This window comes from Brevibacillus porteri (genome assembly GCF_003013475.1).
Lineage (GTDB): Bacteria > Bacillota > Bacilli > Brevibacillales > Brevibacillaceae > Brevibacillus > Brevibacillus porteri.
In genome coordinates this window covers 115,344-173,014 of the sequence record NZ_PXZO01000017.1, presented here as the reverse complement: position 1 = coordinate 173,014, position 57,671 = coordinate 115,344, and the positions used below count along the sequence as shown (strand labels likewise).

The 57,671-nt window shown below is 48.5% G+C and carries 42 protein-coding genes and 3 pseudogenes (2 of these 45 cut by a window edge); 42 read left to right on the top strand and 3 right to left on the bottom strand.

The annotated features are described in order from the left end of the window. From C7R92_RS10375 to C7R92_RS10250, 24 genes and pseudogenes are all read left to right on the top strand, one after another. A protein-coding gene (locus C7R92_RS10375; RefSeq protein ID WP_017252081.1) for an FHA domain-containing protein crosses the window boundary here: on the top strand, positions 1–313 show its 3' portion. Its footprint begins 218 nt before the window's first position; 313 of the gene's 531 nt are visible here — the last part of the coding sequence; the start codon falls outside the window, past its left edge; its stop codon occupies positions 311–313. 5 nt (positions 314–318) lie between these two features. Next, positions 319–1,158 (top strand): PP2C family protein-serine/threonine phosphatase, encoded by an 840-nt coding sequence (locus C7R92_RS10370; protein ID WP_017252080.1) that lies wholly within the window; start codon positions 319–321, stop codon positions 1,156–1,158. 20 nt (positions 1,159–1,178) lie between these two features. Further along, complete coding sequence (locus C7R92_RS10365; RefSeq protein WP_106834192.1) at positions 1,179–3,029, top strand: PP2C family protein-serine/threonine phosphatase; 1,851 nt, start codon at positions 1,179–1,181, stop codon at positions 3,027–3,029. Further along, positions 3,026–4,303 (top strand): normocyte-binding protein, encoded by a 1,278-nt coding sequence (locus tag C7R92_RS10360; protein WP_106834191.1) that lies wholly within the window; start codon positions 3,026–3,028, stop codon positions 4,301–4,303. The genes C7R92_RS10365 and C7R92_RS10360 overlap by 4 nt, the downstream gene beginning before the upstream one ends. Then, the gene (locus tag C7R92_RS10355; RefSeq protein WP_106834190.1) at positions 4,294–4,989 is read left to right on the top strand and encodes an iron-dependent peroxidase; all 696 of its coding nucleotides are present in this window, start codon (positions 4,294–4,296) and stop codon (positions 4,987–4,989) included. Before C7R92_RS10360 ends, C7R92_RS10355 begins: the two co-directional genes overlap by 10 nt. Before the next feature lie 51 nt (positions 4,990–5,040). Further along, positions 5,041–7,704 carry an acetate and sugar kinases/Hsc70/actin family protein gene (locus C7R92_RS10350; RefSeq protein WP_106834189.1) on the top strand — a complete coding sequence of 888 codons (2,664 nt, stop codon included), beginning with the start codon at positions 5,041–5,043 and terminating at the stop codon, positions 7,702–7,704. 44 nt (positions 7,705–7,748) lie between these two features. Beyond that, complete coding sequence (locus tag C7R92_RS10345) at positions 7,749–8,528, top strand: DNA and RNA helicase (protein ID WP_106834188.1); 780 nt, start codon at positions 7,749–7,751, stop codon at positions 8,526–8,528. 14 nt (positions 8,529–8,542) lie between these two features. Beyond that, positions 8,543–9,211 (top strand): hypothetical protein, encoded by a 669-nt coding sequence (locus C7R92_RS10340; protein ID WP_106834187.1) that lies wholly within the window; start codon positions 8,543–8,545, stop codon positions 9,209–9,211. Then, complete coding sequence (locus C7R92_RS10335) at positions 9,208–10,632, top strand: contractile injection system protein, VgrG/Pvc8 family (protein ID WP_017252074.1); 1,425 nt, start codon at positions 9,208–9,210, stop codon at positions 10,630–10,632. Before C7R92_RS10340 ends, C7R92_RS10335 begins: the two co-directional genes overlap by 4 nt. Positions 10,633–10,704: 72 nt before the next feature. Next, a complete protein-coding gene (locus C7R92_RS10330) occupies positions 10,705–11,850 on the top strand; it encodes a pentapeptide repeat-containing protein (RefSeq protein ID WP_106834186.1) in 1,146 nt (381 codons plus the stop codon). Beyond that, the gene (locus tag C7R92_RS10325; protein ID WP_106834185.1) at positions 11,847–12,398 is read left to right on the top strand and encodes an imm11 family protein; all 552 of its coding nucleotides are present in this window, start codon (positions 11,847–11,849) and stop codon (positions 12,396–12,398) included. The genes C7R92_RS10330 and C7R92_RS10325 overlap by 4 nt, the downstream gene beginning before the upstream one ends. Continuing rightward, a complete protein-coding gene (locus tag C7R92_RS10320) occupies positions 12,385–12,810 on the top strand; it encodes a DUF4280 domain-containing protein (protein ID WP_106834184.1) in 426 nt (141 codons plus the stop codon). The genes C7R92_RS10325 and C7R92_RS10320 overlap by 14 nt, the downstream gene beginning before the upstream one ends. A 10-nt stretch (positions 12,811–12,820) precedes the next feature. Beyond that, a complete protein-coding gene (locus C7R92_RS10315) occupies positions 12,821–15,580 on the top strand; it encodes an HNH endonuclease (RefSeq protein WP_106834183.1) in 2,760 nt (919 codons plus the stop codon). Beyond that, entirely contained in the window at positions 15,571–16,026 is a 456-nt protein-coding gene (locus tag C7R92_RS10310; protein ID WP_106834182.1) for an SMI1/KNR4 family protein, read from the top strand. Before C7R92_RS10315 ends, C7R92_RS10310 begins: the two co-directional genes overlap by 10 nt. Before the next feature lie 2 nt (positions 16,027–16,028). After that, positions 16,029–16,493, top strand: a complete 465-nt coding sequence (locus C7R92_RS10305; protein ID WP_069848049.1) for an SMI1/KNR4 family protein — start codon at positions 16,029–16,031, stop codon at positions 16,491–16,493. 399 nt (positions 16,494–16,892) lie between these two features. Continuing rightward, positions 16,893–17,348, top strand: a complete 456-nt coding sequence (locus C7R92_RS10295; protein ID WP_106834181.1) for an immunity protein YezG family protein — start codon at positions 16,893–16,895, stop codon at positions 17,346–17,348. Positions 17,349–18,551: 1,203 nt separating this feature from the next. Next, a pseudogene (locus C7R92_RS10285) lies at positions 18,552–19,138 on the top strand (HNH endonuclease). Positions 19,139–19,152: 14 nt separating this feature from the next. Further along, complete coding sequence (locus tag C7R92_RS10280; RefSeq protein WP_106834180.1) at positions 19,153–19,620, top strand: DUF6985 domain-containing protein; 468 nt, start codon at positions 19,153–19,155, stop codon at positions 19,618–19,620. Positions 19,621–19,968: 348 nt separating this feature from the next. After that, entirely contained in the window at positions 19,969–20,193 is a 225-nt protein-coding gene (locus C7R92_RS10275) for a DNA/RNA non-specific endonuclease (protein ID WP_106834179.1), read from the top strand. A 115-nt stretch (positions 20,194–20,308) separates the two neighbouring features. Then, positions 20,309–21,268: pseudogene (locus C7R92_RS10270) on the top strand (IS30 family transposase). Positions 21,269–21,383: 115 nt separating this feature from the next. Then, entirely contained in the window at positions 21,384–21,851 is a 468-nt protein-coding gene (locus C7R92_RS10265; protein WP_106834178.1) for a DUF600 domain-containing protein, read from the top strand. A gap of 247 nt (positions 21,852–22,098) precedes the next feature. After that, positions 22,099–22,443, top strand: a complete 345-nt coding sequence (locus C7R92_RS10260) for a hypothetical protein (RefSeq protein WP_106834177.1) — start codon at positions 22,099–22,101, stop codon at positions 22,441–22,443. Positions 22,444–22,847: 404 nt separating this feature from the next. Further along, entirely contained in the window at positions 22,848–23,543 is a 696-nt protein-coding gene (locus C7R92_RS10255) for a hypothetical protein (protein ID WP_106834176.1), read from the top strand. 186 nt (positions 23,544–23,729) lie between these two features. Beyond that, positions 23,730–23,969: a DUF7660 family protein gene (locus tag C7R92_RS10250; RefSeq protein WP_056493578.1), complete on the top strand. Its 240-nt coding sequence runs from the start codon at positions 23,730–23,732 to the stop codon at positions 23,967–23,969. A 24-nt stretch (positions 23,970–23,993) separates the two neighbouring features. On the opposite strand, the gene C7R92_RS10245 is transcribed toward C7R92_RS10250, so the two are convergent. Then, positions 23,994–24,248, bottom strand: coding sequence for a hypothetical protein (locus C7R92_RS10245; RefSeq protein ID WP_106834175.1), 255 nt, complete (start codon positions 24,246–24,248; stop codon positions 23,994–23,996). 309 nt (positions 24,249–24,557) lie between these two features. On the opposite strand from C7R92_RS10245, the gene C7R92_RS10240 reads away from it, so the two are divergent. Genes C7R92_RS10240 through C7R92_RS10215 form a run of 6 tightly spaced genes read left to right on the top strand, consistent with a single transcriptional unit; the run spans position 24,558 to position 28,935 of the window. Beyond that, positions 24,558–26,027 (top strand): contractile injection system protein, VgrG/Pvc8 family, encoded by a 1,470-nt coding sequence (locus C7R92_RS10240; protein WP_106834174.1) that lies wholly within the window; start codon positions 24,558–24,560, stop codon positions 26,025–26,027. Between the two features lie 17 nt (positions 26,028–26,044). Then, positions 26,045–27,148, top strand: a complete 1,104-nt coding sequence (locus C7R92_RS10235) for a pentapeptide repeat-containing protein (protein ID WP_106834173.1) — start codon at positions 26,045–26,047, stop codon at positions 27,146–27,148. A gap of 15 nt (positions 27,149–27,163) precedes the next feature. Further along, complete coding sequence (locus tag C7R92_RS10230) at positions 27,164–27,685, top strand: imm11 family protein (RefSeq protein ID WP_106834172.1); 522 nt, start codon at positions 27,164–27,166, stop codon at positions 27,683–27,685. Continuing rightward, positions 27,682–28,323 carry a hypothetical protein gene (locus C7R92_RS10225; RefSeq protein WP_106834171.1) on the top strand — a complete coding sequence of 214 codons (642 nt, stop codon included), beginning with the start codon at positions 27,682–27,684 and terminating at the stop codon, positions 28,321–28,323. The genes C7R92_RS10230 and C7R92_RS10225 overlap by 4 nt, the downstream gene beginning before the upstream one ends. A gap of 15 nt (positions 28,324–28,338) precedes the next feature. Beyond that, positions 28,339–28,620 carry a hypothetical protein gene (locus C7R92_RS10220; protein ID WP_106834170.1) on the top strand — a complete coding sequence of 94 codons (282 nt, stop codon included), beginning with the start codon at positions 28,339–28,341 and terminating at the stop codon, positions 28,618–28,620. Positions 28,621–28,659: 39 nt separating this feature from the next. After that, a complete protein-coding gene (locus tag C7R92_RS10215; RefSeq protein WP_017252059.1) occupies positions 28,660–28,935 on the top strand; it encodes a hypothetical protein in 276 nt (91 codons plus the stop codon). 82 nt (positions 28,936–29,017) lie between these two features. Here C7R92_RS10215 and C7R92_RS10210 read toward each other — a convergent pair whose 3' ends face one another. Then, positions 29,018–29,626 (bottom strand): MptD family putative ECF transporter S component, encoded by a 609-nt coding sequence (locus C7R92_RS10210; protein ID WP_017252058.1) that lies wholly within the window; start codon positions 29,624–29,626, stop codon positions 29,018–29,020. A gap of 450 nt (positions 29,627–30,076) precedes the next feature. Between C7R92_RS10210 and C7R92_RS10205 the strand changes: the two genes are divergently transcribed. The 9 genes from C7R92_RS10205 to C7R92_RS10165 all read left to right on the top strand — a co-directional run bounded on the left by C7R92_RS10205 (position 30,077) and on the right by C7R92_RS10165 (position 54,069). Then, a complete protein-coding gene (locus tag C7R92_RS10205) occupies positions 30,077–30,856 on the top strand; it encodes a thioesterase II family protein (protein WP_106834169.1) in 780 nt (259 codons plus the stop codon). 4 nt (positions 30,857–30,860) lie between these two features. Beyond that, complete coding sequence (locus C7R92_RS10200; RefSeq protein WP_106834168.1) at positions 30,861–31,595, top strand: 4'-phosphopantetheinyl transferase family protein; 735 nt, start codon at positions 30,861–30,863, stop codon at positions 31,593–31,595. A 313-nt stretch (positions 31,596–31,908) separates the two neighbouring features. Then, entirely contained in the window at positions 31,909–34,869 is a 2,961-nt protein-coding gene (locus tag C7R92_RS10195; RefSeq protein ID WP_106834167.1) for a salicylate synthase, read from the top strand. A gap of 29 nt (positions 34,870–34,898) precedes the next feature. After that, on the top strand, positions 34,899–43,973 hold the full coding sequence (locus C7R92_RS10190) for a non-ribosomal peptide synthetase (protein ID WP_106834166.1): 9,075 nt from the start codon (positions 34,899–34,901) through the stop codon (positions 43,971–43,973). Between the two features lie 107 nt (positions 43,974–44,080). Then, a complete protein-coding gene (locus C7R92_RS10185) occupies positions 44,081–45,196 on the top strand; it encodes a saccharopine dehydrogenase family protein (protein WP_106834165.1) in 1,116 nt (371 codons plus the stop codon). A 9-nt stretch (positions 45,197–45,205) separates the two neighbouring features. After that, entirely contained in the window at positions 45,206–47,533 is a 2,328-nt protein-coding gene (locus C7R92_RS10180; RefSeq protein ID WP_106834164.1) for a bifunctional Gfo/Idh/MocA family oxidoreductase/class I SAM-dependent methyltransferase, read from the top strand. Positions 47,534–47,549: 16 nt separating this feature from the next. Beyond that, the gene (locus tag C7R92_RS10175; RefSeq protein ID WP_106834163.1) at positions 47,550–52,355 is read left to right on the top strand and encodes a non-ribosomal peptide synthetase; all 4,806 of its coding nucleotides are present in this window, start codon (positions 47,550–47,552) and stop codon (positions 52,353–52,355) included. A 173-nt stretch (positions 52,356–52,528) separates the two neighbouring features. Then, a complete protein-coding gene (locus tag C7R92_RS10170; protein ID WP_106834162.1) occupies positions 52,529–53,290 on the top strand; it encodes an alpha/beta fold hydrolase in 762 nt (253 codons plus the stop codon). 140 nt (positions 53,291–53,430) lie between these two features. Further along, positions 53,431–54,069 (top strand): immunity protein Imm33 domain-containing protein, encoded by a 639-nt coding sequence (locus C7R92_RS10165; protein ID WP_106834161.1) that lies wholly within the window; start codon positions 53,431–53,433, stop codon positions 54,067–54,069. Here the strand turns inward: C7R92_RS10165 and nfi are convergent. After that, positions 54,066–54,752 (bottom strand): deoxyribonuclease V, encoded by a 687-nt coding sequence (gene nfi / locus C7R92_RS10160; protein ID WP_106834160.1) that lies wholly within the window; start codon positions 54,750–54,752, stop codon positions 54,066–54,068. The two genes, C7R92_RS10165 and nfi, sit on opposite strands and share 4 nt — an antisense overlap. Positions 54,753–54,922: 170 nt before the next feature. Between nfi and rbsK the strand changes: the two genes are divergently transcribed. The 3 genes and pseudogenes from rbsK to C7R92_RS10145 all read left to right on the top strand — a co-directional run. Further along, positions 54,923–55,825, top strand: a complete 903-nt coding sequence (gene rbsK / locus C7R92_RS10155) for a ribokinase (RefSeq protein ID WP_106834272.1) — start codon at positions 54,923–54,925, stop codon at positions 55,823–55,825. A gap of 228 nt (positions 55,826–56,053) precedes the next feature. Then, complete coding sequence (locus C7R92_RS10150; protein ID WP_106834159.1) at positions 56,054–56,650, top strand: TetR/AcrR family transcriptional regulator; 597 nt, start codon at positions 56,054–56,056, stop codon at positions 56,648–56,650. 65 nt (positions 56,651–56,715) lie between these two features. Next, positions 56,716–57,671 (top strand): annotated as a pseudogene (locus C7R92_RS10145) (MFS transporter) (it continues 185 nt past the right edge of the window).

Here is a 57,671-nt window from a genome sequence, read left to right as displayed (position 1 = left end):
AGGTCAAGATTACCGCATTATGGCGGAGAAGAACTTCATCGGTCGCGCAGAGGATATGCATATCCGAATCGTCGGAGACAACACGATCTCTCGCCGCAATCATGCGGTAATTGTTTACGATCCGAAAAAACGCAACTTTTACTTGCTCCCGGGTGATGCGTCGGGGCTTGCCTATCATAACAATGAAGCAGTGTACACACCAGTCGAGCTTACTGCGTACGATGTGCTTCAGCTCGGAAAGAGTACCTTTATTTTCATCCCGCTGTGCGGTGTTCACTTCGAGTGGGACAACTCTAACAAAGGCAAGGAATGATGAGCATGTTTCAACAGGGCGCAATCCCGTATCTGGTCGTCCTCGGCGTGATCATTGCCATTACTCTTTTGTTTCGTCTGCGTGCAACTTTGATCCGGCAAGAAAAGAATCCCGTCATCCAGATCGGAAATGGACAGACGATCGGCAGACGAGAAGAACAGGATGATTACTTTTCTACAGCAACATCGTCTCATGGGACGATTGCGATCTTGGCTGATGGAATCAGTGGACTGGCTAACGGCAGACTTGCTTCAACGCTTGCCGTGACTACATTTATCCGCGAATTTACAAAGCTGGACAACCCGAAGCATATGTCCCTCTTCTTTTCCCGGGCTGCTTCTCTGGCCAATTCGGAGATTTTGCAGGCGCTGAGAGGAAGTCGGGGTGGGACCACGCTGGTCGCTGGCGTAATCGTAGAGGACAAGCTGTACTGGGGAGCGGTTGGAGACAGTATCATTACTGTTTTCCGGGATGGAGAATTCATCCCGATCAATCAAAAAGACATTTATGAGTCGGTGCTGGAGGCTCGTTTTCTGTCCGGTGAGATTACGAAGGACGAGGCGCTGGAGCATCCGCAGAAAAAACAGCTGATCAACTACTTGGGCTATGACAACTTTCAAAATATTGAAATTGGACGTGAGCCGTTTCCGCTTGAGAAGGGAGACAAGGTCATTCTGTGTAGTGACGGCGTCTACGATACGTTAACCGAGATGGAGCTCGAGCAGATTTTGTTCCAAAAAATCGCTGCCCATGACGCGGCTGACCAAATCATTGAAGCGGTGGAAAGCAAGCAAAAAGCCAATCAGGACAACGCAACCATTCTCATCCTGGAAAAAGGCTGGTAACGGGGGAGCGGGTAGTACGAATGAGAAAGGACAACAGTGAATTCATTACCGGGTTTCTATCCGAATCAGGCAGCTTCGTTCGCAACAAGGATTACTTTGCCTATGCCGAGCTGGATGATATCGCGTGCTGGGTAATCGCCCGCGGATTGGACAACGATCAGGAAGTAGAGAGTGCAGAGTTGGCGGCCAAAAGCGTTCTTGGCTATTTTTTGCAGAGGCCGTCTATTTCGCGTTATCGCATTCGCCGCTATTTACAGGAGGCCCATCGTGTCTTGCAAGCCGAGAGCCATCGCGTCAGATTAAAAGCGAGCTTGACGGTAATCGTAACGGACTATGCCAGAGTGAGGTACGGTGTCGCTGGTAACACCCGACTGTATCAGTTTCGCAATGGCCGACTGCAATGGCAAAGCAAGGATCAGAGTCTTGCCCAACAGATGGTGGATGGGGAGGAAATCGCAGAGGACTCGCTTGATCAGCACGAGGAGCGGCATAATCTCTTGAGCTATTTGGGGACACCCAATGAATTTCGCCCGTTTATCTCCAAGAAGCTTCCGCTCTATGACGGTGATGTTTTTCTGCTTGCCACCCCAGGTCTGTGGGAAAAGGTGAATTCGGCCGAAATGAAGGACGGGCTTCAAGAGGCGACAGATCCTGAAACCTGGATCGATACGTTGGAAGACGTGCTTTTGAGCAAGCAAGAGCATGTCGTTCAAAACTACACGGCAGCCGCTATTTTTGCGAACAAAATTTTCAAGACAGACCCGCAAAAAAAATGGCGGATTATCAAACGGGTGGCACTCATCCTTCTCGTGCTTGCCTTGGCTGGAGGCGGAGCTCTGCTGTTCAAGATGAAAGAAGCGGAGCGCATCGCGGATGCTGCGACAGGCATGTTCGAGCATGAAACAGCCGGAGACGCTTTCATTGCGGAGAGCGATTATCCGAAGGCACTCAAGGCGTACAGCGAAGCCCGAAATGCTGCAAATATCGTCAAAAACAAAATTCAAGCCACTCTCTTGGCGAAAAAAATCCGCATTACACAGTTGATCGTGGATGGAGATACGGCTGTAAAAGATGAGCAGTTCGCCAAGGCATTGGATAAGTACGACAAGGCGCTCAAGGAAATGAAAGGGCGCGAAGATTTTAACGAACCGGAGATTTTGGAGAAGAAAGAAAAGACGCAATCGTATGTACTCGTCATGCAGTGGAAAAAGGAAGGCGATCTCTTGTTTGAGGCGCAGGATTACGCTGGTGCAGAAGCCTATTACCAAAAGGCGCGCAAGCTGGCGTTGGAAACGTCTTTTGTAACAGGAGAAAAGGAGCTTCGCACCAAGCTGGATGAGGTAGCTTCCAAAAAGACCGGCATTGACAAGGAAAAGAAGACGCTCGATGGTGACAAGCTGGAGAAGCAAGGCGACGAGAGCTATGCGGCGCAAGACTTCGAGGGAGCGATCCAATCGTATACGCAGGCGCAGGAAATTTATCAGGAGATTGGTGTGCTGGAAAAAGTTTTGGCGATGGAGCGCAAGGTGACAAAGGCAGAGGAGAAGCTAAATCCTCCTGCTGATCCGCCTTCGGCAGGTGCGCCAGCAGGCCAACCTTCTGTGCAAGGGACGAGTGCTGCGAGTCAACCTCCGGCAGCTCAGGTGAATCAAACGGCACCAGTTAACCAGACAGCTCCTATCAATCAGGCAGTCCCAGTCAATCCGGTGGCTCCAACTTACCAGCCAGCTCCGGCGCCCCAAGTAGCGCCGACCAATCAAGCAGCCCCGCCAGCCGAGACAGCTCCGGCGACTCAACCAGTTCAGTCACCGCAAGCTAATCCACCAGCTACAGCCAATCCGACACAGGAGGAGGCAGCGAAAACGCCATGAAAGAGATCGTACTGGATCGTTTGAACAAAATGGAGGAGCTGGAGCAGCGCAGGTTGCTCAAGCAGATCATGAACGGTGTCTTCCTCAACCTGGTCGAGTATCAGGAGGAGATGCAGAAGAAGCTGGAGGAGCGTGTTTTTTCCGAGATCGAGGACAAGGAAGATAAGCATGACATCTACGTGACCCTCTGCCATCGAGATGATTTTGACCCGATCCACGAGTATTTGTACCCGATGATCCCTGGCGATGAGGAAAAGAAGATATGTGATCGCAAAGAATTGGCGGTCAGGCTCAGCAACCAGGAAGAAGCGGTCATGATGACGATCTTTTTAGAGTGTGAATATGACAAGATTCAGGCGCTGATGATGAGCAAGCGAACCTTCAAGGGTCGTCTGAACACGGCAGGCAATCACTATCCAATCGAGGTGCGCCTCCAACAAAGTCGTGTGTATATGGATGAGCTGGAAAAGCTGTACAACATGTTTCAAAAGAACGGGATGCCGTGGAAAACGGTGAATCACCCTTACGCCAGCAAGTTTTTCGATGTCATTCTGGTTGCCTGTGAGGGCACGTTTACAGAAGACGAAGAGATACTGGAAATGTCGATTACCCTTGATGAGTGGGAGCCTTACAAAAAGCTGGACGTGATCCCGTTGTGGAACATCGAGCGTTTGGCTTTAAAAAACATCGGCTTTCCCGTACCTGCCATTGACCGGGTGAACTTCGAGCATGTCCTGTCGTTACGCAAGACGGGTAGTGAGCACGGGTATTTGGTGGATGGAGATGAGGAGCTGATTCGCTACATCAAGCGTTCGCCGGAAGAGCTCACGATCGTCTCGCCTCAGGAGAAGTCGGGAGTTTGGAACGTATGCAAAATTACACAGCCTGTCACGACCCGCATCGGGAGACTGGATTACGAATTGGTGTCCAATCGTCGCAAAAACAGCTTCGTTGGGAGCTATGCGCGGAAGCAGGCGATGACCGTACGGGCTAAAGGAGAGATTATCCGAATTGTCCATTCCTTTGAAGCCGCTGAACAATTGGAGCTAGTGAATGTAGAGATCCGGGACAAAAACAATCGGCCTCCCGCTACGTACGGCTTAAATCCGTTCATTAGCGATAACGTCCGTGTAGAAAACGACAAGAAGATCATGGCTCTCGGCTTTCGGAGACGCGGGGCGAACAGCTTTCTTCTCCAAGACATGATGAGCTTCCTCGTCTCCGAGGTTCAAATGTATTTTCCGGAATACAAGTGTGAAGGAGAATGGGCTTGAATTACATCTGGGATTTGGTTATTCGTGCAAAACGCGCCGGGATCGCCCAAAAAGACATCCAGTTCCAAGCGGCCAAAGTGTACTCGCCCTACATGGAGCTGAGTCATGAGGCCATCAACGCCAAAACGGTGGACAAGACAGTAGAAGTGAATCCTTACTACCGCTTCGACGATATTTTCCGTGACCTTTTCGACGCCAATTACTCGGACGATGTAGAGCTTCGGCATACCTTGTTTGATATCATCATCCATTTGCTGGCAGAGATTGATATGTCGCAAGGGATGAACAAGCGTGAATACCACATCCGTTTTGTATTGCGCGACTTGGAAGCGGGGCTGTTCGGCAGTCGGGTACAGGAAAATATCCGACTTTTTACCAAAGAGGAGCAAGAGATTATCGCAGGTAATATTTTGCGCTTGTATGAGACCGGCGAAGCGGTGTACCTGCTCAAGGATACGATGCGCAAAATTTTCTCTCACTCTACCATTTACGCCAATTGCGAAGAAAAAGATGAGCTGCTGATTTACGTCGGGCAGTCGGAAAGTGAAACGGCACATGCCAAGCTCGCTTTAATCAAGGATATTTTTCTACCGGTTCGGTTCCATACAGAGATTTATTGGCGAAATCATTTCGGCATTTTGGATGTCGAGGAAACGATGCAAATCGACAGTGTTGCACTGTACTAGAGTTTTTTGACCGATTGACCCCAACAAAGGTCGGGAGAGAGGAGAGTTGGGATGACTACCTATTCATATAAGCTTCATCTCCAAAAAGGCAGCGGGGATGGAAAAAATCAAAGGGGAGCAACCTACACGCGGGATGAGCTGATGGAGATGACGACTTTTCAGCTGCGAAATATATGTTACAAAGAAAAGCTTGTCACCTCACTCGTAAATAATCTCGACAGAGAAGACTTAATTTTCACGGTCCTCCGTTTTCGCGGTGCAGAGGAGAGACTATTAATTGATCGGGTTGTTCCGGGGGGATTCGAACGTCTCGAAGCTGCTCTGGCTAAATATTTGAACACTCCGCTGCCGGGTGTGGATTCTATCAAGATTCCAGCGAAAATGTACCTGTACGTAGGACTCGCTATAGACAAGTTGGACAATTATCGGGTCGAAACGACGCTTGGTCTGTCCGAGTCCAACGTGCTGCTGGTGAACGAACATATGGAACTGTGCGGTGTTCTTCATCTGCATAAAGACAAAGACGATAGGAGAGCGGGGCATTTTACGCTGCACGCTCACCAGGATGCTCCATTGAGAAAAACCGTCAATCAAAACTACAGCCTGCTCTTTTTCCGCAAGCAGGATTCGGAGTATTTGTACAAGGCATATCACCAGGACCATCCGTTGCCGCCGGTCAATCTCCACTACTACAAAGTACCGGTGACAGACCTCGAGATCAGGGAATTGGAAGAAACAGATGCCGTTCTCGCGATTGATTTTGGTACCTCCTCGACGACAGCGGGTACTTTTCTCGACCATCAGTATGTCAGCTCCCCTTCTAGCAACGACTTGTTGAATGGACGTATACGCTTGAATGCGATCAATTACGTCTCTTTCCCCGATACAACGCAAAAAAACGAGGAATGGATCGAGGTGCTGCCGACGGCTGTCAGCGTGGCGGATTGCTCCTCTCCACATGACGTTCGCTTTCACATCGGTTATGAAGCACTGCGGCACATGAAAAAGAACGGATACAGCACAAACGCGACCGTGTTTCAAGGCATCAAGCGCTGGGTGAACAGCTATCACAAGATCGAAGAGGTCATGGACAGCCAAGGGAATACCGCGACTGTGAAACGAAGCGACATCCTGCGCCAGTACCTTCTTCACGTCATTCAAATGGCCGAGCATCAATTCAAATGCCGCTTTCGTCATCTGCATATCACAAGTCCGGTCAAGCTGAAAACGCAGTTTCTTGAGATGTTCACGGAGATTTTGCCTGAGTATCGCATCGAATCAGAGCACGCTCTCGATGAAGGAATGGCCGTCCTGTTCAACACGATTGCGGATCAAATTGACAAAAACAGCTTTCTAGATGGGGAAACGTATCAAGCGCTCGTCATCGATTGTGGTGGAGGAACGACGGATCTGTCATCATGCCATTTCCGGATCGAGGACGGACATATCTCCTATCGCATCGATATCGATACGACCTATGAAAACGGCGACACCAATTTTGGTGGCAACAACATTACGTATCGTATCATGCAATTTATGAAAATCGTCTTCGCGGACTATTACGGAAAAGGGCGGCAAGTGACCGACATCGACCAGATCATCGACATCCCTGGATCGGAAATTTTCCGGTACGTGGATGAATACGGCGTCGACTCCATCTATGAACGCTTCGAGGCGAGATATCGGGAAGCTGAGGCGATTTTGCCGACTCGCTACAAGGAGTACGAGAATAAGAGCCGGGACGAATATCAGCGTGTCCGAAATAATTTTCACTTTTTGTGGGACCTCGCTGACCACATGAAAAAAGAATTTTTCCGTCAGACCGGCATTCTGCGAAATCGCTTCACATCCGATACAGAAAATCGTCAAGAGCCTGATCTAAAGCTGACGGCAGTCGAGCGATGGGTGTTGTCGATACGGGAGGATGGTCACTTCCGGGATGTGTTTGATTTTCCGGATGTCGTATTCAACGCTAAAGAGATCAATCACCTGATCAAGGCGGATATTTACGAGATTTTGCGCGTCTTCTTGGACGATTTTTATCAACAGGGAAGGTTGGCTGACTTCTCGATCATCAAGCTGACTGGGCAGTCGTGCCGGATTGATGTTTTCCGTGAAGCGCTCAAAGAGTTTGTCCCAGGACGCAGTATCGAGTTCCGGCAAAAGTCAGAGGATGCAGGCAAGGTGCCAGATCTGAAGCTGTCTTGCTTACGTGGGGCACTGCGCTACCAAAGTGCCAAAAAGGCAGGCTTCATCGAAGCGCAAATTACGAACCATGCGCCGATCGTCCCGTATTCCGTGACCGCCTTCACGCATAACAAGCAAGAGAGAGTGCTGATTCACAGTCAGGAAAAGCTGAGTCTCGTGCATGGCTCTATCTCGCGTCCCTACGGCGTGAGCGAAGTTGAATTTTATCTCAAGGAAAATGACGGCCAGCTGCGCCAGCGGTACTTGTACATGGATGAGCCTGCTCAATACAAAAACGTGTTGTATGAGGACATCGCGAGCAAGTACGGAACGCATATCCCGCAGGATGAGACTGACTCGATTCAAAATGGCGAGTCGAAATACTTCGTTTTTGCGAGCGGCAGTGAGTGGGGATTCCATGTCGTGCCAGTAGCTCGTCTGAATGAACAGCTTGCTTTGGGAAAAAAGGTTTTCTTTGCTTTTGAGAGTGACTTGTCCGAGCTGGATTTCTTTGACGGGATGAAATGATCAAGTAACCAGGCAGCTTAAATGAACAGGAAGGGGGAACAGCGGTGTTTTCCCATCTCTATCCCAATTTTCATAAAGGGCGAATTCTCAAGCGAGAGATGCTTGAAAATCTGCGTGATTACCCGCGGCATTTTGTAGATTTATACTTTCAGGATTATACAGACGGCATTATTTCTGGGGTGGATGTATCGATAGGCGAAGGGCACCTCACTGTCGGCAGAGGAATCGTCAAGCATCAAGGACGGATTTATTTGTTCGACCGCGAAGAGCGTGTTCCTTATGAGGCCACAGGTACGGAGACGGTACTCAAGATTCGCTTTCACGAGGAGACTTCGCTGACCGACTATTACGTTTACGAGACGTTATTTGTACTCGATCAGGAGATAGAGTCACGCCAGGATGAAAAGGAGCTGGGGCGCTTCAAGCTCAAGCAAGGGGCAAGGCTTCGCGGGGATTATCAGGATTTAGCCGATATGGCGACGGAATTCAATACATGGAATATCGTGCATGTCGAACATGCCGGGAGAAACGAGCCAACACTTGCTCCTTTCATCCTGCGGTATTTTGCGAATGAAATGCTGAAAACTGTCACCAATCACCCGTATGATCTCGCCTTTGCCATGCAGTGCTTGAATGCGGACAGGGTAGAGCGGGGGCTCATTCTTCATTATATAGGCAACAGAATGGGGACTGGTTACCGCGAGTACACGAACCTGCAGATTCTCAAATACCTCGCACGTATATTGGATGACGCCAAGAGTGGCGGAAAGTCCTCAAAAACCGAGTGGAAAACAGGCGGGCGTCAGCGGGTTATTGTTGATTAACGAGAGGATGGTGAATGGAAATGGCGCGCATGGATGAAAGCATTATCGGCATGTTGAATGAGCTTTCCGGTGAGGATGCACAGCCAGCAGCAATACGTTTTGGTCCAAAGGGCAAAAACCGACTGGATGTCGTGAACAAATCATTTATTACCGTCGGGGAAGAGAGAATTCCCATGGAGGATAAGCGCGTTCTCGACGATCTCGTACAGATTCGACTCCCGAAGACATTTTCCATCATGGGTCCAGAAGTAGCAGCGCTGAAGTATCCATCGGAACGTAGGCCTTCACTGATTTATACGAACGAAACGGCGTCCATTAACTTGGCTTTCACCTATACCGAGAGCAAGCTGACCGATTCTCCTGCACAGCTGAAAGCCTTCATGGATGTCATGAAGCAGGTTTTGCGGAGAACACAGCCGCTCGCTCGTTGGCAGGAGGAAGGAATACGTGAGATTGCGGGGAACAGCGTCGGATTTTTCGAGTTTGTTGCGCCCGCATTGGATACGGACATTTACAACCTGATCAGCTTTGTCTCTCTACAGGAACGCGCTCTTCTCTGCACGTTCAATTGCACGGAGCAGGAGCTGTCGGACTGGAAGCCAATAGGCTGGGGGATCATGGATTCCTTGTCGCTCGTATCCACCAATTCGAATGAAAATGGGAAGGGAGAAGGGAAAATATGAGTCTTCCTGTCATTGCCTACAACAATTTGCAAATCTCTCCTTATCAATTGACGCATCTGGTAGAACTTACGATTACGAAAAAGATTAATGAGCACGCTCGCCTGACATTTACGGGGATCGTACCAGAAGAATTGAAGGACAGCTATGTAGAAATGACGGAAGCACAGACCCCGATCGAAATCAGTCAGGTGGATAGCGACGGCAACGCCACGCCGCTTTTTGCGGGGATTGTTCTGGAGATAGGCATCAAAGCCGTACGAGACGTTTATTATCTGTACGTCGAAGCTGTCTCGCCTACGTACAATCTCGACGTGAAGCGCAAGAGCCGTTCGTTTCAAAACAAAGCCATGACCTATGGTGCCCTTTTGAAAACAATCGCAGGAGAATACCCAGGCATGGACATGATGGACATGGCCTCCAATGGCGGGAAGCTGGGCTCCTTTACCATGCAGTATCAGGAGACGGATTGGCAGTTTCTCAAGCGGCTTGCTTCGCGTTTTCAGACCGGACTGATGCCGGCATCCGTTTTTGAAAAGCCAAAGTTCAGCTTTGGTGTGCCAGAGGGTGCCTCGAAAGGTAAGCTGGACGATTTTCACTATCGAGTGCGCAAAAATTTGAACGAATACCGCCATTCCTCGGAAAACGGGGTCAAGGGCGTGGATGAAAATGACTACATCTTTTACGAGGTCGAGACGGATCGCGTGCTCGATTTGGGCAACGGTGTGGATTTCAAAGGGAAGAGCCTGTATGTGTATGAGGCACATACCGAGATGAAGAAAGGCTTGCTCAAGCATAAGTATTTGCTTGCGTCCAAAAAAGGAATGAGCCAAAAGCCGCTCCACAATTCGCTCATTGTAGGGGCATCGGTGCAAGGAAAAGTCATTGAGGTCTCCAAAGACAACGTCAAAATCCACCTCGATATCGACGAGAAACAGAGCAAGAGCGAAGCGCACTGGTTCCCGTATTCCTCGGTTTATACGGCTGAAGGAAACAGCGGTTGGTATTGCATGCCGGAGCTCGATGACTACGTCCGCGTCTATTTTCCGAGCAACAAGGAAAGTGACGGGATTGCGATCAGCTCTGTCCGGAAAAATTCAGACGAGGGCGAAACGAACAAGCTCGGGAATCCCGATATCAAATACTTCCGCACGGCCAACGGAAAAGAACTGATGTTCAGCCCGTCGGAGGTATTGCTTAGCGCAAAGGACGGGGAAATCCTCATTCGCATGACCGATGCGGACGGCATTCAGATTTTCAGCAAGAAAAATATCAAGGTTGTCTCCGAAAAGGACATTTTGATGGATTCTGCCACGAAGGTGATTATCTCGGCGAAAGAGGAGATCAGTCTCACCTGCAAAGAGAGCAACATCAAGATGGACGGAAATACAAGCATCGTCGGGCAGGAGCTCAAAACCAATTGACACACATGGTTGCCACGCGGGTAACCGTGTGTTTGGTGTATGCAAAAACGGTGCGAAGAAGGGGGGATTGGCATGGAGAGAGAGGAAGCCTTGCAGCATTTCAAGGAGCACGAGGTGCCGAAGAGAACCATCGCCAGCCTGCATGCCTTGGATGCATACTATCAGGCGAATAAAGAGAGGCTGGCAAAAGAATTTCTCCGTTCCTTTGAAGCAATATGCAGACGCGTGATGGATAAGCAGGAGCAAGGGACAAAGGGCAAGCTGGCGTACTTGACCTATTCCATGCTGCGGACGGAGCTTCTTCTTGGAAGCAGTCATTATTTGCTGGAAGCTACGGACAGCAGTTGGTTTTTCGATCCGGTGGAGTGTCAAACCAGCTATGATGCGAGCTGGGCTTTCCGGTTTTTGGATCGGCTTGCAGAAGAATGGGACGAGGCTGCAAGAGCATATGCCGGACACGTAAAACTTCCCGATATTGAGCGAATCAAGCTCGTGGAGGCAGAGAAGTTTCATCAATATGTAGTCCACCTGATCCGTTATGCCATGGTGAAGGCTGTTCAGCTGGAGGTCTTCCAACAGGTGGACAAGGAGCCGGAGTTGGAGGTGCGTGTCGGAGAATATTTGGATCAAAGCGAGATCGTGTACTGTCTGGACACTCGCCACAAAGATTCCGAGATGATCCGTGCTTGGCTGGAGGAGAAGCAAGAGCTGGAATACGGCTACAAGGTTTTGGCTGGTCTCGATTTGGCACAAGGGCATTTCGACAGTTTGGACCTGCGCTATTCGGACTTGTCGGACAGTCACTTAACGAATGCAACCCTGCGCGAAAGTGTTTTGGTCGGAACGAGATGGCATCGTGCCCAGCTAAAAGCGGTTGATTTCGGCGACAGTCTCATTCACGGAGCGGATTTTTCCGGAGCGAATCTGCTAGGCGCGAGCTTTCGTGAAGCATCCGGGCCAAGGGGCCTTTTGGAGCCAGATGCGTGGGAGATGCCCGGTTTTGATGGTGTCTTGTTCATCGGGGCGTACTTGACCGGGACTGATTTTACTGGAGCCGATCTGCGCGGCGCAGACTTTACCGATGCGATTTTGACCGGAGCGAATTTTAGCGGAGCGCTTCTGGAGAGAGCCGTATTCTCGAAGGAATCTAGGGAGTCTATTCTGTTGGATGAGCTTCAGGAGCGACATGTCGTTTGGCGAGAGGGGAGTCAGGTATGAATTATTTCATCTTGTCACAGGACGAGCGCATAGCGAGTGCGGTAGAGCCAACCAACGTTTTTGACGTCATCCGGCAGGAGTGGCTCACCCCGGATTATCAGGAAGAGCTGGATGAGGCGATCATCCAGTTCGACATCAAGCAAAAGAAAGAGAACGACTATCTGGATTTTCTTGATAGACCGATCCCGCTCTATTCCAACCGCTTAAAGACAATCATCCACAAGTTCGCGCCGAAGCTGTTCGTCAAATCCGTCGTGCTGGTAGACAGGGAGCGGATCAAGCAGGATTTGTACTGGATGATGATCCTGCCGCGTGTGAACTGTTTGTCAGAGCAAAGCGAATTTCACAGGGACGGCTCGCTTAAAAGGCTGGTTCTTGATCCAGAAAAGATTGGACGCCATACGATTTTTCAAATCGAAGGGATTCGTGAACCGTATATCCTCATCGATTTGCGGCTGGCGGAGGCTTTGCTGCGCAGAGACTTTTTCGGTATCCGCTTGAAAAAAGCAGAGCAAGCAGAGAGGAGAATCAGTCATGCCCATGATTGAAGATGTCAACGTAGTGCCATCGTCCGCTCCGAAGAAAAGCTACGTCGTGGCAGGAGCGATTCTCACGTGCGACTACGGGAGCCAGAAGAACAAGCTGAAAACACCCTTTAGTCATGGCGTGTACATTCGCAACCAGGCACAGATGAACGTGAATGACTATATGCCGCAAGTGAACATCATGCCGTTTGGCAAATGCAAATGCGAGAAAAATCCAACCGTCGCGGCTGCTACTGCTGCCAACAACGGCGTACTCAAGCCGATGCCATGCATTCCCATGGTGACAATGCCCTGGATCGAAGGCAAGGCAGATGTACTCGTGGAAAATCATCCCGCCCTGTTAAACACCAGCACGAACATGTGCGTATATGGAGGCTGCATTCGCATCGAAGACGACGGACAGGAGCAATCGTGAGGGGGATTGTATGAAGACGACAGAGAAGCTGGCTGGATACGAGAATATCCAGTTGGTCTCACCCTTTGAAATCCAAAGCCTGCAAGATGTCAGAATCGTGAAGAAAGTAAATGAGCACGCCAGATTGTTCGTCACCGGAATCATCCCGGAGGAGAAAAGCGATCGGTACATCGAGATGGCGACGAGTGAGGATACAGTCGCGCTGAATTTGGTGGAAAACGGTTCGCTGACGAAGACACTGTTCAAGGGACTCGTGGATTCCGTCAGTGTGAACTTTATTCACGGCGTGTATCATTTGGAGCTGGAAGCGGTCTCGCACACGCAGCGAATGGACGGCCAGCGCAAGCTACGCTCTTTTCAAAACAAAAAAATGAGCTATGCGAGCCTGCTCGACGAAATCACGAAGGACTATCCCGGTTCGGATTATTTGGACCATGCTTCGAACGGAGCGCCGCTTGGGACCATCGCCATTCAGTATCAAGAGACAGACTGGCAGTTCTTGAAGCGTCTGGCCTCTCGTTTCGGCTCTATTCTCGTCGCTGAAGCGGTGGCGGATACGCCCAAGTTCTGGTTCGGCTTGCCCGAGGGACGCACTGCCCAACTGACAGACGCCAGCTACACCGTCAGCAAAAGGCTGTCGCCCTATATGGAAACGACCGAAAACGGCTACGCGGCGGGCATGTCGGAAAACGATTTTCTCACCTATGAAGTCGAAAGCGGACAGGTTCTCCAGCTCGGAGACCGCGTGAACTACCAGGGCAAAGAGCTGGTTGTCGCCGGGTCTACCACCAGAATCGACCATGCCCTTCTCATTCACACCTATCAGCTCATGCCCGAAGCAGGCATCCGACAAAATCCCATCCGCAACGACGATATCTGCGGCGCAGCTTTGGAAGGCAAGATCATCGACATCCAGAAGGATACCGTCAAAATCCACCTCAACATCGATCCGAAGCAGCCCAAGGCAGAGGCGAGCTGGTTCCCGTATGCCACGGTCTATTCAGCAGAGGGCAACAGCGGTTTTCACTGCATGCCGCAAATGGGCGACTCCGTCAAGCTGTACTTCTCCACACCAGATGAAGAAGGCGCCATGGCAGTCAGCTCCGTGCGAAAAGGTGGAGGCAGCACGGCGAAAACGGGCAATCCTGGCATCAAGTACTGGGGAACAAACTTCGGCAAAGAGCTGATGATGGGCGGCAAGGAGCTCGTTCTCACGGCAAAAGAGAGTGAAGAAGGCAATATTTTTATCAAGCTGCATGAAGAGGACGGCATCGAGATTCACAGCATGCATCCTATCGTTTTTTCTTCGGAAAAGGATATGGAGATTACGTCAGATACCAAGGTTGAGATCAAGGCCAAGGAAGCGATCTACCTCATGTGCAGCACCAGCAGCATGATTTTGGATGGAGAAGTAGATCTTCAAGCGCCGAAGATTGAGATGGTAGGGCTGACGAAGGCGCCTGTGGTTGTGGAGGATTTGCCGCAAGAGGAAGAAGAGGAAGAGGAGCAGCAGGAAGAGGAAGAGTCTGGCTGGGGTGGATTTCTGGATGGTGTACAGTTAGCGCTGGATGTTGTGGGACTCATTCCGGGTCTGGGAGAAATAGCGGACTTAGCGAATGCAGGAATCTCGCTCGCACGAGGAGACTATGCAGGAGCGGCGCTATCTCTGGCGGCGTGTATCCCTTTTGCCGGCTGGGCGGCTACCGGAGCCAAGCTGGGAGCAAAGGCGCATAAAGCACTTAAGGGAACGAAAGCGGGACAGAAAGTGCTTGAGGTAGCAGACTCAGCGGCGGATGTTGTGAAGAACGTAGCAAATGCCGTCGAAAGTACCGTAGGGAAGGTCTGGACTGCTGCCCGCAAAACACTAGACGAGATGGATGTGATGCAAGCCGTCCAGCGAATAAAGGAGCAGTTGTACGCTAGCGTCATGGCCGCAAAAGATGCAGTCATCAACAAGGCAACACAGATGAAAGAACAGCTTAAGCAGAAAGCTAGGAAGCTGCGCGATGATATGCAAGAAGGCTTGCAGAATGTAGCGGATAGTTTAGGGCCTCAGTTACAATCGGCGGAAGGGTTTCCAATAAAATTCTCGAATAAAAAAGATGTAGTGGAGCTTGCCCCTACGGAGAACCAACTGAAGTGGCGCGAAACATATGGGGGACCGAATGGGCAGAAGCCGAATCAAAAGCCGCCGGAGAAGCCGCCTGAGACTAAATCTAAACCTTCAAAAGAAGAGCAACAAAAAGCAATAGACAAAGCAATGGAAGATGCTGCTCGAAATCAACCAGCTTATACAAGAGTTCCGAATAAACCAAGAACATATAAAAACAAAGTTAGGAATGAAGATGGCACGACAACTTATACATTTGTCTCAAAGAAAAATGGAAAAGAATACAAAGTAACTTATGATAAAGCTGGGTTCCCAATATTTAATTCTAAACACGAAATTTCACTGCCTGAAAAACTGTACTTGGAGCCGGATGGAGTACAATTTGATTATTTGTCAAAAAAACTCTATGAGGAAATCATAAAGAACCCAGACCTAGCGAAAAAATTTACTAAAGAGGAAATTGAACTATTTAAAAATGGCTCCGTCCCAAAAACGTTGACATGGCATCATCATCAAGATAGTGGGAGGATGCAAATTGTTGACTATTTTGAACATCAAGTAGCCGGTCATACAGGAGGAAGAGCGATTTGGGGTGGAGGAGAGGCAGGTAGAAAGGGTCAAATCAAAAAGAAAATTCTGGAGATGTTATCATGGGATTGATTAGTTGGATGTTTGTAGAAAAAACTGTTGATGAAAAGACAATATCTTCTGTTGAGAATACGTTTGGTGTGAGGTTTCCGTCAGACTATAGGGAATGCGTTCAGAAATATAACGGTGGATACCCAAAACCCAATAAATTCGATTTTGACAATGGGACACAGGGAGTTTTTAATGATTTAATTAGTTTTACTGATGAAGTATTAAATATTCAAATGTTTTTTGACTTTAAAGATGTTCCGGGTACCATGGGAATAGTACCATTTGGCAGAGATCCGTTTGGAAATTTACTTTGCTTTGATTTTCGTAATTCTTTAGACAAACCTCAGATAGTTTTTTATGATCATGAAGAAAAAATAGAGAACGCAATAACTCCAATATGTAGATCATTTACGGAGTTATTGGAGAGAATGTATTCTTTAGAAGAAAATAAAGATAATGGAGGGTAAAAATGGGAATTAAATTTGATTATACATTTCAAGAGTTAAATAGAGAGGACATCGAAGGATTTGAGAAAAGAAATAACATAATACTCCCTAGCGACTACAAAGAATTTCTTTTGAAACATAATGGTGGAAAACCTAGTGCGAGGAGATTTGAAACTCAAGATGGTAAAATAACTTCATCAATAATGATGTATTTTCCTTTATCAGAACAGGCAGAGATGAATTTAGAAAACAAATATAGAATGTATACTATTGGTAAAATTGTACCCTCTAACTTTCTTCCTATAGGGATTGATCCAGCCGATAGTTTAATCTGTTTATCGGTAGGAGGGAATGATGTAGGAAAAGTTTATTTTTGTGACATGGATTATTTTGAGGAAGATAAGGAGTTAAAAGAAGAATTTATTGTCGTAATTGCTGATAGCTTTACAGATTTTACAAGTAAGTTGTTTATTCCTGATAACAGCTAATGTAGAAAAAATAGAATGGATTGTAATTCGTTTTTATCTCATCTGCACAAGAACGTGTGAGACAACTGCAAATGCTCATTCCGACTTAAACTCTGAGATGGAATGAGCATTTTTTGCATTTCCAAAACTCAATGAATAGTGGCTCACTTCGGAATATCAGGAAAAGCTGGATGAAGTATCATTCAATTCGACATAAAGCAAAGTGATAAAACGACTACCATAATTGCTTTACAGACTTATTCCGCCAAAGAAGAACCTCCCAAAAAAGTAACAATTGATGTTGAGATAGTTTACTCTGGTAATAATATGCGCCCGGACAAATTTATTGTTAAGTACACTATTGATGGTAAAGCAGGTAGTGCAAAATTTAAAAATTTTTAAAAGGAGTGGAATGTAGTTATGAAAGAATTTGAAGAAAGGTTTAGTGAATTGCAAGCAGATATGATATCCATATGTATGGAATATGTTGGAGAAAGGGCCAATAAAGTATATGTTTATGCTTCATGTGAAGAAGATATGATATCGAGCAGTTTCTATTATTTAATTAATAATAAATATGTAGAGTGTCATAAGTTGAATGATGTATTGGAGGATGGGGACGAAAGTTATGATGTTTCTACAGAAAGACAGTTTATGGTATTAAATATTATCAATGATAATATAGAAAAAATTGAAGAATTGTGTAAAGAATTTGAAAAAGACATGCCAACTGAGATGAAATTAATATATGATGCTACGAGTGGCAAGTTTCAAGCTGAATACAAGTATAATTTAGTGCACACAAATGATGATATAAAAACGGCTGATGACTTTGCTGATCAATGGTTTGAGGAGATAAAAAGTAAATCTCTTTAATGGCTCAATTTAAGAAGGCTCGGGTCTCCCAGTCTATCAATAATTTTGAGTATAAATGGTTTACAACCCTAGCAACAAGATCGTACAAAACCAACAAACCAAACACTAAAAACATGAAAAACAAGTCTATAAACTTTCAAAGGCTTATTCCAACTTGCCATACCAGGAGGAGTAAGCCTTTTTGTATGTTCAAAATAACAGGCGAAAGAAAGCGAAGAAGGCAATATTTTTATCAAACTGCACGAAGAGGACGGCATCGAGATTCACAGTATGCATCCAATCATATTTTCCTCGGAAAAGGATATGGAGATTACGTCAGATACGAAGGTCGAGATCAAGGCCAAGGAAGCGATCTACCTCATGTGCAGCATCAGAAGCATGATTTTGGACGGAGAAGTAGATCTTCAAGCGCCGAAGATTGAGATGGTAGGGCTGACGAAGGCACCTGTGGTTGTGGAGGATTTGCCGCAGGAGGAGGAAGAAGAGGAAGAGGAGCAGCAGGAAGAGGAAGAGTCTGGCTGGGGTGGATTTCTGGATGGTGTACAGTTAGCGCTGGATGTTGTGGGACTCATTCCGGGTCTGGGAGAAATAGCGGACTTAGCGAATGCAGGAATCTCGCTCGCACGAGGAGACTATGCAGGAGCGGCACTATCTCTGGCAGCGTGTATCCCCTTTGCAGGCTGGGCGGCAACCGGAGCCAAGTTAGGGGCCATAGCGCATAAAGCACTAAAGGGAACGAAAGCGGGACAGAAAGTGCTTGAGGTGGCGGATTCCGCAGCGGATGTTGTAAAGAACGTAGCAAATGCTGTCGAAAGTACCGGAGGGAAAGTCTTGACGGCTGCCCGCAAAACACTAGACGAGATGGATGTGATGCAAGCAGTTCAGCGAATTAAGGAGCAGTTGTACGCTAGCATCATAGCCGCAAAAGATGCTGTCATCAACAAGGCAACACAGATGAAGGAACAGCTCAAGCAAAAGGCTAGGAAGCTGCGCGATGATATGCAAGAAGGCTTGCAGAATGTAGCGGATAGTTTAGGCCCTCAGTTACAATCGGCGGAAGGGTTTCCACTAAAATTCTCGAATAAAAAAGATGTGGTAGAGCTTGCCCCTACGGAGAACCAACTGAAGTGGCGCGAAACATATGGTGGACCGAATGGGCAGAAGCCGAATCAAAAGCCGCCTGAAACTGATGGGACGAGTAAAATTGATGATGCTCCACCAGCTTTCAAACAAACTGAATTTGCAAGTTCATACGAAGCAAGATATAGGCAAACTCCAGCTCCTGATAATCCGAAAATTGGGTTTGAAGGAGCGAGAGGGGAGTCAAAAGCTATCCTTAAGCCACCGCTGACCCTAAGATCAAGAAGATATTAGACGATGCTGGGATTGATGGTACACAATATAAAAATGCGGTTCCCGATTTTTCACCAGTTGCAAAAGGACAATTCGAAATTGAATATATGTTAGGTGGAAAAGTTATTGATAGGAAAGATTTTGGTGGAAAAGCTAGAGCTTATAACTTTGTACAAGCAGATTCTAAATTAGCTGACCAGCTCAACAATTCTCCTGAACTAGCTCGTCAATTTGGAATGGAGTCGGGAGGAATAACTGCAAAAGATATAGAAAAATACAGGGAAAGAAACAAATTTACATGGCATGAATTAAATGACGTCAAAACAATACAACTTGTTCCAACAATTATAAATGGTAAATTTGGTCACCTTGGCGGTGTTGGAGAGATAAATACGGGCGCTTTTGAGCCTGGCCGATTTGCCAATAAACGAGGGTAGTAGGGGATTTTACTATGAAAAAAAATGATCCGATTTTTGGAGAACTTGATTATGACTATATTTGGTCTAAAGATACCAATATAAATTTTTTTGGAAAAGAAGTGGAGATTGCACTTATTATTAAAGGTGACGAAGATGGAGAATTCGAAGAAGATCAGTACAAAGCATATCAATCTTTAATGGAAAATTGGGACGAATTGCACCCAAGCTTCTTGCAACCCATTTTAGAATATTATAAAGAAAAGCGACATGAGTTAGGTTATGATATAGCAATTGATGAGAACTATCCGCTTGTGGAAACAACGGACAAAATTCTTGAAATGATAAGTTTAGATAGTATTGTTGTTCCATATGCAGGGATTTATGAAGGTCGAGATATGGGAGTACTATTTAAGTGCACATGGGATGTTGAAAATGGTGTTGGACTCAGATTATTAGACGAAAAAGTAACTGAAGTAGGCTATCAAGATGTTGCTAATTAAATAACACACTTAACCCATGTAATACCCGTATAAAGGTTTCTTCATTTTGGTTGTACGCACATGCTTGAATTTTATACCCTATTTAATGCAATAGCGTTACGTTTAACAGGTCGATTATGGTCAGATAATACCATGGTTGACCTGTTTTTTGTAATCTTCTTTTTCTTGTATTACAGAAATTTCCATATTAACTGTAGCACCTAAGAAGAGCGAGGAGGGCAATGTCTTCAGGGGACCAACTGGACAGAAGTCGAATCAAAAGCCGCCTGAAATTGATGGATCCGGAAATGCTCTTATTAAACAATTGTCGATAATCCATTTGATGAAACAGGAAAACTTAAACCGAATGTGAAGTATAAAGCAGGTGAACACAAATATGACTATGAAACTGATCATCTGGGCAAAATTGAAAGCTTTAAAGCGGATGATCTGAAATTAACTACAAGAGATGAACGATTGCCACATGAGTCAAATACGCCAGGTGAGGAACCTAGTGACCATACAGAGCATTTGGCAGGTGATAGGTTTGGGGGGTCACCAGATATCGATAACCTTTTGTGTCTGTTGACGTAAAAATAAGACGGATTGTAATATGAAGTGCGACACCAACGCATAGGTAAAAAAATGGCCCATGATTGATTCGTGTAAAATGAAGTTACCACACCACATTTACACAGGGGAATCAATCATGAGTTATTCACATCTTAGCATAACAGAGCGCAGTCAGCTAGCATTGCTACATCGTCTTGGTTGGTCTACCCGGGCCATTGCCACTGAACTCAAACGTCATCATTCTACCATTGCCCGCGAGTTAAATCGGGGAGGTGGAGCAGATGAATATCAAGCTGAGGCTGCTCATGCAGCTTACGATAAACGTCGAAAGTGTTCGGTTTCCCGTGGCAAATGGACAACTGAACGGGAGTCCTACATTGCTGAGAAATTGGCGCAAACCTGGTCTCCTGAGCAGATTGCTGGACGGATTCGTCAGGTATGTTCAGAACAGGCTGTTTCGTTTAAAACGATATACCGCTGGATCTATCAAGGCCTTTTGGTCAAGGGAAATACTACTGTCCTTACGTCACAAAGGCAAACGCCGAGACCCTCGCGAAACTCGTGGCCGATTTAACGTGGGTAAGTCCATTCAGCAACGCCCAAAAGAGGTAAGAAAACGCGACAGTTTTGGTCATTGGGAACTGGATACGGTAGTTTCTAGTCGAGGAAAAAGTAAAGCATGTGTAGCTACTTTTGCCGAGCGTAAGACCCGCCTCTATCTCGCCGTCAAGATGCCTGATCGAACCTCAAAGTCTTTCGAGAAGGCATTTGGTATAATGGCTGACTCGTTTCCCAAGGGTACGTTTCAAACAGCCACTGTTGATCGAGGAAAAGAATTTGCCTGTTATGAACGTTTGGAATCAGCACATGACCTAGATGTCTACTTTGCCGATCCGTACTCTTCATGGCAACGCGGCACCAACGAGAATGCTAACGGACTTCTCCGTGAATTCTTCCCCAAAGGAAAAGACTTCGCCGAGGTCTCTGTGGAAGAATTGGTTCATGTATTGCATCTCATTAACAATCGACCAAGAAAATGTTTAGGCTGGAAAACCGCTCACGAATCATTCTTGAAGCTCTGTCGCACTTGGCTTGACAATCCGTCATAAATTATGAGGGGGATTCGCTACGAGCGTCTAGTATTAATATAAATTACATAATAGATGGTGAGCTAAAAGTTTTTGATTTAGTAAATTAAAGGAGATTGGACTATGACAAAAGTATTTGAAGATTATTTTTCAGAACTACAGGCAGATATGGTGTCCATTTGTCTTGAGTATGTAAATAATAAAGCTGATATGATCTATATATACGCTTCGAATGAGTGTGGACAATTTAGTACAGATGTATTTTATCAGATTAACAAGGTTATTGTTAAAAAACACAAGGTTAATGATGCAGTATTAGACACTAATAGTAATTCAAGACCTATCTATGATATATCAAAAGAGAGACAAGTTACGTTACTCAACATTCTAAATAAAAATCTCCGTGAAATTGGTGATTTGTGTAAGAAAAATAACAGGGAAATGCCCACGGAGATGAAAGTGATTTATGATGCATCTGAGAACAAATTAAATGCTCAATATAGTTACGAGATAAAATATACTAATGATCCTGAAAAATTACCTAGTCATATATTCAATGATTGGTTCGAAGAAATGGGTGGAAAAATATAAGGACAATGTATGGGGGAAAAAGAACCGTACATTACAATAAAAAGTACCTACAATAAATAACATAACTATCACATGATAAACTTTCCAAGGCTTATTCCACTTGAATGATGAGGAGGAAGAAGCCTTTTTGGCGCTTGGAGATCCACTTTCCCGTCCAGAATCATGTTGCTGGTGCTGTACAGAGGTAAATAGCTTCATTTGTTGGCATGGGCGTTTTTATAGAATATTTTAGAAGGAGGAATTCTCTTTGACTAAAATAACCATAATAATCCAATCAGAAAGTACAAGTAATTTGTTAATGACTATCAAGAAACACACTGCTTTAAGTCTATCAGTGATAAAAAATCATATTAGTAATAATAGTTCTCTCATGGAAGTTGATAATGTTAATAATGAAGAGATGGAAAAAATGAAGGGTTTAGTAGAAGGTTTAATTAAATATAAAGCTAATTTTAAACTTTATGATCAGGATGAAGATTGCAAAGAAGAGTTGCCACTGGAACATTTTATGAATAGCTTTGAATTGTCACGACAAATTGCTGATGATAGAGAAAGATTGGATGATATTTTAGTAGAGGAAGACGACGAATAATGTAAACTGGACTGGAAAAGGGTCTGTCAAGAATTTGTGTAAACCCATGTAATCTCCAAAAAAATAAGCATATAAGAAATCAAATAAACAAGAAACAACTTGATTATCAATTGGTAAACTTTCAAAGGCTGATGTCCATCTTTCAACAATGAGATGGAATCAGTCTTTTTGCATGCGCAAAATCAAATGAGCAGTTTGCTTACACCGGACGATCAGGAAGAGCCGTATACATAGCTTTCAATGAATGGCAATCCAGCTCGGCCCAGGCCTCTCCTAGGCTTTTTGTGTTTTTCCCAAATCCCACACTTTCCCCTTACTTTTCACGAGGTTATCCCGAACATTCCCAATGCCCGTACGTTACGATTGGTTTGTAAGAAACAATAGTAGACAGGGAGTGTTCACACATGAAAAAAATGCTTTCCGTATCTGTAATCGCAGCGAGCTTGTTGGCAACGAGTGCCGTAGGAGCTTTTGCCGCTGAGAAAGAAGGGAAAGAAGCAGGGTGGAGGAGCCTGCCTGAAGTTCAAGCACTAAAAGCACTACAAGTGGAGCAAAAAGCTCTCCAAGATAAACTGAAAGCTCAAACCCAGACCAACAAACAAGCATGGGACATTCTTTGGGGCGATGTGACGCCAGAAGTACGTGAAACCGTGAAAAGTGCGCTGGCAGAGACAAAGCCGCTGCGAGAAGAGAACAAGGCGCTGTCTGCCGAATTGAAAGAAGCGAAGAAAGCAAAGGATAAAGAAAAGGTAGCGAGCATCAAGGCTGAAATCGCCGCGAACCATACAGCTATCGAAGAAAAACTCGCTCATGTCCAAACTGAATTGGCGCAGGTAAAAGAGAAAAAAGCTTCTTTCAAAGAGATGAACCAAGAATTGAAGCCAATCCGCACAGAAAAGAAAGCGAACAAAGAGCAAGCAAAAGAACTGAAAACAAATGAGAAAAACGCAGTGAAAGAAGCAAAAGAAGTATTCAAGTCCGGTGACAAGGAGCAAGCAGCTGCATCCTTGCAAGAGGCTGCTGATCTGTTGAAAGAACTGATCGAGGTACAAACCGAGATTTTGGAGCAAAAGCAAGCGATTTCCGAGATTATTCAATAAGGAACGTCTCCGAGAATAGTGACAGCCCGAATCCTGTTATTGACTAGACAGATGTTCCCCCTCACATAAGAGACAGAAAGCCCGTTGCACGCCAGCGGGCTTTTTTCATTCCCCAATTCGTCAAACTCCTTTGGAACATCTATAGTAAAATAGAAGATAAAGACATAGGGGTAGGAGGAGTTTCGCATGGATATTCTAGAGAGAGCGGGTACGGTTGAGAGCAGAGAGGATATGGTTCAATTCATTTCTCACTTGATTAAGGATTATCAGCAAAATAAAAAAGAGTGGGCGAATATGTCCCTGGAAGAGTTCCTAAGTGGGATGGAGTCATGGATTGAAGATTGTGATAATATGTTAGCTGATCTTGAAGATGTAGACTGGAATTTGTTTGCTACCATTTTAATTGCAGGAAGCCGTTATGAGTAAATAGGAAAGGCCCTTGAACTAAATTCAAGGGCCTTTGACGATATAAGGGTTATCAATTTCTTCCCCGAGATTATCCAAATCTCGCGTAATATTGATGATAATTAAGTATCTCGACTTGCCTTTATGCTTTCCCAGATCGACAACTTGATGTACCTCGATTACATCGTTTTCATACTCTTTATGAGAGTAGCACATTTCATATAGCGTGGATGTAAGTTCTGTGTTGTTCAAATTCGCTATCTCCAATTCTACAAATACTTGATTTTTCTTTATGTTCACCTGGATTCTCTCCCTTGTTTGATCTCTATGAATTCCCCTATCATCCTATAAATGGTAGCGCAATTGCAAATCGCAGGAATACTCGAGGTAAAAGAAGGACTTCCATCGGGCTCTCGAGCAGATAAGAAATGGTACAAAGCCTCTCCCTTTGCCTCCAAATCATACCATTCAGGACTAATGACCCATTCAAAAAATCCCAAATAATACCGATTGTAAGATTGTGTGTAAAATAATGGTCTTATTTGGAAGGGTGAATCCATTTCCCTAGGAGCATCGGAGAAGGGGGTTCATCTGGCAGGGAGGGGATACATGAGCAATCGAACACTCACTTATGGAGATATACAAGTTTCGCCCTATGAATTTACTCATCTGCAAACGATGAAAGTCGTGAAAAAAATGAACGAGCATGCGCGACTGACGCTCACGGGGATTATTTCTGAAGAGCGAAAAGATAGCTACGTGAACCAGACAAATGCGCAAACGCTGATCAGCGTGGCACTGGCGGATGAATCGGGCAAGCCGAAAACATGGTTCCAGGGCATCGTCTTGCGCGTCCATGTTAAAGCGGTTCGCGGTATTTATTACTTGTCGCTGGAGGCAATTTCTCATACCTATTTGTTGGATGTCAAAACGAGAAAGCGTTCGTTTCAAAATCCGGCGATGACCTATGCGGGGCTCGTGAAAACGGTGCTGTCCGGGTACGGAAAAGCTGATTTTATTGACTCTGTTACGAACGGAAAGGCTTTGAATACGTTTGTCATGCAGTATGAAGAAACCGATTGGCAGTTCCTGAAGAGGATGGCGTCGCGCTTTTATACAGGTTTGATCCCGACAACGGCTTTTGACATTCCCAAGTTTTATTTCGGTTTGCCAAAAGGTCAAGATAAAGGAAAGCTTGCGGTTAGTCATTATACGGTGCATAAGCGTGTGGGGGATTATCAGAGTGATGCTGAGAACAAGGTTCCAGGAATCGATGACCAGGACTATACCGTGTATGAAGTACAGAGCGAACGAGTGCTGGAGGTCGGCAATGAGGTGAACTTCAAATCCAGACCACTTGTGGTCGGAGAAGCGGTCACAGAGATGAAGGAAGGCATTGTCACACACACGTACAAGCTTTATCCACGCCTAGGTCTGGCGCGTAAGAAGCAGTATAACCATGCCATCATCGGGGCGTCCATCCAAGGCCGGGTGCTGCAAGTCCAGAAGGACAATGTGCGGGCCAAGCTGGACATGGATGATCAGCAGGATCAGAGCACGGCATATTGGTTCCCTTACTCCACCATTTATGCCTCCGAGGATCAAACTGGATGGTATGTCATGCCAGAGCTGAACGACCAGATTCGGATTTATTTCCCGAGCAAAAAAGAAGAGGACGGTATCGCGATCAGCTCTGTTCTCAAGGAAATACCAGACGACGACAAGCCAGCGCCCAAACAGAAATCCTCACCGAAAAGCAGTGCAGGAGGAGGAGGCGGTGGAGACCGAATGAAGGACCCTGCGGTAAAAACGTTTCGTACCAAGTATGGCAAGGAAATCGTACTGGCTCCGGACAAAATTGTGATCACGACAGGAGATATGTCGATTACGATCAGTGATACGAGTGGAATCGATATCCAGAGCAGCCAGAATGTGAACATTACAGCCGGTAAGGACATGAAACTGTCAGCTGCTTCTCTTCATATTAGTGCGGATAAAGTAGAACTGAGTGGAAAAGGAAATACGATCAAATTGGAAGAAAAGATCGAGATGAAAGGTTCGGAAATCAAGATGAACTAGAGGGGGCACTTACATCGATGAAGAAAGAGGAAGCGCTCCAGCATCTGCACGATAACACCTTCCGGCCAGCGTTGGCTGAAAGCGTAACGGCACTCGAGCGCTATTTCCAGCAAAACAAGGATCAGCTCGTCCAGGAGTTCGTGGAGTCTTTTCGGCAAATGCTCCAGCATATTGACTTCATGCAGAACAATCAGGAGCTTCCCCCTGTCGGTTTTATTCACTACTCGTTGCTTCGGACAACGGTATTGGATGGCACACACACATTTTTAATAGAGGCTTATACGGATCAATGGTACTGGGAGCCAGTGGAATGCTATGCACGATACGATGCAGCGTGGACATTGCAAGAGGTGTCCACGCTGATTTCGCTACTGGACGAACGCCGAAAAATGTACATGGGGATCATACACGCAGCTGATGTGGAGTATATGGTCCTAAAGGAAATGGAGCTTTTCTGTCAGTTTGTCACAGCGCTTTCCCGAGTAGCGATTCCGGAAGTTATCAAGCTGCCTGAGTACCAACAGATTAGGAAAGCGGATCGTCTGTACATACGAGTGGGCGAATTCAAAGACATCAGCGAAGTGGTGTACGTAGAAGAGCGAATCAAGCGGGAGGAGAAAGAGAGCAGAAGCCTGCTTGGGCAACCAAAAGGAACGTTTTGCACCCATGAAACATTCGCCCACATGGATTTGCCGCGAAGCAATGTGGATGCACTGGATTTGCGCTATTGCGATTTTAGTGGCAGTAATCTTACGGACAGTCAGTTCCATGAGTGTGTCCTATTCGGAACAAGATGGGTAAAGAGCAAGCTTCAACGCACCGATTTCAGCCATTCGCTTCTTTGTGATGCCGATTTTCGTCATGCTGACTTGAGTGGAGCCATCTTCTCTTATGCCGAGGGACAAGGAGTAAGTGCGGACGAGCTACATCGTGTACCGGGCTTACTCGGTGTCCAATTTGCATATGCTGATTTGGAAGGAGCGGATTTTCGCCATTCTCGTCTGTATCATGCGAATTTTCATGGAGCGAATATGCGGAATGCCGTTTTTTTCGAGAAGGACCGGGAGCGCTTTGCATTGAGTGAAGGACAGATACAGCAGATTGAGTGGAAAACGGAATAAAGGAGGCGGGATGACATGCGCGATTATTATTTGCTAGCAGATGACGGTCGAATAGCTCAAAGGGTCGTACCATCGGGGCTGGGGCTGCAAAAGGAAAACACCTTCGAGCAACTCCCGCCGATATCCGTTCTCGAGGTGAACATGGATGGGGCCAATGCCTGCACAGATTGGTTGGAAAAGCCACTGCCGATGATTTCGGAGCGGATGAAAACCATTACTGCCAAATACAATCCGAGTGTACAATGGAAGCGCGTCGATTTGATCGACAGCGAAACCAATCTGCGAAACGTTTACTGGGCCATGCAAGTACCTGCTGTAGATTGCCTTTCCATGGAGACTGCGTTTCATTTGAATGGAACAGTAAAGAGGCTTGTATTAGATACCGATAAGATAAAGGCACATCATTTCTTTAAGATTCAGGGGGTTTTGGAGCCGTATATCGTGGTGAGTCTGGATGCTGCGGAAAGCTTCCTTCGCAGAAGCTTGAACGGATTTGTTTTGCAAAAAGTGGAACAGGCAATGCGGAGGGAGCCATGACGATCTACTGGGATGAAAAGATTTTGGATGTATGGAACAGCATCCAGACACGGCGTCAATTAGCTGAAATGGAAGAACAGCAGGTGCAATTGACGCTTGCGGAGTGTTTGGATGGTGTGCAAAAAGGCTACATGGAGTACGAAGGACGCAGATTCGAATTCGAGGAGAAGGTTCTCTTTGACGGGCAGCTCGGCATTCAGTTGCCCCGTTCGATGCAGCTCATGCCGAGGGGACGCGGGTCAAATAGCGCAGGGAATCATCAGCACGAGCAGCTTACCTATAAAGAGGAAAATAGCGAGGTTATGCTCGGCATGAATCATATGGCACATCTGTTACCGATGAGCGGCGTGGAATCGTTTGTGCAGGCGATGACAGCACAAATTAAAAAGGCGCAGGCAGGCTTGCAGGTCGTACATAATGAGCTGATCGAACAGGATGGATGCAGGGTTGCCTGCAGCGAATTCATCATTCCGGTCGAGGACAAAACCTACTATCAAATCTTGTTCGCGACATCGGTAAACGGGCGGGCACTACTCGGGAGCTTTCATTTTGAGTCTGAAGAAGTGCTCGTATGGCAGCCTCTGGCTCATGCGTTGATTCGCACGCTACGGGTTGAGCAAAATGTGAACATGACATAACAGGGAGGTTTCCAATTGGAACAGCAGCAACATCAACAGCAACTGCAAGTGAACGTGCCTGAAAATGAACGGGTCATGTCGGTCAAGGAATGGTTGATTACTTTTTTAATTATGATGGTGCCCGTGGTCAACCTCGTGATGTATTTTGTTTGGGCATTTGGCAGTGAAGGAAATCTAAACAGAAAGAACTGGGCAAAAGCAAACTTGCTGATTATGGGCGTTTGCATCGGGTTGTACTTATGCGTATTCTTTTTTATTCTGATCTTGGCATTCATTGGAGCATCGGTTGAACAATAGCGAGAACGGTGGATTGGCAAAAAATGTGGAGGGTATAGAATGGATCATCAAACGTATGTGGAAGGAAGCGTAGCGGAAAACGAAAAGGTCATGACGATGAAAGATTGGATAATCGTCTCGTTGTTCATGATGATTCCGATCGCGAATATTGTTTTGTTATTTGTTTGGGCTTTTGGTTCAGATGGGAATCTGAATCGTAAAAACTGGGCAAAAGCCGGTTTGTTGTTAATGGCCATTCTTATGGGTATATATTTCGTCTTTGGTACGATAACCGCAATTATCACGTTTATTTTAATCGCCATGGAAGGGCAATAAGGGACGATACTAAGACGTCTACAAGGCATATTCCAACTCGAATCACCGAGGAGGAATATGCCTTGTTTTTTTACGCAGAGCATTATACCAGCTTTGCTTTTTTGACGTGCTTTTTCATCAACAGATTGCCGAAATAGCAGCCGAGCAATCCGCCGACAAACGAAATCGAGCACATGGTGAGAATCATGCTGGGGGTTTCAAAGTAATAGAGCATCGCAGAAAGCTGCTCAGGTGTATAGCTTTTTTCCAAGGTCGCGAGATACGATTCGCGGAAGAAAATAAGCGGGACAACCCCGCAAAGCGAATAGCCGACATAAAAAACAGAATAGCTGATTGCATTGCGCACAGGATTCAGATAAGAGCCTTTTCCCCATAGGATCAGTTCGCAGATGAGTCCGATAACAGCTAAGGTAAGTAAGTAATTCGCGTAGCCAAAACCGACAAAATACAATCCAGTCAAGACAGCTGTAAAAAATAGAGTTCCGGGCTTGGCGATTTTATTAGACATGACCATATAAATCGGACCGTTGAGTAGCGCGGTAAAGCCGCCAACCAGCAAATGAGAAACAACGGTAATAATCGGGGCAATCGTCATCAATATGAGCATGACGACGTTAAAGATCGCGAGCGTAATAATATCCCGCATGGTCCATCTGCCGCTTTGGGCAGCTAATGATGTTTGGGCTTGCATGTAACATCCTCCCTCAGACATAAGTAGCCGATCTGCTTGACGAATTCTCTGTACTTGCGATCCCCCTTTTGCAGGAATGCTGGAAAAAGTTTGCTAGCTGTACGCACGGTTGTCAGTATAAGAACACAATATTGATAATGAGAATCGTTGTCAAAATAAAAAAAGCCCATATTTCAATATTTTGGTATATTTTTCGAGCTTTTTCGCCTATTATCTCCGTATTTTTCCGTTTTTCTTGAACAATCGTCAAAATATTACAAGTCGGATGATCTGCAAAATAATCATTCTGGTGAACGTAGGACGAGATAATCGGGGAAAATCACGGAAATGTACCAAAAAACGGAAAAGGAGGGACTTGTATCTATTTGGCAATGATGCATGAGGATCATTATCATGTACGTTGTATCAAAGCGTTTAAGCAAGAGACGAAAGGGAGGAGTACATAGGAGCATGGATACGATAACGAAAAAGAAAACATGGCTGCTTACTCAGCCACAAGCAAAAGACAGCATTCGCCTGTTTTGCTTTCCATACGCAGGGGGAGGGGCCTCGATTTACAGGGGCTGGGCACAGGCTTTTCCCAGTGATGTCGGTGTTTACCCAGTTCAGCTGCCAGGAAGGGAAAATAGAATTGCCGAGCGAGCGTACTCAGATATGGGAACGCTGGTGGAAGAGCTGGCCCAAATGATTTATCCGTATTTGGATCGCCCGTTTTTATTTTTCGGTCACAGTATGGGAACGCGAATCGCCTTTGAGCTGGCACGTACCGTACGGAGCAAATGGGGTCGTCTTCCGCTTGGCCTCATCGTTTCAGGAGGACGAGCTCCACACTTCCCGGAGCCGAAGCCTATTTACCATTTGCCTGAAGATGAGTTTGTTGCAGCTCTGCGACGCTTTTCCGGGACACCAGAGGCGATCCTGCAAAGCAAGGAGCTCATGGAGTTGTTCATGCCGCTGTTGCGTGCGGATTTTACCCTCGACGAAACCTATGTGTATACCGAGGAGCCCCTGCTTAATTGCCCGATTGCTGCGTATTGCGGGACTGAGGATCAGGAAGCCACGCAGGAAGAAATGGAGGCTTGGGCTAGCCATACAAGTGCCGGATTTACGTTGGAAATGGTAAACGGCGGCCATTTTTTCCTGACGACAAACAAAAAGGTGCTCTTGCAATCTGTAACCAAAATGATTGGACAATACCGGAGTGTGGTAGCAGGAAAAGGGGAGCGCTAACGAGATGCAGCAGGTGCGAATAACCCACTTGTCTGAGAGGACAAAATCAGCTCTGGAGGAATCGTCCTCTTGGTTACTGGTTAAAGGGGAAGTACATATTTGGCTGACGTTTGTGCAAGCATGGGTACACAGTATGCAGGAGCTGGAAGGCGATCTGTCTGCCGAAGAACTCGATAAACGGGCACGATTTCATTTCCACGCAGACAGGGAGCGCTATGTTGTCGCACATGGACTACTGAGAAGAATGATTGGGCGGTACCAAGGGATTTTTCCTCGCGCGGTTCAATGGGAGTACAATTCGAACGGGAAACCGTTTTTATGTGGACCAAACAATGATTCCGAAGCACTTTTTTTCAATCTGTCGCATTCGCATGAGCTTGTGGCGGTCGCTTTTTCTCGCGATCGCCTTCTCGGCGTTGACGTGGAGCATTTGCGACACATCCCGGAAATGGAACAGCTCATGAGCTACTTTCACCCTGTGGAGCGAGAGGGAATCTTGCGTTTACCCTCTGATGAGCGGCAACAGGCTTTTTTTGATTGCTGGACACGCAAGGAGGCTTTTGTCAAAGCGACAGGGGAGGGCCTGAGCCGTCCTCTCGATTCTTTTTTCATGGAAAAACTGGATGGCAGCTTCACGGTAAACGGAGATGGAATCAGAAGCGGGGAGTGGAAAATTCACGGGTTTACGCCTGGCAGAGGATATGCCGGAGCAGTTGCAATCGGGATAGGAAGACCGTGAATCGGAGTAGTTGGAACGATAATCTTCTATTATACTGATAAACTTTATCGGGTTTAATGAGACTATATAAGTGTGTAAGAATATGGAAATCTTACAGTGAGAAACGAAGAAATCGTGAGAAAACGGAAGATAATCAAACCTATTTTTCCCAAATGTAGAAAAAACAGCTTACGGATGAAATTGACAATGAGAATCACTATCAATATCTTGTTGTTAGACAAACCAACATGATGCTACACCGACAAGGCAGTATTCTGCATGATCCGGCTTCGGGCGCAAAGAGTGACCCGCAGTTACACAGGAGGAGGACGGAATGAAAGTAAGTACGGAGTGGTATGAGCAAGCTGCAATAGCTTATGAACAGCGTGGTTTTTGGGAGCCGTTGACACTTGGGCAGCAATTGCGCAAATGGGCGGAACAGTACCAAAACAAAGAAGCGCTGGTGGAGGACGAGGAGAGACTCACATATAGCGAGCTCGACAGCAAGGTGGATGCGCTTGCTTCCGGTTTTTATCACATGGGAATTCAAAAAGGCGACAATGTAGCCGTCCAGCTTCCAAATCGAATTTCTTTCGTACTGACTTGCTTTGCCCTGTTTCGCATCGGCGCTGTGCCGATTCTCGTATTGCCTGCCCACAGAGAGGCTGAATTGGACGGGATTTTTGCACTCGCGAGGCCAGTTGCCTACATCATTCCAACGACGTTTCTCGGTTTTGATTACACGAAGATGGCAGAAGATTTAGTCAAAAGGCATGCGTCTGTCAAATTCGTCATGACGGATGGGGACAGTCCGATCGGGAGGAACTTGGCTGAGATAAGTGGACCGCCAATCGAGCTGGAAGCCCCTTCGTACAAAGACACTGCGTTATTGCTGTTGTCTGGTGGTACGACAGGGATACCCAAGCTGATTCCTAGAACCCACGCAGATTACGTCTACAATGCAAAAGCTACCGCAGCTCGTTGCCAACTGACAGAGAAAAGCGTCTATCTCGCAGTTTTGCCGATTGCACATAATTTCCCTCTGTGCTGCCCAGGCATCTTAGGCACACTGTCCGTTGGTGGCAAGATCGTGCTATGTAAAACTACCAGTTGCGACGAAGCTTTTCCGCTGATTGAGAAAGAGCAGGTGACCATTACCGGCCTCGTGCCTTCGATTGTGCAAGTATGGCAGGAAGTGCTGGAATGGGATACAGAAAGCGATCTGTCGAGTCTGGAGGTTCTTCAGGTTGGAGGCTCCATGCTGGATGATAATCTCGCCAGCCGTATCACGCGAGAATGGAAATGCAAGCTCCAGCAAGTATTTGGAATGGCTGAGGGGCTCATCTGCTGCACATCACTGGATGATCCAGAGTCGATCATTACCAGCTGCCAGGGTCGTCCGATTTCCGAAGGGGATGAAGTGCGAATCGTGGATGAGCATGGAAACGATGTCGCGCCAGGTGAATACGGAGAGTTGATTGTGCGGGGACCGTATACAATTCGCGGCTACTACAGAGCAGAGGAACAAAACCGCGAGAGCTTTACGCCTGATGGCTTCTATCGCTCTGGGGACAAGGCTAGAATCACGCCAGAAGGAAATATTCAAATCGGTGGACGGATCAAAGAGCAAATCAACCGAGCGGGTGAAAAAATTATGCCAGCTGAAGTAGAGACGTACCTGCGCATGCATCCAGCAATTAAAGACGCGGCGCTGATCACACTTCCCGATCCAGTACTGGGCGAGAAAAGCTGCGCATTTTTGATCACCGACGATGAAACGATCAGCTTGGCGGACGTCCATGCCTTCTTCCAGGAAAAAGGAGTGGCACGCTACAAAATGCCGGACCAAATCGAACTCATCGATTACTGGCCGCTGACCAGCGTCGGAAAAGTCAATAAAGCGAAGCTAAAAGAACTGGCGTTAGCGCCAAAGTCAGAGACGAAGCCAGCGGAAATCGCCTATCTGGAAGAAACGTTTGCTTTTGCGGGTGATGCGCATATGGCAGCGGCGCTGATTGCAGAGCGCAGCGGGTATGAAAACTACCTGCTCTATGAAAATGGAGATGAGCTTTCGCTAGGAATGGGGATTCATGCGCTTCTCTATGTAGATGGGGAGCAGACGACGTTGACTTATCGCAACGAGACTCTCCGATTCGAAAACAATGAGCTTAGTGAGACGCTCGAAAAAGCAATGGCACAGGTGCCGATTCAAAATTGGCGCGCTTATGGAACGGTTAACTTTGGCATGGCGCGTTATTATCAAGGCTTGCCGCTCATGCCAGAAGAGGATGGCTTGCTCAAGCTGTTCATTCCTGAGGTCGAGCTGCGTTTCAACAAAGGAACGGTCCTATTGAGAGCCTTGCGTGAAGAGAAGCGGAGCGAATTCAGCCAACTGCTGAGCGAGCTGTCGATGAATACGCAAGACGAGCAACAGCTGACCCAAAGAGTGGACAAACCGAAGCTGTCCGTCCCGCAAGCCGATACATACGACGCGGAAGCCTACATGCAAAACGTGGCAGAAGGTGTACGCGAGATTCAGGAACGCAAATACCATAAGGTCATCTTGTCGAGGAAAATTCCGCTTGATCACGAGCTGGATCTGGTTGCGAGCTATATAGCTGGCAGACGAGTGAATACGCCGGCCCGCTCTTTCCTCGTTAGCTTGGATGGTCTCGGTGCAGCCGGTTTTAGCCCGGAGACGGTAGTAGAGGTCGATAGCGATGGATGGGTGAGTACCTTCCCACTCGCGGGAACACGGGCAAAAGGCAGTAGTGAAGACGAGGCGAACAGGCTTAAAGAAGAGCTGCTGAATGACCCGAAGGAAATTGCCGAGCACGCTGTTTCCGTCAAGCTGGCATTCGAAGAGCTGAAAATCGTTTGCGACTCAACAAGTATCGTCTTGAACGATTTTATGTCAGTAGCTAGCCGAGGAACGGTTCAGCATATCGCTTCTCGCTTGAAAGGGAAACTGAAACAAGAATGCAACTCATGGGATGCCTTCCGCGCATTGTTCCCAGCTGTTACCGCTTCGGGAATCCCGAAAAAAGAATCGATCGAAGCGATTGGCAGATTGGAAACCGTGTCACGAGGTCTATACAGTGGGTGCGTTATGACTTTTGACAGCGACGGTGCCATGGATGCGGCGCTTGTGCTGCGAACGATTTATCAAAAGGACAACCAAGCTTGGCTTCATGCCGGAGCTGGTGTCGTCGAAATGTCTTTGCCGTCCAGAGAACTGGAAGAAACGCGTGAAAAACTGAGCAGCTTCTCCAGGCAGCTGATTGGAAAAGAATAGGGGCTTGCACGAGAGAGGAGGGAACGAGGATGTCCAAAATGCTCAATGACAGTCTGACCGCAAGTCCCGCCGCTTCCTTGAGCTATGAGGAGATGAAGAGGCAAATTCAGGCGTTGCTGCCCGCGCCTGTTGCGTTTTCCGATGATCAAAACCTGATCGAGCTGGGACTGGATTCTTTGCAAATGATGAGGATGGTTAACAAATGGCGCAAGGAAGGCGCAAAGGTTACGTTTGCCGAGCTGATCGGTGCTCCTACCTTGCGTGATTGGCAGGCGTTGCTGCAAAAAAGCAGCGCCTCGCTTCCGCGGGTGGACGAAAGAAAAGCAGATGTGGCACTGGAGGTGAATGTGCCCTTTCCACTCACGGATGTGCAATACGCTTACTGGATTGGACGCCAGGATGATCAGCCTCTCGGAGGAATCGGGTGCCATGCGTACTTAGAAATCGATGGTGTGGGCGTGGAGCCGGATCGATTGGAAACAGCGTGGGGCAAGCTGCTGATGCACCATCCGATGCTTCGGGCAAGATTTTTGGCAGATGGACAGCAAGAAGTGATGAGTGCCCCTACAGCCACTGGAGTAGCGGTCCATGATCTGCGGTCTTTTTCGGAGGACGAATTGGCACGGGAGCTAGATCGTATACGGGTGCGGCTGTCTCATCGTCGTCTGGCGGTGGAAGCGGGAGAAGTAGCCGGTTTGGAGCTGAGCTTGTTGCCAGAAGGCCGCACCCGCATCCATTTTGATCTGGATTTGCTGGTCGCTGACGTACAGAGTCTGCACATCGTATTACGCGATTTGGCGGCAGCATATGCACGAGGCAGCAAGCCTCTTGCCCCGACCAACTGGAGCTTTGCCCATTATCTCGGGCAAGAGGCAGAGCGTCGGGCACAGGACAGACAGGAAGCAGCCCGCTATTGGCAGGAGCGCCTTTCCACATTGCCGGGAGCGCCAGGGTTGCCGCTGAAGGAAAAGCCAGAAATGATCAAGTCGCCTGTTTTTACGCGACGGACACATTTCATGAACGCAGCCGAATGGGCACTTTTGCAAAAAAGCTCCGCAGCACAGCGGGTCACACCAGCGATGGTACTGTTAACGGCTTATGCTGAAGTACTGGATCGCTGGAGCACCCATTCGCAGTTTCTCATCAACATTCCGCTATTCGATCGCCAAACCGGAGACGCTGGCATTGAAGACGTCGTTGCCGATTTTACCAATCTGCTACTGCTTGCGGTTGACATGCGGGAGCAAACCTCTTTTCTGGCGCGGGTGCGATCTGTCCAATCGCAGTTTCATCAGGATGTAGCACATGCGGCTTATTCCGGGGTTCAGCTACAGCGCGACCTGGCGCGTGTCCGTCAGGGAGAGCGGGATTTTGCCCCGGTGGTGTTCGCGTGCAATTTGGGTACGCCGCTGATCAATGACGAATGCCGCGACACATTGGGCAAGCTCTCTTACATGATTTCACAAACGCCGCAAGTATGGCTCGATTTCCAGTCGTATGAAATGGACGGCGGTCTCCTGCTGGCGTGGGATGCGGTTGATGACCTGTTTCCTGACGGGATGCTTGACCAAATGTTCGGCGCTTTTTGCCAGCTGATGAACTCTTTGGTGACCAAGGACAATGACTGGCAAGCCGCATCCGTGCTGCTCCCCGATTTGGGACAGAAGAGGAATGATCAGGCTGTAGATGATTCACAGACGCAATCGAGTCAATGCTTGCACAGTGCCTTTTTTGCTTATGCAAGAGAGAATCCACACGAGCTGGCAGTAATCGATAGTCATGCTTCCACTACATTTTCGTATGGCGAGTTAGCGCAGTACGCATTGCAGATTGCAGCGTATCTCCAAAAGCAAGGCGTTGAAGCTGGAGACCCTGTGGCAGTCAGCCTGCCGCGCGGAATCGATCAAGTCGCTGCGGTTCTTGGTATCGTGGCACGAGGAGCATGCTACGTCCCGGTTGGAATCGGGCAGCCATCTACAAGGCGTGAGCGCATTCATCAGAAAGCGGGAATTCGCTATGTGCTTACGGGTACGGAGCTAGCGCAAACGCTGGAGTGGCCGGACGACGCTGTTGTTCTGTCTGTTGCGGATGCTTTGAATGTTTCACCGCTGGCTGAACCCGTACCGATTTCTTTTGACAGCCTGGCCTACATCATTTTTACTTCTGGCTCCACGGGTGAACCAAAAGGGGTAGAGATCAGTCATTCCGGGGCATGGAACACCATTGCAGAAATAAACAGACGTTACGGAATCGGGCATACGGATCGGATTTTGGCGGTTTCCTCACTTGATTTTGACCTGTCTGTCTACGACCTGTTCGGATTGCTCAGTGTAGGCGGCTCGATTGTGCTCATAGGCGAAGAGTTACGACGGGATGCGGCTCATTGGGCGAGACTGGTGGACCAGCATCAGGTGACACTGTGGAACTCTGTGCCCGTGCTGCTCGATATGCTCTTGATTGCTGCGGAGAGTGGACCGTACGAGAGCTTGCCGCTTCGCCTGGTCATGCTCTCCGGGGACTGGATCGGTCTCGATTTACCGCAACGCCTGAATCAGCTCGCACCGAACAGCCAGCTTGTGGCGATGGGCGGAGCGACAGAAGCGTCGATCTGGTCCAACTTTTTTGATGTTACGCTGCCCTTGCCTGTTCACTGGACATCGATTCCGTACGGTCAACCACTCACGAATCAGGCTTATCGGGTTGTTGATGCACTTGGACGTGATTGCCCTGACTGGGTAGTGGGAGAATTGTGGATCGGCGGAGCAGGTGTGGCAGCAGGCTATCGGGGTGATCCTGCACTGACCGAAGAGCGCTTTGTCAACTGGAACGGTTCACGCTGGTATCGGACTGGTGATCTCGGACGTTATTGGCCGGATGGGACCATTGAATTTCTTGGGCGCAAGGACTTCCAGGTGAAAATTAGAGGGCATCGCATCGAGCTGGGTGAAATCGAATCAGCCATGAAGCAGCATCCGGGAATTCGCGATGCAGTTGTGACAGCAGTAGGTGATCCGCGGGAGAACAGGCAGCTGGTTGGGTACGTGGTGCCAGAAAGGGAAAGCGAGTCAGCGCTGTTTGATCGTGTAGAGGCTGATCCGAAGAAGAGCGAAGAACTGTGGGCAGATGTCATGGAAGCGGGTCGTGTGCAGACATTGGCGGAGCATTTTGCAAGCATCAGACCGGAAGATTTCACCTCGTTTTGGACGTACATGGAGCAACTTGCCGTTCGATTCATTTACCGCACATTGGAGATGGCGGGAGTGAAATTTGAGCAAAATGCCAACTACTCCCTCGATGATTTGATGCATAGCTGCGGGATTCAAGAGCGTTATCGCGGGCTGGTCAGACAGTGGCTTCAAACATTGGAGGACGAAGGTCTTGTCCGTAAAGACAAATCGGATGTCTACAGCATCACGCAGGCGAGCCTGACTGAATGGTTGGAAAAGTCGCAGGTCACTCAGGTATCGCCCGCATGGGAACCGCATGCACAAGCCCTTTTACGTTATTTGGAAAAAGTCAATGACGAGAGTGTTGCGCTGTTGCGTGGCGAGCTTGACCCGTTGGCCCATTTCTTCTCGGAGGAATTCAGTCTGACTCCGAATGATCTGATGCAGACACTCCCTGGTGCAAAGTATCGTGACAGAGCGGCACTGGCGTTGGTGGAAAGGCTGGTCCATCGTTTTGGAGAAAGGTCTGAATCAGAACCGATACGTGTGCTGGAAATCGGGGCGAGGAGTCTAACGCTGACGGAATCATTGCTGGCTGTACTCCCGGCAGATGCGACACATTTTACATGCACAGACACCTCGACTTTCTTTACAAATGCCGCAAAAGCGAGGTTCCGGGAGTACCCGTTTGTGCACGATCAACTGCTGGATATCAATCAAAGTCCACTATCTCAAGGCTTTGAAGCACATCAGTTCGACATTGTGATTGCCTCTGATTCCCTGCATCGTGCGAAAAACATCGGGATGGCCCTCTCGCATGTACAAAGCCTTTTGGCTCCGGGTGGCATGCTGATTTTGCTGGAGATGACCCGCAACAGCCGATTGCAGCAAATCAGCACGGCATTTCTCGAAGATGGCTTTACGCATTTCGAAGATGAGCGGCGTAATGAGCAACGCCCCTTGTTATCGGTGGAAGCATGGCAGCAGGCCTTGCAGCAGCAAGCCTTTGCAAAAGTGTCAGCTTTCCCAGAAGACAACGATTTTGGTCAGCATGTACTGGTTGCGCAGGCGCCACTTCAAGCCAAGCGCTTCAATGCTGCACAACTACCCGGCTTCTTGAGTCAAAAGCTGCCTGATTACATGGTTCCGTCCGCTTTTCTTTTGTTGAACGAATTGCCGCTTTCTGCAAACGGCAAGGTAGATCGGCAAGCCCTGCCTACTCCTGACAGCCTGATGAAGGCCAAAGCAGAAAAAGCGTATACAGCTCCAACGACACCAATCGAAACAGCACTCGCGGCTATTTGGTGCCAGCTATTTGAAGTGGAACGGGTAGGCGTCACTGACAACTACTTCGAGCTCGGCGGAGATTCGTTATTGGCAACCAGACTCAGTGCGATGGTTCGCAGCAAGCTTGCGGTAGAGCTGTCGTTAGGGCGCATTTTTGAAAAGCCGACGATTGCCGGACTGGCCCAGCATGTGCAGATGCTTCTCGAGGAAAAAGGAACATCGTCAGGCTTGCCAGCAATTGTACTGGCGCCACAAGACAGGCATCAGCCTTTCCCGCTAACGGATATCCAGCAAGCCTACTGGGTCGGGCGCAGTGGTGTTTACGCCTTGGGCCATGTCTCCACGCATTGCTATTTCGAAATCGAAGGGCAGCACTTGGACCTTGCGCGGATCAACCTGGCTTGGCAACGGTTAATTGACCACCATGAAATGATGCGGGCCGTGATTTTGCCGGATGGCTGGCGTCAGCAGATTTTGGAGCAGGTACCTGCTTACCGGATCGAGGTCACTGATTTGCGGAACCAATCTGCCGAAGAAGCTGAGTCCGAGCTGCAAGCGATTCGGGAAGAAATGTCCCATCAGGTATTGTCTACGGATGTATGGCCGTTGTTTGAGGTGCGCGCTTCCCGCTTTGGAGACGAACGGGTTCGTCTGCATATCAGCTTTGACAACCTGATTTTTGACGGGTGGAGCATGTTCCACCTCTTGAGCGAGTGGACGAGACTGTATCATGAGCCGGATGCGCCTTTGCCACCACTGGATCTGAGCTTCCGCGATTATGTACTGGCGCAAGAAGCGCTCAAGTCTACTGAGCTGTACCAACGCGATCTGGACTATTGGATGGATCGACTGCCTGATTTGCCGCCAGCACCACAGCTGCCTTTGGCGAAAAATCCTGACACGATTACCGAGCAGCGCTTCCATCGTTTAGAAGCCAGAATCAATCGCGAAGCATGGCAGCGGCTCAAAAAGCGGACAGCAGAGGTCGGTCTAACGCCGTCCGGGATCTTGCTGACAGCGTATGCCGAAACCCTCGGTGCATGGAGCAAGAGTTCGCGATTTACGATCAACCTGACGCAATTCAATCGATTGCCCTTGCACGCGCAGGTAGGCGAAATCGTAGGGGACTTCACTACGCTGACCTTGCTGGCAGTCGAGTTGTCCGCTGGCGAGACGATTTTGGAACGCGGCCGTAATTTGCAGCAGCAGCTATGGCGTGATTTGGACCATCCTTATGTGGGCGGAGTTCAAGTCCAGCGCGAATTGGCGAAGCAAACAGGAGAGCACAACGGTGTTGCCATGCCGATTGTCTTTACGAGCGCATTGGGTGTAGAGCAGTGGAGTGGGTCTGACTCCGATGGAAAATGGCTGGGCAAGCTCGTTTACAACATCACGCAGACGCCGCAGGTATGGCTGGACCATCAAGTGGTCGAGCAAGACGGAGAACTGCTGTTAATCTGGGATGCCGTAGAAGGACTATTTCCAGAAGGACTCCTTGCTGACATGTTTACGGCTTATTGCGAGCTGCTGCATCGACTGACAGAAGAGGATGCTGTATGGCAAGAGTCAGCAGCGAGCCAGATTGCTGTCCCTCGACTGGAAGAAAGAATCGCCGCAAACGATACGGCTGCGCCTGTATCCTCAGAGACACTCGTCGGACTATTTGACAAACAAGCTGCATGCCAAACGGATCAGCCTGCCGTGATCTCCACTCAGCGGACGTTGACCTATGGGGAGCTCGCTGACGCTGCTGACCAAATCGCGAAGTGGCTGCGTTCACAAGGGGTCCAACCAAATACGTTGGTCGCTGTCGTGATGGAAAAAGGCTGGGAGCAGGTCGCAGCCACGCTCGGGATTATGAAATCCGGGGCCGCTTATTTACCGATTGATCCGCTGCATCCAGAGGAACGACGTTCTCAGCTTTTGCATGATGGACAAGTACAGTTCGTGCTGACGCAGTCTTGGCTGGATGAGCGATTGGGCTGGCCTCTGGATGTGGAGCGACTGATTGTGGACCAGATGATGACAAGGGACGAGGCAAGTACGGTGAACCCAGTGGCATTAGTTGCCGGGCAGCCAGAGGATTTGGCCTATGTCATCTATACATCTGGGTCAACCGGCCTGCCAAAAGGAGTCATGATCGACCATCGAGGCGCGGTCAACACGATTGAAGATATCAATCAACGATTTGCAGTGGGGGCACAGGATCGGGTGCTCGCTTTATCCAATCTGAATTTCGATTTGTCGGTCTATGACATTTTCGGCATGCTTGCCGCGGGTGGAACGATCGTCATGCCGGATGCTGATAAAGCCAAAGACCCTGCCCACTGGCTGGAGTGGCTGGAAGCCGAGCAGGTGACGGTGTGGAACACAGTTCCGGCGCTGATGCAGATGCTGATCGAATACGCCGTGGGGAGAAACCTTCATTTGCCACAATCGTTGCGTCTCGTCTTGTTGAGTGGTGATTGGATTCCACTGGATTTGCCAGACAAGATCAAGTCGTTTTTCCCACACGTTCAGGTGATCGGTTTGGGCGGCGCAACAGAAGCCTCGATCTGGTCAAATCTTTTCGCAATCGAAGACATCGCCCCTAGCTGGAAAAGCATTCCGTACGGTCGCCCAATGGTCAATCAGCGCTACCATGTGCTGAACGAATCGATGGGGGATTGCCCCGTTTGGGTGCCGGGACAGCTGTTTATCAGTGGCATCGGGCTTGCCAAAGGCTACTGGAGAGATGAAAACAAGACGAATGAAAAATTCATTACGCATCCGCGGACAGGAGAACGACTGTACCGCACGGGGGATTTGGGCCGTTACTTGCCAGATGGTACGTTGGAATTCCTTGGTCGGGAAGATTTCCAGGTGAAAATCAGAGGGCATCGGATTGAGCTGGGCGAGATCGAGACGGCATTGAAACGTCATGAAGGGCTCAAAGACGTTGTCGTGGCCGTACCAGATGACGGTGCGGATGAAAAGCGCTTGGTCGGGTATGTGGTGGTGGATCGCGAAAAGGATTCCGCGTTATTCGAAACAGAGCAGGCCGACCCCGCTGCAAGTGCTGCTCGTTGGCAGGCGATTAACAGCATGGGTCACGTACAGGCCAATACCATTCCTGCGAGTGTAGATGTGGAAGTCGTCACGCAATTCCTGATGGAGGCTGACCGTGTAAGCACCGCCTACATGTGCCGCACGCTAGAGCATATGGGGATGTTCTCACAAGTAGGAGAAAGCACTTCAATTGCGGAGCTCATGGATCGTTTTCAGATTCATCCCCGTTACCAGACCTTGCTTGCGCATTGGCTGGAAGTGCTGGTAGAAGAGGGCTTGCTGGAAAAACGCGCTGCGGGAACGTACGAGAGTCTGCGTTCATTGCGTGAAGGTGTGCCGGATGCTGTTCTGTCAGCATCCTCGCTTCGTACGGAAGCAGCACGTGAGCTCGAAGCCGTTTTCCGCCGCGACTATCCGTTGTTTATTGGTCTGTTAACTGGTGAGCTCGATCCGTTGGAGCTCTTTCTAGCAGACGATGCCTTCTTAACACCTGCCGGCTTGAGCCGCTTTGACCTGACGCGGGAGTTTTACAGCAGCCTTGCCGGGGCGGTGTTTGACGGTATCGTAAACCACCATCCGTCTGACAAGACACTGCGAGTGCTAGAGCTTGGCACGAGAGCCGGAAGCTTGACACAAACACTGGTGTCCACCTTGCCTGCAGAACGCAGTCGTTATTTATACGTCGACGAATCCTCCTTTTTTACCGACAGGGCAAAGAAGGAATGGGGAGAGCAGGCTCCGCTGGAGTACGGTCAGCTTGACATGAACGTAGCACCGCTTGCGCAAGGCTATGATCCGCATTCGTTTGACGTCATTGTTGCGGACAATACGCTGCATCGCTCTCGTGATATAGGGAAAACGCTGGCGTACTTGAAAGGGCTACTCGCACCTGGGGGGCTTCTGTTCCTGGTCGAGTCTACGCGCAACAGTCGTCTGCTGCTAACCACTGTCGGCTTCTTCGAGGATGGGTTTAGCCATCTGGAGGATGAGCGCAAAGCCAATTATCTGCCTCTGCTTACGGTAGAGCAATGGCGAGCGGGCTTGGAACAACAAGGCTTCGCTAACGTCCTTGCCTTTCCGGATAAAGCTCAGGTCGCAGATGCGTTCGAGCGCCATCTGATTGTGGCGCAAGCACCGGAGGCTGTTCGTTTGTTCCAGCCAGAAAAATTGTCCGAAGCCTTGCGGAATAGCCTGCCTGACTACATGGTACCAAGCGAGTACTTGCTGCTGGATGAGCTGCCGCTATCCGCCAATGGAAAAGTAGATCGGAGGGCAATCACAAAGCTTGGCAAAAGAAAGGCAAGTATGCCGAAAAAGACGCATGTAGCGCCTTCCAACGAGATCGAAGTCAAGCTCGCCAAGGTCTGGGAAGAGGTGCTTGGTGTAGGGGAAATCGGCATCCACGACAACTTTTTTGCGCGGGGTGGAGACTCATTGCGCGCCATCCAATGCCTCAATCTTATAAAAGAGAGATACCAGATTGATTTGTCTCTGCAAAGCTTGTTTGAAGCTTCCACGATTTGCACCCTTGCTGAGCTGATCAAGACGAGCACACAGGCAACGGAAGATCTCGCAGCGGATTTTGACGAGGGGACCATTTAAAAAAAGAAAAACCGCAGATGAGTAGGTGGGCTGCGACTCAGTGGCAGGAGCAGCCCCGCCTTTTCTTGGAAGAAGAATGCGGGGAGCAGGTCAGGAGGGAGAGAACATTGGGTATCAAAAAGATTGGCATTTTGGGAGCGACTGGTGTTGTAGGCCATGCAGCTTTTCAAACGATTTTGTCTAGAACGAACGATCCGATTTTGCTGGGCGGTAGAAATCTCGAGAAGCTAAGTGAGCTTTTTACTGGGACGGACGGTAGGCTGGAATGCCAGCAGGTGGATGTATGCAACGAGGAGGAGTTGCATGACTTTTGCGGTCGAGTCGATCTCGTCATCAATTGTGCAGGGCCCTCCAAGCAAATCGTTGATAAAGTTGCCGTTGCATGCCTCAAGCATGCGGTTCATTACGTAGATGTGTCCGGAGATGAGCATCTGTATCAACAATTGCTCATGCGAAAGCAGGAAATCGAAGAAAAGGGACTGCTGTTTATCATCTCTGCTGGCGTTTACCCGGGGCTGTCGGAAGTTTTCCCAGCTTACGTCGCTGAAAATGATTTGGACGAAATCGATTTGCTCGAAGTCTTTTTTGCAGGGCAGGGCGGATTTTCACTCAATGCGGCCTATGACATCGTCTGCAGCATTGAAGAAGATACCGGATGGGGAATGTCTTACTTCAAGCAAGGAGAGGTCAAAAAAATAGACGGGCCGTTCCATCGCAACTATTCACTGCCGCATCCCGCTGGAAAGCGCGACACATATCCGGTAGTGACAAAGGAATTCGGCCTTATGACCAAGCAGCATAAAATCGAATCCGCTTATTTTTACAACAGCTATCAAAGCAATGCCATCCTGAATCAATTTGTGATGATCAAGGCTTTGCAGCAATACAAAACCGAGGAACAAAAAAGAGCGTCAGCCAAGCTGCTGCTGGAACAGTTTGAGACGAAAAAGCCGGGTGTGAAAGACTTTACGATGTTCCACCTGCATGCGACCGGAAAGCGTGACGGTAAAAAAGTGCGGGTCTTCTCCACTCTTCTGTACCCGGGCGACTGGAATCGGATATCTGGCATCATCGCGGCCACAGTGGCTCACTTAATCGCGGAAGATCAGAACAGAAAAACAGGCTGCTTTTTCGTGGCAGAAGGCGTATCGGCGACAGGCTTGATTGATGCACTTCGCGAGCAGCAGGTCGAACTCATGCATTCCATCATGGAAATGAAGTAGGGGTGACGTATGACAAAGAATCGTAAGTTGCGTACCGTGGTATGCGGTTCCCGCTTTGGACAGTTCTACTTGGAGGCGGTGAAGGCATTGCCTGAGCAGTTTGAATTGGTAGGGCTGCTGGCAAAAGGAAGTGAACGCTCGCGTCAATGCGCCGAGCGAAATGGCATCCCGCTGTACACCGATGTCAATCAATTACCTGCTGACATTGATCTGGCTTGCGTCGTATTGCGTTCCACCGTGATGGGTGGCAATGGAACAGAGCTGTCGATCCAACTGCTTGCCAAGGGCATTCACGTCATTTCGGAAGAGCCGATCCACCATAAAGATTTGGCGCTGTGCCTAAAGCATGCCAAGCAGAACGGTGTTCATTTTATGACGGGCGATCTCTACGTACATTTGCCTGCTGTTCGCCGCTTTATTGCTTGCGCTCGTACGATGCTGGCTGTGCAGCCTGCCTTGTACATCGAGGCTGCTTGCGCTACACAAGTGTCCTTCCCGCTCATGCACATTTTGCAGGAAGCCCTCCCTTCTATTCGTCCGTGGAAAATCAGTCATGTCATCAAGGATGAGGGACCGTTTCAAGTGTTGATCGGACAGCTGGGCAAAATTCCAATTACGCTGCGCGCCCACAATGAAGTCGATCCGGATGATCCAGACAACCATCTGCATTTACTGCATCGCGTGACGATTGGTGTAGCTGGCGGGAGCTTGTCGCTTACAGACACGCATGGCCCTGTCGTGTGGCAGGCGCGTCTGCACGTACCGGATCTTCCCGACATTCACGGTGAGCTGACAGTTTCCCCACCTGCACACATGCTGGAAAACAGTACACACATATTGGGACCGCAGGAGACGCCGACCTATCGGGACATTCTTACGAAGCAGTGGCCGCAAGCTATCGGACGCGATTTACTCATCATGCGAGATAGGATCATGGGGCAGGTCGATAAGGCTACGATGGAAACACGCGCGCAGCAGGAACTATTGTGTTCACGACAGTGGCAAGAATGGACGCAGGCATTGGGATATCCCGTGTTGCGCTCGAATGGCAGTCATGAGCCGTTGACGTTAGCGTCTCTCGAACAAGCAGCCTGGAGCATTTCAGATGACGAATTCCACGGCACTGCATCACCTAATGATGCGACTTTGGCGGAAAACAACGATGTTTTTGTATGCACGGCGTCTGCCGAGAGCGAGCTAAAAGGGATTGATGCTGTGCAGGTAAATACGTGCATTGAGCGCCTGGATGCAGCTGCGGTGGCCTCCATGCTGCTCGCGCTGCAATCTCAAGGAGCACTGACAGCGGGACAACATTCCTTTACGGCGTCAGATATTTTCATTGCTGCAAACATAGCAGAGCGTCATCAACCAGTCATCAACCGCTGGCTGCACATACTGACGGATCGTGGCTACCTGAAATTTGCTGCTGGCGAGTATCAATGCGGCATTCAGATGACGCGAGAGGAAGTAGAACGACGGTGGGATTTAGCCAAAAATGCTTGGAATGGCAAGCTGGGCTCACCGCTCGTCATGGACTATCTCAAGGACAATGCGGATCGGCTGCCACAGCTGATGGATGATACCCAACAAGCTGCATTGCTGCTATTTCCTGAGGGCCGCATGCATGTTGCCAATGCGCTTTATCGGGACACCCTTGTGGCGCGTTATTTGAACAAGTCGGTCGCAGAGGCAGTAGCGCGGATCGCGTCTACGACAAACTCGCTTCGCATTCTGGAGGTAGGCGCTGGGACTGGAGCAACGAGTGATGTGGTTGTGGACCGCCTGAGGGCGTCTGTTTCCAAAGGATTGCATGTGGAGTATGTGTACACGGATGTGTCCCACTTTTTCTTATCCTCTGCACGTGAACGCTACAAAGCTTGCCCATGGATAAAATATCAGGTGGTTGATATCGACAAAAATTTGTTTGCACAAGGCCTCACAGAAGGCAGCTTCGATATCGTGATTGCGGCAGGCATGTTGAACAACGCGCGGGACACGGATGAAGTCATCCAAGGGCTGTTGAAGACCCTTGCTCCAGGAGGCTGGATGATTATTACCGAGCCAACTCGAGAATTCGTAGAAATGCTCATCTCCCAAGCTTTCATGATGACTCCACCAGTAGATGACAGGAAAAATACGCAATCGACCTTCATGACTGTCCAGCAGTGGCTCGATGTTTTTGAACGGGCAGGTGTCAAGGAGCTTGCGGTCTTGCCTGAGGAGTCTCACCCACTGGCACCACTTGGACAAAAGCTGTTCCTCATCAAGAACAACATCGATGTTGGCGTACGTCAGCAGCTTTCCCCAAACGAAAACGAAATGGCGAAGCTCATTTAAATAGGAGAGTGTGCATATGCCCCAAAACCTCAAGACAAATAGCGTCGAGCTCTTGATGCGCCTACGCAGAGATGGAATTTTTTTATGGGAGGAAAATGGGAGCCTGCGTTACAAAGCCCCAAGAGGAACACTTGCAGCGGATGATTTACAGGCGTTAAAAGAACAGAAAGCAGACATTCTCGCTCTTTTGCGAGCGGAATCCCAACCGGTGACGGTGATACCCGATCCAGCAGCGCGATTTGTGCCTTTTCCCCTGACAGATGTGCAGTCTGCTTATTTACTGGGACGGTATGAGCTGTTTGGCTATGGTGGCGTGGCGTGCCATATTTACATGGAGCTGGACTATCCCGAGCTTGATCCGAAACGGGCGGAGGATGCGTGGAACCTGCTCATTGCAAGACATGACATGCTGCGTGCAACCATTGATCCGAACGGTCAGCAGCGCATTCTGGAGAAGGTTCCGCGTTTGACGATTACATATACAGATACTAGTGGCATGGATGAGCAGGAGGCAGGAACAAGGCTCGATGACATACGCGAAGCGATGGGACATCGCGTGTATGATACAGCCAAATGGCCGTTGTTTGATATCGGATTGACGAAAACGAGCGACAGGGTTGTACTCCATGTATCGATGGAATTTCTCATCGCGGATTGGGCGAGTATTTGGCTCTTGCTGGGTGAGTTTGAGGCCCTTTACAAAGAACCGGGAAAAACATTGCCCACGTTGCCGATTACGTTTCGCGATTACGTATTTGCCGAACGCAGTCTAAGAGAGACTACGGCGTATGGCAGAGACAAAGCGTACTGGCAGCAACGGATCGATGCATTGCCACAGGCCCCAGACCTACCAATGGCGAGACAACAGACCCAGAATGGAGACGCACGCTTTCGCCGTCGCTTCATTCGGTTAGATAATGCTTCGTGGGATGCCTTCAAACAGCGTGCCCAGCAGCGAGGATTGACGCCAACCTCCGCCGTGATGACAGCCTTTGCCGCTGTGATCGAGCGCTGGAGCCGAAATCGTGCGTTTTGCCTGAATTTGACGTTGCTGAACAGACAGCCGCTGCATGAGCGAGTCCATGAGATTGTCGGGGATTTCACATCCGTCAATTTGCTTGCGGTTGATTGGGGATTAGAGCGTTCTTTTCAGGGGCAGGCGAAAACCATTCAAAAGCAGTTGTTTGAAGATTTGGATCACCGTTTGTTTTCCGGCGTGGAGGTCATGCGCGAGCTAGCTCGCAGGCGCGGGCGTGAAGCCGCTCTGATGCCAATCGTATTTACGAGCGCGATTGGGTTAGTGGAACCAGCGGAAGGCGGTCAGCTACAGGGCAAAATTGCTGGGCATGGAATCAGTCAAACACCGCAGGTTTTCATCGATTGCCAAGCCATGGACAGCTCGGCAGGCTTGCAGGTGAACTGGGATGTGCGGGAGGGTGTTTTCCCAGAGCATGTCGTTGACGACATGTTTGATACTTTTGCAAAATTACTGCAAGCTTTGGCGGACAGCGAGCAAATGTGGGAGGGAGCTGACGAAATTACGTTGCCAGACTGGCAGCGAGAAGAGCGTCAGCAGGTAAATGAGACCACGGCAGCTTTACCAGAGTACGCCTTGCATCAGCCAATCGTCACGCAAGCAATGTCGACGCCAGATCGTCCGGCTGTGATTGACAGTGAAGGACAGATCTCCTACGCGGAACTGGTCAAACGTGCTGCCGCAGTAGCAGGGAAGCTTAAGGAACTAGGCTGCCGCGAGCAAGACCGCGTTGCTATCGTGATGGATAAAGGCGTGCATCAAGTCACAGCCGTACTCGGAACATTGTTTGCCGGAGCCGTCTATGTACCTATTGATCCGAAGCAACCCGAGATGCGCCGACAGGTCATGATGGAACAGGCGGACATCCGTTATGCCTTGACGGTATCTGCCAACCAGTTGCACTGGTCAGACTCTATTCAAACGATTGCAGTAGATCAAGTTAGCCCGCAGCATGAACCATTGATACTGCCTGACCTAAACCCGGATTTGCCTGCGTACATCATCTATACGTCTGGCTCCACGGGACAGCCCAAAGGGGTCGTCATCAGCCACCGTGCAGCAGCGAATACAATCGAGGATATGCTTCGTCGCTTTGCGATCACGGAAAATGACCGCGTACTTGGCCTTGCCCAGCTGAGCTTTGATTTATCTGTCTACGATATTTTTGCCACGCTTTCTGTTGGTGGTGCGGTTGTGTATCCTCATCCCGACCGTCAAACGGATCCGTCACATTGGAGTGAGCTGATAGCCGGGCATGACATCACCGTGTGGAATTCCGTGCCGGCCCTGATGCAGATGCTGGTCACGTATTTGGATTCCACGCCAACTGTCAAAGTTGACAGCCTGCGACTGGCCTTGCTTTCCGGTGACTGGATTCCGTTGACGCTGCCTGATCGGATGCAAAAATATCTGCCTTCTGCACAGATCGTCAGTCTCGGCGGTGCCACGGAAGCATCGATCTGGTCGAACTACCATCTGTACAAAGGACTGGAAGCAGACTGGAACAGTATTCCGTATGGCCGCCCGCTCGCCAATCAAGGCTTCCGCGTCCTCGATTCGCAGATGCGCGATTGCCCGGTGTGGGTGATCGGGGATCTGTATATTACCGGAGCTGGCTTGGCGGAGGGCTATGTAGGAGATCAACCCCTCACGGAGGAAAGATTCTTCTCCCACCCTGTCGATGGAGAGAGACTGTACCGAACGGGTGACTTGGGCCGCTACACACCGGGCGGCGAAATCGAGTTTATCGGCCGAGAAGACAATCAGGTCAAAATCAGAGGGCATCGAATCGAGCTAGGTGAAATTGAATCGGCCCTGCTCAAACACCCTGCTGTCGCCGCAGCTGGTGTCGTGCTGGATGGAGCGAGTGACGAGCCTGTTTTGCTGGGGATTGTGGAGTGCGCCCGCAAGATGGATCGGGACCTTGAAGCGGAAAGAGCCGAATTCGCGATCGTAAATGGGATCAGTGAAGAAGTGGACATCGAGGTCAATCAGCGCATTGTCATACTTCTGCAAGAGATTGCGCGACAGCATACGAGCATGCCTCTACGGGTATTGCAAGTCGGCGCAGGGAACGGGGCGTTAACAGAGCAAGTCTCGCAAGCGTTGGAAGGCCATGATTTAGAATATATAAGCATGGATACAGTTGAAGAAGAGTATCGGGCACAAGGATTGGCACCGAACTCGTTCGACGTAGTGTTCGCTGCGGGAGCGATAGATAGCTCTGACATGAACAAGCTGAAAGAACTGATTTGCCCGGGCGGGTGGCTCATTCTTGCCAAGTGGACAGAGGGAGAAAATCATCTGCTCGCCCATCGCGTGAAGCTGGACAGGGTGAGGGTCAGTGCCGCAGAGCTGGAAAAATTCCTTTCCCTACACCTGCCTGCCTACATGCTGCCTGCCCACTTGCAAGTCGTAGACGCACTGCCACTCACCGGAAATGGAAAAATAGATCGCCGAGAGCTGGCAAAATGGCGCCCTGCATCGTCATTCGGACAAAATGCTGCTATGGACGCTACAGAGGGGGCTGAATCTGATCCATTGGAAGCGCAGCTTGCTCACGTCTGGGCAGAAGCATTGGGAGTCTCGGGAATCGGTCGAACACAAAGCTTTTATGAGTACGGTGCAGATTCCCTCATCATGGCGCAGGTAGCCGGAGTGCTGCGCGACAAGCTGGCGGAGGACTCGACGCACACTGCCATCCCGTTTGATGTCTTGCTCCGGCAAATGCTCAACTTCCCGACCGTGGAAGCACTGGCTAGCTTCATACACATGCGCAATCAGGAAGGGCAGCAGAGTGAGGAAGTCGCATTGCCGAAGAAACGCAACAAGTCGAGCAATGCCGTGCTGATTCCATATGGCGGTGACGAATCTGGGCCGCTGCGGGTTGTGTTCCATGCTGTTTTGGGGACGATGGACAGTTTTCGCCCATTGATTGAACAGCTCAAAGCCCAGCAGACAGGAAGCATCGTCGGGGTCGCCATTGACGACAGCGAACGTTATTGCGCGCTAGAGCCGTCCGAGCTGATAGAAACCGTGGCCGATGATTATGCCGAATGCTTGATCGACGTCTTGCGTGAAGGAGAGCAAAGGCCTGTACAGCTCATCGGCTATTCCTTGGGCGGATTGATTGCCATTGAAGTAGCGAGAAGACTTGGGGAGCAGGGCGTCCCTATTCTGGACTTGGTTTTGATCGACATTCCTCCGATCCTGACAGAAGTGAATGACGATCTTTTGATTGAAGCACTCTTTGTTCCAAACCTGAACATCACGCTGGAACAGGCTGGTTTTGGAAAAGTGGATGAGCATGATTTTGCCCGGGCGATTTTGCAGCTCGTAGAAAAACACGGGGATTGCATCCCGCAAGGCTCAGCGTGCACCATCAGTGGAGATGATGGGCTAGACCAGGTGGGAGAGATATTCCGCAAATTATCTGCGTTTGACAGAAGAGAACGCTTCACTGCTTATGTCCATGCGCTAGGCAAAACATCAGGGGAACAGATGCCAGTGGAAATGGCAGAGGGCTTGTGCAAAGTGTTTGGGCAGAGCTTTAAAGCAGCGCGCTATACTCCTTTGCCCTATATGGGAGACATTCGCTTCCTGCTGGCTCGCGAGCCGTTTCAATTTTTGCCTAGCACGAGCGAAGAGACCATCGCTTTTTGGCAAGATATATGCATTGGAGAACTGGAAGTGACAGAAATCGCCGGTAACCATTACAGCTGCATGGTGGGAGAGAATGCGGTCAAATTGGCGGAGCTGTTGACAGTACCACTCGGCACCAAATAACTTCTTTGGTAACAATCAAGACAGCGGCAGACAAGGACGACAAAACAACGTCCTTTGTCTGTCGCTGCTCCTTTTCCTCACAGCAAGATTCATCCTACAAAATAGAAACCCTCCTTTGTTCATCACGTATTACTACAGTGAAATCCAGCCCTAACAAAGTGAGGTGTCGTACATTGGCAATAGAGATATCGAAAGTAAGTACTTCAAAAGGGACGATCCAATATCATTGTAGCGGAAACGGCAAACCCAATATCGTTCTCATTAACGGGGGTTCAGGACCCATAGAAGGCTGGATGAGAATACTACCTGATCTTTCAGAGACGTCATCTTTATTTTCCTATAATCGATTTGGTGTTTCGGGTAGTGACAAGCCGCAGGAACCCCAAGATGGACTCACGATTGTAGAAACGTTACGGGAGGCATTAACGTTAGTAGGATTTGAACCCCCATTTTTGCTAGTCGGACATTCATTAGGGGGATTATATGCAAATTTATATGCCCGGCGTTACCCCAACGAAGTAGCTGGCGTCGTCTTTTTAGAATCCAGCCATCCGAAAGATCTCGGCCTCGAAAAATATCAAGGTAAGGTAGTCAAAGCCATAAACAAAATGCTCTCCATGTTTGATTCCTTGTCTCCCCATAAACAGTTCAATGAAGTTCATTTTGTCAAAAAAACAGTGGAACAAATCCATGCAATCGATTCTTTTCCTGACATACCTGTTTATGTGATTACAGGTGGAAAAGAAAATCGTATGATGCCAGAGGAAGTACGCAAAAAACGAATCGAGCATCAGTTGGAGCTGCTTTCATTATCAAGCAACAGCAAACATATCCTCGCTGAAAAAAGTGGACATTTTCCTCAATTTACCGAGCCAAGAGCCGTCATAGATACGATCAAAGACTGTGTTGAACAAATCCAACAAAAAAAGTTGTAGACCATCTGCCAAGCCGCTTTGCTGCTCATTCGTCAGCCCATTTTTCCAACCTTTGTAGCAAATGTGTAACGGAGCTTTTCTCCTATTCGTGATATCCTGAAGATAGCAGCAATTCCGATCACGCAGAAAGGAAGAGGTCCATGTCAGCTGAGAAAGAGTCCCGACTCTGCAAACGCTCTAAACAGATTCATAACCGAACGTTTGTCTTGACCTGCAAAGAGTTTTTGGTGAAGCAAGCAGACTTTCTGTTGGACGTATTCGCCGATGTAGAAGACGAGACTGGTCCTATTAAGAACGGTGCGAAAATTCAGGTAGGCTGGACCATTCTTCTGGTTTTCGAACGAGATGGGTATATGGAAATCGTGGCACCCGACTACGACGAGAATCCTTTTTCCGAAACAACTTCTGACCTGTCTGTGTCCTTGGTCGTGCAAATGGCGCAAAACAACTGTTTGCAAACCGTGCGAGCAGAAGGGGAAGCTGCTTTGTTCCAAGATAAAATTGTAGTGGCAAAAGGTGCATTTGAACAAGAACATGTCTATTTGCAGCGTGCAGAAGATGTTCGAAAAGGTGACTCCGGATGGTATCTCGGGCCTGTGGAAGGCGAAGTAGACAGTGACCAGCTTGAGTCGTACTACGTTTATCAACTGCTAAAGCTACGTCCGTCTCTTTTGCAAGCATTGGCTCTTCCACGAGGGTATATCGTCGTGTTCCAAGGAGATCTGATTGAAGCAGTCTTGGATGAGCACGATGAAAATGTATGGCCGACACTCCATTAGCGGCTGTTATTTAACTTTGCCGATACTTTATTCACGAGCTGATCCGCTTGCCGCGTCGTTTCGGGCAAACGATATTTGGGAGAGAGCTTGGTGATCCATGCGCATGCAGTTGGCAAAGAGATTCCGTGTCCGATCGAGACGAATATCGGTTTGATATTCGGTTGTGTACGCAAGACTCCACCGATGATTTCACCCTGATCGATCAAAGGGGAATACACGCCTCTTTCCTGTGCGGGTTCTTCGTATTCGCCTAGTAGTCTCGTTTTTCCACAGCCAATGGTAGGAATGTCAAACAGGACGCCCAAATGACTGGCTAGTCCGAATCTTCGTGGGTGAGCGATTCCTTGTCCATCGCAGACGACGAGCTGCGGTGTTGTTTTTAGCTCCTTGAATGCACGCACCAACGGAGGCAGCTCTCGAAAAGAGAACAGGCCGGGAATATACGGGAATTCGACGGTGTCTTGAATGACGACAGACTCGACGACTTGCAGGGAATTAGCGTCGAGGATCACGACACCAGCAACTAACAAATCAGACTCGGCATGATAGGCGACATCTACTCCAGCGATAAAGCGTACGTCGGCTAGTTGATCTTCTTTTTTCACTTGTTGGGCTAGTTGTCGCTGTAAGTTGATAGCCTCTTGCTCATCAATGCTCCAAGGATGTTGGATAATCGGCTTCATCTGGTTACCTCCGGATGATAGAAGATTTGTTCATTATATCCAATAGAGGCATTGCGCTCCAAGTCTTCTTAGGAACAATCCTGAGAAAATACGTTGACTTCTCGGATGAAAAGCACTATTTTGTAACCGACAGAATGATCATGTTCGAGATGGAACGAGGAGGGCTCGTCGTGAAAATCGCAGTAGTAGGAAGTATCAATATGGATCTCGTAACCCATGTACATCATTTGCCCAGAGCAGGAGAAACGATCGCAAGCCATCACTTCGAGCTGATCCCGGGTGGAAAGGGAGCGAATCAGGCAGTAGCAGCGTCTCGCCTGGGTGCGCATGTCTCCATGATTGGAATGGTAGGAGAGGATGAGAACGGCCGGGTTATGCTGGGAGGGCTAACGGATGCGCACGTTCACATAGAGGGGATCAAATGCTCGGGTACGACAGGCATGGCTTTTATCAATGTCAGTGATGACGGGGAAAATAACATCGTGCTCGTTCCGGGTGCGAATGCGCTTGTCTGCACCGAGCATATTGCAGACAATCAGTCTATTTTAAAGAACAGCGACATCGTATTGCTCCAACTGGAAATCCCGATGCATGTCGTGGAATATACCGTTAAAGAGGCTGCTCGACTCGGCAAGCTGGTCATTTTAAATCCGGCACCTGCACGCGAGCTATCCAGTGAGCTATTAACCCATGTACATACCTTAACCCCAAATGAAACAGAGCTTTCTATTCTCACGGGAATGCCTGTATCCACGATAGATGAAGTGCATGCCGCAGCCCAAAAGCTTTTGTCTGGTGGACCAAAGCGCGTCATCGTGACGTTGGGGGAAAAGGGCGCTCTCTTAGTAACCGCCGATGAAGCGACCCATATCCCGGCTTTCCGCGTAGAGCCAGTGGATACAACTGCGGCAGGCGATTCCTTTACGGCAGCTTTTGCGGTTGGGATCACACAAGGAATGACAGAAACGGAAGCGGCCACTTTCGCCAGCAAAGTAGCAGCGATTGTCGTAACAAGGAACGGTGCTCAACCATCCCTGCCTACTTTCGAAGAAGTACAAGCATACTCTTTTTAATGGGGGCGATAGATGGAGAAGGTCAACTTAGCTGAAGAGTTTACGTTATTCCAACAGTGACAGATGTAGAGTCGATATAATCAATGATCAAGCCTATTTTGAGAGATGATTTTCAAAATGGGCTTTTTCTATAGGCATGGTTTACAGTTGCAGACATTTCATTTGTTGACCGAACGGTACATAATGTGTAAGATTTCCATAACAGTTGGAAACGAAAGGAGGATTCCGTTGAACAAACGCGGCAGACCTCGTGATTTTGATTACACTTCCATTGTAGATGTGGCCATGAAAACATTTTGGTCAAAAGGCTACAATGGTTGTTCTACGCATGATTTATGCAGTGATACTGGACTAGGTAAAGGCAGCTTGTACAATACGTTTGGCAGCAAACAGGACCTTTATCTAGCAGTGGTGGAACACTATCACGAAACTGGAATTCGTGAACAGCGGGCATTATTGGAAAGTCCGGGTTCTGTGAAAGAACGATTGCACAATTTTTTAGCTTGGGCATTGGTGGAAGACTTTGAATCTACGAATCCAAAGGGATGTTTGCTGATCAATGCGGGATTGGAACGGGCAAAAGACGATCCCAAGATTGAAGAAATAGTCTCCAGACATGTTGAACTTTTGAAGCAAACCATGGAAACAGTGATGGAGGAAGGCTTGCGAACGGGCGAAATCTCCAAAAAACGATCTGCTGTGGATTTGGCTAGCCTATTTTTAAGCAGTTACTACGGCTTCCGTGTGTTGAATACATCTACACAAAATCGGACATTGGCTGAACAAATCATGAACGGCACCATGGAATCTATCTTCGGCGCGTAATGCGCTCTTTTTTTGAATTATTTTTGTACCGATTGTTACAATAATAAGTAGAGGAGTGTTCCTTCATGCCGTCGATGATTTAGTTTATTAGCGGTAGCGATTTTTGCGATGACGACTTCTGAATTTATGGTGGCAGGTATGATGAACGAGCTTGCCGATGTTTTCGACGTGTCGATCCCATCCATCGGGTATTTTATTACGGCGTATGCAGGAGCAATGGTGATAGGAGGCCCGATCCTAACAGCAACTCTCTTGCACATTCGCCGAAAACAAGCGCTGCTTTCTTTGGTTGCCGTCTTCTTTATTGGCCAATCGCTGGGAGCCATGGCTTGGAATTACGAGTCGATGATGCTTGCACGTATCATAACGGGTATTGCTTCATCCGCAGCGTTTGGTATCTCCGTTAGTATTTCAGCCAGCTTGGTTCCCCCTCATTCACGGGGAAAGGCAGCTTCGATTGTTTTGGCAGGCTTAATGATTGCTACTGTCATCGGACTCCCTCTGACAACCGTGATTGCACAATTGTTCGGCTGGAGAATGAGCTTTTGGGCTGTTGCCGTTGTCGTATTGCTATCAGGGATCTTGATCCAATGGTTGCTTCCTTCCTCCGTACAAAAAGACCAGATGAACGGAAAGGATGAGCTTGCCAGTTTTCAAAATCCACACCTTTGGGCCGCGTATGTAACGAGTATGCTGATCATTGGCGGTACCTTCGCAGCGTTTAGTTATTTTACTCCGATTCTTACGGATGTAACGGCATTTTCGGATGCGAGTATCCCGTATTTGCTTGCCCTTTATGGCATCGCGACCGTGATCGGAAATATCGTGATTGGCAGACTTGCTGATCGTTTTACCATGCGCATCCTTGTAACGGGATTAAGCATACTCTTAGCGGCATTGGTTCTATTTGCCGTAGGCGCCGAAAATAAATTTATCGCTGTGCTATCCATTGTTTTGATTGGGTTGACGGGTGTCGCGATGAATCCGGCCATGATCGCACGAGTGATGAATACTGCAGGCA

Bases quoted from the DNA above. Each gene is read 5' to 3' on its own strand.
- C7R92_RS10315 (WP_106834183.1), top strand. From the start codon at position 12,821: ATGAAGACGACAGAGAAGCTGGCTGGATACGAGAATATCCAGTTGGTC.
- C7R92_RS10255 (WP_106834176.1), top strand. From the start codon at position 22,848: ATGAAAAAAATGCTTTCCGTATCTGTAATCGCAGCGAGCTTGTTGGCA.
- C7R92_RS10250 (WP_056493578.1), top strand. From the start codon at position 23,730: ATGGATATTCTAGAGAGAGCGGGTACGGTTGAGAGCAGAGAGGATATG.
- C7R92_RS10165 (WP_106834161.1), top strand. From the start codon at position 53,431: ATGTCAGCTGAGAAAGAGTCCCGACTCTGCAAACGCTCTAAACAGATT.
- C7R92_RS10200 (WP_106834168.1), top strand. From the start codon at position 30,861: ATGCAGCAGGTGCGAATAACCCACTTGTCTGAGAGGACAAAATCAGCT.
- C7R92_RS10205 (WP_106834169.1), top strand. From the start codon at position 30,077: ATGGATACGATAACGAAAAAGAAAACATGGCTGCTTACTCAGCCACAA.
- C7R92_RS10195 (WP_106834167.1), top strand. From the start codon at position 31,909: ATGAAAGTAAGTACGGAGTGGTATGAGCAAGCTGCAATAGCTTATGAA.
- C7R92_RS10325 (WP_106834185.1), top strand. From the start codon at position 11,847: ATGAATTATTTCATCTTGTCACAGGACGAGCGCATAGCGAGTGCGGTA.
- C7R92_RS10190 (WP_106834166.1), top strand. From the start codon at position 34,899: ATGTCCAAAATGCTCAATGACAGTCTGACCGCAAGTCCCGCCGCTTCC.
- C7R92_RS10215 (WP_017252059.1), top strand. From the start codon at position 28,660: ATGGATCATCAAACGTATGTGGAAGGAAGCGTAGCGGAAAACGAAAAG.
- C7R92_RS10365 (WP_106834192.1), top strand. From the start codon at position 1,179: ATGAGAAAGGACAACAGTGAATTCATTACCGGGTTTCTATCCGAATCA.
- C7R92_RS10230 (WP_106834172.1), top strand. From the start codon at position 27,164: ATGCGCGATTATTATTTGCTAGCAGATGACGGTCGAATAGCTCAAAGG.
- C7R92_RS10280 (WP_106834180.1), top strand. From the start codon at position 19,153: ATGAAAAAAAATGATCCGATTTTTGGAGAACTTGATTATGACTATATT.
- C7R92_RS10305 (WP_069848049.1), top strand. From the start codon at position 16,029: ATGGGAATTAAATTTGATTATACATTTCAAGAGTTAAATAGAGAGGAC.
- nfi (WP_106834160.1), bottom strand. From the start codon at position 54,752: ATGAAGCCGATTATCCAACATCCTTGGAGCATTGATGAGCAAGAGGCT.
- C7R92_RS10320 (WP_106834184.1), top strand. From the start codon at position 12,385: ATGCCCATGATTGAAGATGTCAACGTAGTGCCATCGTCCGCTCCGAAG.
- C7R92_RS10370 (WP_017252080.1), top strand. From the start codon at position 319: ATGTTTCAACAGGGCGCAATCCCGTATCTGGTCGTCCTCGGCGTGATC.
- C7R92_RS10335 (WP_017252074.1), top strand. From the start codon at position 9,208: ATGAGTCTTCCTGTCATTGCCTACAACAATTTGCAAATCTCTCCTTAT.
- C7R92_RS10355 (WP_106834190.1), top strand. From the start codon at position 4,294: ATGGGCTTGAATTACATCTGGGATTTGGTTATTCGTGCAAAACGCGCC.
- C7R92_RS10310 (WP_106834182.1), top strand. From the start codon at position 15,571: ATGGGATTGATTAGTTGGATGTTTGTAGAAAAAACTGTTGATGAAAAG.
- C7R92_RS10295 (WP_106834181.1), top strand. From the start codon at position 16,893: ATGAAAGAATTTGAAGAAAGGTTTAGTGAATTGCAAGCAGATATGATA.
- C7R92_RS10240 (WP_106834174.1), top strand. From the start codon at position 24,558: ATGAGCAATCGAACACTCACTTATGGAGATATACAAGTTTCGCCCTAT.
- C7R92_RS10210 (WP_017252058.1), bottom strand. From the start codon at position 29,626: ATGCAAGCCCAAACATCATTAGCTGCCCAAAGCGGCAGATGGACCATG.
- C7R92_RS10175 (WP_106834163.1), top strand. From the start codon at position 47,550: ATGCCCCAAAACCTCAAGACAAATAGCGTCGAGCTCTTGATGCGCCTA.
- C7R92_RS10340 (WP_106834187.1), top strand. From the start codon at position 8,543: ATGGAAATGGCGCGCATGGATGAAAGCATTATCGGCATGTTGAATGAG.
- C7R92_RS10265 (WP_106834178.1), top strand. From the start codon at position 21,384: ATGACAAAAGTATTTGAAGATTATTTTTCAGAACTACAGGCAGATATG.
- C7R92_RS10225 (WP_106834171.1), top strand. From the start codon at position 27,682: ATGACGATCTACTGGGATGAAAAGATTTTGGATGTATGGAACAGCATC.
- C7R92_RS10350 (WP_106834189.1), top strand. From the start codon at position 5,041: ATGACTACCTATTCATATAAGCTTCATCTCCAAAAAGGCAGCGGGGAT.
- C7R92_RS10180 (WP_106834164.1), top strand. From the start codon at position 45,206: ATGACAAAGAATCGTAAGTTGCGTACCGTGGTATGCGGTTCCCGCTTT.
- C7R92_RS10235 (WP_106834173.1), top strand. From the start codon at position 26,045: ATGAAGAAAGAGGAAGCGCTCCAGCATCTGCACGATAACACCTTCCGG.
- C7R92_RS10330 (WP_106834186.1), top strand. From the start codon at position 10,705: ATGGAGAGAGAGGAAGCCTTGCAGCATTTCAAGGAGCACGAGGTGCCG.
- C7R92_RS10360 (WP_106834191.1), top strand. From the start codon at position 3,026: ATGAAAGAGATCGTACTGGATCGTTTGAACAAAATGGAGGAGCTGGAG.